Source organism: Anabaena catenula FACHB-362, assembly GCF_014698735.1.
In the GTDB taxonomy this organism is placed as follows: Bacteria; Cyanobacteriota; Cyanobacteriia; order Cyanobacteriales; family Nostocaceae; genus Anabaena; species Anabaena variabilis_A.
Window position 1 is genome coordinate 1 of record NZ_JACJTQ010000029.1, and the last position, 57671, is coordinate 57671.

Sequence of the window (57671 nt, forward strand, 5' to 3'; positions counted from 1 at the left end):
TACAACATCGTTGCAGCACACGGTTACTTCGGACGCTTGATTTTCCAATACGCTTCTTTCAACAACAGCCGTTCACTTCACTTCTTCTTGGCTGCATGGCCAGTAGTGGGAATCTGGTTCACCGCTCTGGGCGTAAGCACAATGGCGTTCAACTTGAACGGTTTCAACTTCAACCAATCAATCATTGATTCTCAAGGTCGTGTAATTGGTACATGGGCTGACGTAATCAACCGCGCTAACCTGGGTATGGAAGTAATGCACGAGCGCAACGCTCACAACTTCCCCTTAGACTTGGCTGCTGGTGATGTTGCTCCTGTTGCAATGAGCGCTCCTGCAATCAACGGTTAATATTTCAACTGGGTTTAATAAGCTTAGTTAAATAAAAGATACCCTCCAGAAATGGGGGGTATTTTTTTGGTCAGAATCAGGATGCTCTGGATTTTAGGATTTACAGGATGTGGTTTTTTGTGGGAATTGGAGTATTTTTCGGATTTTATTATTTGTCAGAATCAGGATTTGCAGGATTTAAGGATTTACAGGATGTGGTTTTTTGTGGGAATTTTGATTTTGGGAATTGGAGTATTTTTAGGTTTTTTGATTTTGTCAATTTTGTAAATTAAGTAAGATGTAATTTTTAAGATGTAATTTTACTAATTACTAAATTTTCATATTATATAAAAATGTTAAACACAAACCAATAAATCATCAATCAAAATCCTGAACATCCTTAAATCCTGGATATCCTGATTCTGACGTTTATTCGTAAATATTTATTAATGTACATATTTTTAAATTAGTAGATACCAGTATAGTATCTTAACAACCTATCAGGTGTCTGCCGTCATGATTAACGCTACTTGGCAACCTATCCTTAAATCTGCACTTGCTAAACTGCGTAAATTTGCCCGTCATGCTGATTTTGACACTTCCCTCAAACAAGTATTTGGCGCTGATATTCAAACTGGTGAACTCCAACAGGCTTGGTTAGCAGGAAAATTTGGCACATTACCAAAATTAGAAATTATCGCTTCTAGTCAAATAAACGGAGCTTTGGGTGCTTTTGCTGCTACAACTAATACAATATATTTATCGTCAGAATTAATTAAAACTGATAATTTAACTGTTATTACAGAAGTTTTTCTAGAAGAATACGGACATTATCTTGATAATAAACTGAATCAGCAAGACAGAGCCGGAGATGAAGGTGAATATTTTGCTGCGGTGGTGACAGGAAAAACCTTAAGTCTGTCGGATATTACTCGTTTGCAAACTGAAAATGACAAGGTTGTAGTTACTTTAGCGGGACAAGCGGTAGAAATAGAACAAAGTACCCTGCCTTTTATTTCTGTAGGAACTACACCCAGCAATGCCAACGAAAATAATACACCTGGGGGTTTCATTCTTACCCGTTCTGGTGATTTTAGTAGTTCTCTAACTATTAACTATGGTATTAGCGGTACAGCTATTAATGGTACAGATTATAGTAACTTGTCGGGAAGCGTGACTTTTGCTGCGGGAAGTGCAACTGCAACTGTGGTAGTTAACCCCCTTGATGATGGTCTTTATGAGGGAACGGAAACCGTTACTCTCACATTAGTTTCTGGAACTACTTACATTGCTGACCCTGATGATGATATTACTGCTACTCTCAACATTGCAGATAATGAGCTTGTGGTGGTTAATCAATTAACCTTTCTCGCCTATAATTCTGCTGCCCAAATTTCTGGTAACAATGTAGTTTGGAGTGGCTTCGATGGTACAGACGATGAAATTTTCTTTTACAACGGTACAAGTACCATTCAATTAACCAATAACAGCTCTTACGAGTATGGTGTCCACATCTCAGGTAACAATGTTGTTTGGTATAGCCATGATGGCACAGACTATGAGATTTACCTTTACAACGGTACAAGTACCATTCAACTCACCAATAACAGCTCTTACGATGATTATCCCCAAATTTCTGGTAACAATGTTGTTTGGTCTGGATATGATGTCACAGACCATGAAATTTACCTTTACAACGGTACAAGTACCATTTCACTAACTAATAATTCGGGAGATGATCGTTATCCCCAAATCTCTGGTAACAATGTAGTTTGGCAGCAAGACGATGGTACAGGCAATAATGAGATTTACCTTTACAACGGTACAAGTACCATTCAATTAACTAATAATAGCTATGACGATAATTATCCCCAAATCTCAGGTAATAATGTAGTTTGGTCTGGATATGATGGCACGACACGTCAGCTTTACCTTTACAACGGTACAAGTACCATTCAATTAACTAATTATAGTGACAATTCTTCTGTCGAAATTTCTAGTCCCCAAATCTCTGGTAACAATGTAGTTTGGACTGGCTACGATGGCACAGACTCTGAAATTTACCTTTATAACGGTACAAGTACCATTCAATTAACTAATAATAGCTCTTACGATCATTATCCGCAAATTTCTGGTAATAATGTAGTTTGGACTAGCTACGATGGCAATGATAATGAGATTTACCTTTATAACGGTACAAGTACCATTCAATTAAGTAATGACAGCTATGACGATAATTATCCGGAAATCTCTGGTAACAATGTAGTTTGGAAGTCATTGTCTATCATTAGTCTAGCTAATATTGATCCTAAACCTTTACCCATCATCACCGTTGCGGCCACAGATGCTAACGCTGGAGAAACGCTGATAACAGGTACTCCCAACCCAGGCGTTTTTACCCTCACCCGCACAGCCAGCGATGTCAATCCTACCGTTAACTATACAATTACTGGCACAGCAGCCAACGGTATAGACTATCTCCAATTAACCGGCACAGCTACCTTTGCCCGTGGAAGTACCACCACAACCATCACCGTCACACCTACCGACGACTTCATATTTGAAGGTAACGAAACTGTAATTCTCACCCTGGCTACTGGTACAGGTTATAATCTGGGAACTGCTAAAACTGCCACAGTCACCATTGCAGATAACGACGCTATTCCTCAACTCTCCATTAACGATGTCATCATCACTGAAGGCAATAGCGGTACAAAAAATGCTAACTTTATTATCAGCCTTTCTAACCCCAGAAATCAAACTATTAGCGTTAATTACCAAACCGTTGATGATGATGCCACAACCGCTAATAATGACTATGTAGCTAAAACGGGAACTATTACTTTCACCCCCGGACAAACAACCCAAACCCTACCCATTACAATTAATGGTGATACTGTCGGGGAAATTAACGAAGCCTTTACTGTTCTTTTGAGTAATGCTGTTAATGCCACCTTAGTTAAAAATGAAGGTGTCGGCATTATTAAAAACGATGACTTATCCTTACCAAGTGTAACGGTTACTCCCATCTATACCCAAGCTAACGAGTCAGGAGTTCCGGGTATTTTCCAACTCAACCGCACTGGTAGCACAACCAAATCTCTCAACATTAACTACAGCCTATCAGGCACCGCAACCAACGGTACAGATTATAGCTCACTCACTGGTACAGCTACCTTTGCCGCAGGGAATAATACAGCCATTATTTTTGTTACTCCCACCGAAGACATATTTTATGAAGGTAACGAAACCGCTATCCTAAATCTGTTGACAGGTACAGGTTACACTGTGGGAGCAAGCAATAGTAGCACTATTACCATTGCCGATAATGAATCCCAACCCCAATTAACTATCAACGATGTTACTTTAACCGAAGGCAACAGTGGTACAAAAACCGCTAACTTTGCTGTCACATTCTCCAACCCCAGCACAAAAACAATTACAGTCGCTTATCAAACTAGTAATATATCTGCTACTGCTGGTTCTGATTATGTTGCGAAAACTGGAACAATCACATTTAATCCCGGTGAAACCAGCAAAACCGTCAGCGTTGTCATTAATGGAGATACTGTAGTTGAAGCGGATGAAACTTTTAAAGTTACCTTGAATACTCCTGTTAATGCCACCATAGCCGATGGAGAAGGAATTGGTACAATTACAAATGATGAAGTTCCAACTTTAGCGGTTAATAATGTGACTGTGGTGGAAGGACTTGATAGCAACGCAATTGTTACTTTTACTCTCAGCAGTCTCCTCAGTCAAGCTGTTAGCGTCAACTACACCACCACAGCCGGCACTGCCGCAGCTAACAGTGATTATACTGCTGTAAGTGGCACTTTAACTATTCCTGCCAATACCGCCAGCGCCACTGTTTCCATCCCCATCATCAATAACACTACCAACGAAGTCAACGAAACTTTTAATTTGGTATTATCTAATCCTGTTGGTGTTGCATTAAGTAATACAAAATCAATAATTACTATTACTGACACACTCCAAAGCAGTACAACCGTTACATTACCTGCTGGCGTGGAAAATCTCCAACTCATTGGTACTGCGGCTATTAATGGGACAGGTAATACAGCTAACAATATTCTCACTGGTAACATTGCTAATAATATCCTAGCAGGTGGTGATGGTAATGATATTTATCGATTTACCGCTACCACAGTTTTGGGTAGTGATACCATCCAAGAAACCGCAACTGGTGGAATTGATACGATAGACTTTACTGGTACAACTGCGGCTACAACTTTGAATTTAGGACTGACTACAATTCAAACCGTGGTTACTACTAATCTGAGTTTGAAGCTTTCCGCTAATAACGTGATGGAAAATGTCATTGGTGGTAATGGTGCTGATAACTTCACTGGCAATGTGCTTGATAATAGCCTGATGGGAGGATTAGGTAATGATAATCTGCGTGGTGGTGACGGTGCTGATAGTTTAACTGGTAGTGCAGGTAATGATATTCTGGCTGGTAATGCAGGTAATGACAAGTTGATTTACAGTAGTGGGAAAGTGTTTACCGCTACTGATATAGGTTTAGATACTATTCTTGATTTTACGGTGGGAAGTGACAAAATCGTTTTAAGTAAAGCTACTTTTAAAAGTCTGCTAAGTGTAGCGGGTAATGGTTTTAGTCAAGCTGCGGAGTTTGCGGTGGTTGCTGATGATAGTTCTGTAGATACTCAAGCTGCGTTTATTGTTTATAGTAGCGGTAGTGGTAATTTGTTCTACAATCAAAATGGTATCACGGCGGGATTAGGTACTGGTGCAGCTTTTGCGAATTTATTTAATATACCTGCAACTTTAACTGCTGGGGATTTTGCGGTGGTTGTCTGAATCAGGATGAAATGTCAGAATCAGGATGCTCAGGATTAAAGGATGAACAGGATTGTTGATGAATATTCATAATTAATCAACCACATCTTGTTCGCGTAGCTTGGCGTATGACTCCTACGTCGTCACGCAAGCTAAAGCCATAAATCCCTAAATCCGACAAATCCTGATTCAGACAAGAATTAATCTGTCAGAATCAGGATGCTCAGGATTAAAGGATGAACAGGATTGTTGATGAATATTCATAATCAATCAACAACATCCTGTTCGCGTAGCTTGGCGTATGACTCCTACGTCGTCACGCAAGCTAAAGCCATAAATCCCTAAATCCTGGAAATCCTGATTCTGACAATATTCAACCGTGAAACCCTGAAATGATAGTAGTGTATTTAAATACAATTAAAAATCAATTTTTTATGGTAAACGCCTAAGTATTCACATTAAATGTCAGATTTTATTGTGGAAATAGAATTTTAACTTGCAATTCACTATAAAATCTAAAATTTAAAATCGCAAATCACAATGACAAATCTAACTCCTAATTCTAGTTTCAGTGTCACCCTGCGGTTGCAGATTCCCAATCGGGTGGGGATGTTAGCATCGGTAACACAGGCCATTGCTACTACTGGTGGTAATCTGGGACAAATTGATTTAATAGAACAAACCCGCCAAGAATCAATCCGTGATATTACAGTTGATGCTGCTAGTACAGAACACGCTGAAACCATTGTTCAAGCAGTAAAAGAATTACCGGATATTCAGGTAATTGATGTTTATGACCGCACCTTTAATTTACATCGCGGTGGCAAAATCAGTATTGTCAGCAGAATTCCTTTAAAAAGTGTTTCTGATTTAGCAATGGCTTACACTCCAGGAGTTGGTCGGATTTGTAAAGCGATCGCACAAAATCCAGAGGAAGTGTACAATCTGACTATCAAACAAAACACTGTTGCTATTGTCACTGATGGTAGTGCAGTCTTGGGTTTGGGTAATTTGGGGCCTGCTGCGGCTTTACCAGTAATGGAAGGAAAAGCCATGCTGTTTAAGGAATTTGCAGGGCTTGATGCTTTTCCTATCTGTCTCGATACCCAAGATACCGATGAGATTGTCAAAGCTGTAAAAAATATCGCCCCTGTATTTGGTGGTGTGAATTTAGAAGATATCGCTGCACCGCGCTGTTTTGAAATTGAAAAAAGACTACGAGCAGAATTAAATATCCCGATTTTTCATGATGACCAACATGGGACAGCAATTGTCACCTTGGCCGCATTATTTAATTCTTTGAAACTTGTACAGAAGTCTATTGCAGACATCCGCATTGTCATTAATGGTGCTGGTGCGGCTGGGGTAGCGATCGCTCGTTTACTCCGCAAAGCTGGAGCAGAACATATCTGGATGTGCGATTCTAAGGGGATTATCTCTACTACTCGTACCGATTTGACAGCAGAAAAACAGGAATTTGCAGTTAAAGCCCAAGGAACTTTAGCCGGTGCAGTCCAAGGTGCAGATGTATTCATTGGTGTTAGCGCACCCGGAGTTTTAACACCAGAAATGGTACAAGGAATGACGAAAGATGCAATTGTGTTTGCAATGGCTAATCCCATTCCCGAAATTCAACCAGAATTAGCCCCTAAAAATGTCGCTGTCATGGCTACGGGTCGGAGTGACTACCCCAACCAAATCAATAATGTCCTGGCGTTTCCTGGGGTGTTTCGTGGGGCTTTAGATTGTCGGGCTAGTACGATTACTACTACTATGTGTTTAGAAGCTGCCAGTGCGATCGCTTCTTTAGTTAAACCCTCGGATTTGAATCGGGAACATATTATTCCTTCTGTTTTTGATAAACGTGTTGCTACCGCTGTGGCTGCTGCTGTTCAACAAGCCGCACGGGAAGAAGGTATTGCTCAGAGTTAGAGTTAGTTAGTTTGTGGGATGGGCATCCTTGGACTGAGCCTGTCGATAGCGAAGCGTGGCGTAAGCCATAGTCTTGCCTGTCCCTGTGGAAACAGATTTAATTTTGTCTCACGCAGAGACGCAGAGTCACAGAGAGGATATAAGTTATTTGTATGGGATTTTGGGAAAAAAGATTTTCTCAATTATTGGGGATCTATTCTCATTATTATTGAAAATTTTATCAATAACTTCACGAGTTTTGGTGATTTCAGCTAGGGGGCTTGACAGTTTTCTGAGTTTTGGATATGCTTGTGTTACATCTAGAAATCTGTACGCACATCATATATAGGGTTTTTAGTTTTCAACACTATCTGAATCAGGATTATAAGGATAAACGGGATTTTAACTTTTTGATAATTTGAGGTTAAAACAGATGACTCAGGAATTAATAGACCTCAGAAATAGTATTTTACAAGGACGTTACGCAGAAGCTTTAGCAATTGTGGACGAATTGGAAGGGATGAGTAAACAAGCTATTCTGCGAAATATCCAATCTTATTTAAAAATTTTATTGATTCATTTGATTAAAAACCAAGTAGAAAAAAGACTAACTGCTTCTTGGGTTGCTTCTATTCGTAATTCAATTAGAGAAATTAAGAAGGTAAATCAGAAAGATAATAAAAAATCCTATTATGTGAATCAAGAGGAATGGGAAAATTTAATAGAGGAGGAAGTAATTGAAGATGCTATAGCTGATGCTAGTTTGGAAGTGATGAATGGTAAATACACTCGTTCGCAACTTTCAGGAATTATAGATAAAAATGAGATTTTAACTACTGCAAATAAATTGCTATCTTTAACTTATGTTTATTCTGCTAAGGAATTACCAGCTATTATGGATAATTATCTTAGTCAATTGGTTGGGGGAGAAGATTGGGGATAGAAGTCAGAATCAGGATTTAGAGGATTTGAGGATTTACAGGATTTAAGATATAAATTATATCAATTTGGATGTATTTAAAACATCATCTTAACTCCCCTCTGCGTCTCTGCGTGAAAAAAACCCTATTCCCCCTTCACAAACTCTAAATACCCTTTACTCAATTCCTCCACAGCCAAATCATAAAACTGTTTACCATGTTCTGGAGTTGCTAAATCCGGATTTGAACCCATACGGCCATCTGGATAACGTAAACGAAAATCAACAGCACTATAAATTTTATGTCCACTTGCAACTTCTGAAGAAAGAGGAGCTTTTTTAATTGCTTCTGGATAAACGTATTGAGTAACAGCTATTTCACTAGGGGTAGCATGAGAACCTTCTTGATTACCGTATAATTCTTTAGCAAGTTTGTACACAGAACCACCCATAAACCAATTAGCAACTTGACATTTCACTTTTGCAGAATTGGGAATTTGTAAATCTTCTAAATGAGCATAGGTTTCTGAAAAAGCAGCTTTGAGAGTAGCGATATTTCCCCCATGTCCATTAATAAAATAGAACTTGGTAAAACCAGCTTTAACTAAACAAGTTAGATAATCTTTTACCACTAAAATTAAAGTGCTAGGACGCAAACTAATTGTTCCCGGAAAAGCAGTATGATGTAATGCCATACCCACATTAATTGTTGGTGCAACCATAGCTTGAGTTTCTTCACCAACTCCACGAGATATTACTTCTGCACAAATTGCATCAGTACCAATTAATCCCGTTGGACCATGTTGTTCAGTTGAACCAATTGGTAAAATAATTCCTTGCGATTGTTGTAAATAAGTTTCAACTTCCGTCCAAGTGCTTAAATGTAATAGCATTTTGTATTTAAATCTATTCTTAAATCTATTATAAAGGATTGTCTATAATTTCAGTACTATTACTGAAGTAGCTTAAATAAATATTAGTGAATTTATTTACAGCAGATTGCAGATCAATGAGGTACAGAATCTAAATTGAAACCTAGACACCAAGCCAGTTTGACTCCTGACTCCTGACTCCTGACTCCTGAATTCTGCTGTAAATTGCCAAAACCATCAAAAATCAAATAATATATTGCCTAACAGTGACAATCTTGATATTATTAGATAACCTATACCAATTCTCCATAATAGCTTGCGTGGCGTAGCCATAGATGCGCCTAATTATTTTGGAACATAGCGAATTATCTTGAAAAATCTTTGCGTACCTTGGCGCTTACCTCCGCGTACCTTTGCGTTTAAAAAAGCTAGGATTTGGCGCAACTTCACAAAAAAATGGTATTAAAGTTTACTGATTCTAGGGGGAGCTTTTGGGTTACGCTACTGGCGTAAGCATCGCTATAATGAACAGCATAATAATTAATCTATCTGGCGTTGTAAATTTTTAATTTTTAATTTTTAATTTTTAATTTTTAATTGATTGGGATGGAGTCGCAACAAGTTTTGAACGACACGGATATAAACAATTTACCCATACTGCAACTTTAGTTTATGAAACTCGTTGCGAATCTCCAGACAAAACTGACTCTAACTAAATGATGAGATGTTTGTTTTCTGGATTGTCAACAATCCCAAGAGATGAAGAAAATATTGGCGCTTGACTAATCAAAGCGATAATGTTTTTTTACGTCTTTGGTAATTTCCCACACACAAGACATACCTGCGGGAAAAGTTACAAAATCACCTTTACCCATTTGCACTGGTTGTCCTCCATCTGGAGTTACAATTACATCACCTTCTAAGAAGTAACAAGTTTCTTGAGAATCATAAGTCCACGGGAATTTGGAAACTTCTTTTTGCCAAATTGCCCATTTGTATACACCTAAATCGTGGAGATGTTCTTGAGTAGGTTGATGCTCGACTTTAATTTCCATGCGATGTTGGATCTAGTTGTATTTAGCAGTAAGATTGGATATCTTCTCCGCACTGATCTACTAAATAGCACAATGCACGAAAACGCAAGCCTACAAATTGATCATACAGTGGATTGAGCTTGCACATTGGGGGAATGTGACCGATTTTGCGACCAAAGACAATAATATCACGTTCAAATGGACACTGAGCAGGAATCAGTTTGGCAATAAATTTAGCTAATTTGCGGTTCTGAATCTCCATTCCATCCAACTTTTGACGTATTGGTTGTAAAAAATCGGATTTATTACCAGCTTGGTGGCTTTCTCCCATAGGGTTAATCAAGGTAGGGAGAATGATAGGTTGACTATTGGTTGTGATCATAATTGTAAATCCAGTTGTACTTAGATTAATGAAAGATGTACCTTCTTTGACTTACTTCCATGCAATTTATTTCACAAATCTGCACTGTGTTGATAAAAAGATGGAAGACAAATTTAAGTAGGATCTTCTCTATGGAATAAGCAGAGAACAGGTTTAACTAATTGCTATTTAAACTCAGAGTATGTTCAAGAACTGTCCCGTTAAATACAAAATAACAAAGAAATAATAAAAATGGTATTACCTTAACTTATTAATTACTGATGTTGAATATTGCCATCCCATATATAGCAGTAAAAAGGCTTAAAATTCCTTCTGTGTCTGAGTTTTATTATCAGTAGATGTCTTAACCTACCTGCTTTCACGAATATTTAGCAATGATAATCACTAATTTTAGTGCCAATAATATATATAAAAATGTTATATGAGTTGCATAAGTAAACTGTAAGCATTTAGCTGATGTTTAACTGTTTAGTGTTAACCAAATCCTATTGGGGCGGGTGTGGGGTTGAAAAGCTTTGTAAAATATAACTAGATAACTCGCAAAATCCTTCTCCTTCAGCCGCAGTAGTTAAATAAGCAGGTTGATACTGCAACTGATTTGCATATTGCAGCACATTAGCCACACCTACAGAAAGAGGAAAATAACGCCGATTAAATAAACTCTCATCGTTGGGGCTATCACCAACAGTAACAATTTGTTCAAGTGAATATTCGGGGAAGTATTGGTGCAGTACTTGCAACAATCCCACAGCCTTATCTTGTCCTTGGGGTTTAATGTGACACTGGACATTGCTGTACGTAAATCCCCAACCCATTTCTTGACAAATATTACCAATATTTTGCAGTTCATTGAGAGTCAAAGAAGCGACATCAAATGTCCAGTCAGTCACACGAAAGCGATTATCAGCAGATTCTCTGATTTGGGGAAATTGAATTTGTAATTTTTCAAAGACTGTGGCTAAATGTTGACGATGTATAGCTAAATCAGGAATTGCTGTTAAAGCTACTGGTTCTAAATGTTGAGATGGGTAGAACAAACCCCCGTTTTCTGCCATAGCACCTGCAACTGGCATTAAGCTACTTAGTCCACTTACCCATCCTGCTGAACGTCCAGTCACAATCAGTACTTTAACTCCAGCAGTAGCTAAATTTTCTAAGGCTTGTAACAGTAGCGATGTAAATTTTCCCTGGTTCGTCAAAGTACCATCCATATCTGTGGCTACGAGACGAATATTCCTTAAATCAGTAGATATATTCGACAATTGTTGTAGATTCATCGGGGTTGCCAATGTGTCGGTACATATGAAAACTACCACAAGATGTAAAAAAATATTAAAATTACAGTAATTTCACATCAAAGATTGGGGCATCCTAAACATTAGGAGTCAAATCTTTTAGTTTGTTAACCATGCTCAGTACAATTTTTCTGGCCCAGTCTTCAGGTTCCAACCCTAAAAAGATAACCCAGGTAGTGCAAGCCAGCGAGTCTCATATACCACCGTTATTGATGGTTGCCAGTGGAGGACTGCTTTTAGTGCTAATTGCTGTGTTTGTGTATGGCAAAATTTTAGTGCGTCAGTATGAGAAAAAAGTCAAGTTTGAAAAATTTCGCACGCGAGAACTAGAAAAAAAGTTGAAGTTAGCCCTGGAAACCATTCGCAAAATGGAAACTAACCCAGATTTAGTTCACTCACGAGACTTTAACCTTGATTATTTGCGAATGCGGATGTCAGAGGAGGTGTTTCATTTTGGGATTGTTAATCAAGTTAAACTCAAGATTAAAGATAGAATTTCTCTGGCACTGCGCCCAAATCAATCTCAACAGGGACAAGTTGGCATTGCCAGCAACACTGGTAGGCAAGTAGATGAAATTTTTGATGTTGAGCATGAAACTGGTATTTCGCCCAATATTGTCAAGCGAGTGCTGTTTCGGATTCAAATTCGGTTGATGAAGTTACCTACACAAGCTACTTCTGCTACTATTAGCCAAATAATGGACTGTATAGAAACTTACCTTAGTCCTAGGGAAGATGACGATACATGGCAACCAACTATTCAAGGTCGGATTGTCTATATGCATTGGGATCAAAAGGCTAAACCCACGCCTCTACTGGTTTTAGAACAATCTAATGAAGGGGTAAATGTGACTTTTCGTACTACTCGCCAACCAAATATCTCTGTACCCCAACAGAAGCAAACTTGAAACTATCAGGTTTGAGTAAGTAAACAATAATTATGTATTCAAGGTGCAACTAGTGGGCTTTCCAGAAACAAATTAAACTACATCTTGGCATTTACCTATATTTCAAGGTGTAGTTAATGAGGATGTTCAACTTCCTGTCCAGCTTTGTGAGTGATAGCTAGGTTTTGGGCATCACGAGTTAAAAGACCATCTTCCATTTCCACGATGCGATCAGCGATATCTAAGATGCGGTTATCATGGGTGACTAACAAAATAGCTGTTCCCTGTTCTTTGGCTAGACGCTGCATAATTTCTACAACGTCACGTCCTGATTGTTTGTCTAATGCGGCTGTAGGTTCATCTGCTAGGACTAATGGGGGATGATTGACTAAGGCGCGAGCGATCGCTATTCTTTGTTTCTGTCCACCTGATAAATTGTCTGGGTAGTAATTCATCCGTTCTGCTAAACCAACTGACCCCAGCATCGCTTCTGACTTACGAATAGCCGACGATTGAGAAACTCTCGGATTTAATTCCACTGCCATTTGGACATTTTGTCTAGCAGTTAAAAACCCCAACAAATTATGAGCCTGAAAAATATAACCAATATTGCGTCGCATCCGTACCAGCTTGCTTTGACTAGCACCTAGTAGTTCTTCACCTAACAATTTCAGACTTCCTTCTTGTGCAGACCGCAACCCACCAATTAAGCTCAATAATGTAGTTTTACCTGAACCTGATGGTCCAGTCATAATTACAATTTCTCCAGCATATATATCTAGGTTGATATCAAATAATATTTGTTTTCTGAGGACTCCTTTTCCATAATAATGGTTAATATGTTTGATGGCGATTACAGGTTCTTTGCTAATCATAAAGTTAGAAGATATAGAATTGCATGAGATAATCTAGCGTTGAGAATAATTCTTGGCTAAAGTTTTTCAAATCTAAGATCATAGACTATGAGTAATAACATATTTATCTATTTCATATTTTTTCAATTTTATCATATGTAATTTTTCCCTAAAACTTGATTTAAAAAATATCTGCTGGATCGGCAGAACGCAATTTACGCATAGCAATTATTCCGGAGATAAAACACATGATTATAGTTAATAAAAGCACCATAATAGCACGGTAGTTACTCATTGCAACTGGTAAAAGTGTAGCATCTCTAGCAACTTTGTACATAAAAAGAGCGCAAGCAAATCCTGGCATATATCCTAAAACTGCTAACATAAAAGCTTCTTGCAGAATGACCGTTAGCAAATAGTTTTGTGTGTAGCCTATGGCTTTAAGGGTAGCATATTCAGACAAGTGATCTGTTACTTCTGTATATAGAATTTGATAAACAATTACAGTTCCGACAATAAAACCCATAATTGTTCCTAACGTAAAAATAAAGCCAATAGCTGTGCTACTTGCCCAATAATTTCTTTCAAAATCAATAAATTCTTGCTTGGTTAAAACATTAACATCTGTAGGCAAATAAGTTCGTAAATATTGAGTAACTACGGCTAAATCTGCTCCTGGTTTTAATTTAATTAACCCAATATCAATTAATCCCCGCTGTCGATTATTAAATAAGCGTAAAAAATTGACATCACTTGTAATTAAATTACCATCTGCTCCAAAGGATGCCCCTAAAGTGAATAATCCTACTACTTTAATCCGTCTCCTTCGTACTTCTGCTGACACAAGTTTTCCCTGATCAACATCCTCAGCAATTGGTCCATACTCTAATCTAGAAGAACGGTCAAATAAAACAACATCAGGCAGTTTAAGTTTATTTAAATTTTCATCTACACCAGCCAAATCAAACACATTAACTTCTGGATTAATGCCAAAAGTGAGAATACTCCTAGGGCGGCCGGTAATGGGATTTTTCCAGCTTGTATAGTCTAAGTATATAGGATATACTGACTGCACTTCTGGTAAATCCAAGGTTTTATATAACCGCCTTTGAGAAAAGGGTTTCATTGCTAAAACAGCATTAGATTGACTGTTAATAAGAACAATGTCACCTTTTAAACTTTCATGCATTCTCACGTTACTGTAATACAATGCATCTCGGAAACCAAGTTGCATAAACATTAAAATGTCAGCAAAGGCAATACCTGATAAAGCCACAGCTAGGCGAGTTTTTTCTCTTGTTAGTTGTAGCCATGACAGAGGGATTTTTTGACCCATTTTCTAAATTCCCCAGCAGTTATACCAAGTTTGGATTTGAGATATAGCAGATTGCAGATCAATGAGGTACAGAATCAAAATTGAAACCTAGACAGCAAGACAGTTTTACTCCTGACTCCTGACTCCTGACTCCTGAATTCTGCTGTATTGAATTGAGAATTAGTTTGATAGGTTTCCCAGGAAGATTACTGTTTTCTTGTGCCTTCATCAGTTTTGATTTCGACAACAACCTTAGCATTCGTTAAACCAGACACTCTTTGGCTATTTTCTGGGGAAATCGCAATTTTCACTTCTACAACTCTGGCATCAACATCAGCTGCTGGATCTGTATTCAGTACATCCTTTTTGCCAATTTGTCTGCCAATCTCGGTGATTGTTCCCGTTAATTGCCCGTTAAATGCTCCATTATCACTGGTAATAGTAGCGAGTTGACCAACACGGACTTTACCAATACTGTCTTCGGGAACTTCTGCAACGACAAACATCTGATCAGTTTGTCCAATTTCTGCAATGCCATTGCTACTCATGACTTCGCCTGATTTGGTATGAATTTTTAAAATTTCACCAGGGCTTGGGGCTTTGACATAGCTCAATTGGAGTTCGGCTTGCGCTTTTTTAATGAGAGCGATCGCATTGGTAATTTGGGCTTGTGCTATTTGCACATCAGTAGGACGCACATCTACCAACCGGTTAAATCTAGCCCTTTCTTCATCTATTTGCTTTTGCAAAGTGGCTATAGTTTTGTTGCGGTTAGCTGTGGCTTCGATTAGTTGCTGCTGCAAAGTGGCTATAGTTTTCACTTGAGTAGCTCTGGCTTCGGCAATTTGCTGTGACAGCGTTCCTAAAGCTTGTCTCAAACTAGCTTGGCTTTCACGCAGCTGCTGAGTAGCAGTAACCGCACTCAAACGCCTTCTATCTCTTTCTTGCTGAGAAATAGCACCTTGTTTGTATAAGAACTCATAGCGTCCAGCATCAACTTGAGCATTGCGCTGTTCAGCGCGAATTCGGTCAATCGTAGCTCTGAGACCATCTTTTTGCCCACTAAGTTCAGCTTCTAGACGTTGAATTGTTGCTTGTTGAGCAATTTTTTCACCACTTAACTCAGCAGCAAGACGAGCAATTGTCGCTTGTTGAGCATTTCTTTCTCCGACTAACTGAGCTTGTAAACGAGCAATTATTGCTCTTTGGGCTTGAATATCTCTTGGTGAAACTGCTGTGATTTGAGCTAAATTAGCACGAGACTCTTGCAGCTTGGCTTTTGCTTCTTCCACCGCTGCCATGTTAGTATCTCGGCTGTCTAAAATGGCTATGACTTGACCTTGCTGAACTCGCTGTCCTTCTCTAATCAAGAGTTGCTGCACTCGTGATCCTGCTGATAGTCCAGAGTTGGGAGCAGCGACTTTAATCACTTCTCCTCGCGGTTCCAAACGTCCCACAGCACTAATACTACTGACAGATGGTGCTATGTTTACAGAGGAAGTGAGTTTTTTTAATTGCTCCAGTCTAGCTGTAGCTATGAACCCAGCAGCGATCACTACGGGAAGTGCTACAGCAACTTTCAACCAAACTTTAGATTTTTCTAGTCCCTGTTCCGTTGACTTTGGCTTTTCAGTCACCCTTGACATGGTATGTTGCTCGGTTATCTGAATTGTGCTGATGGAAGTAAAAAAAACAAATTAGCCGCAACTGATAACTGTTAATAGCTTCTGAGTATGAGAGGTAATTGCACTAGAAGTTAAGGGAATTCAAACTCTTGAATTCACAAACTCCAGCACTCAGATACTCTTTATTTCTAAAAGCAACCTGGTATAAATTGGGTAGGTAAAAGTAGGTCGGCGTAAATAATTATCGTTGGCATCAGGCAGGAGTAAAGAGGGTTTCAGCCTTGTTTACCTTTGTTTACATACTTTGGTTTGATTGTGCCGACTAATATCATGTCCGGTTGAATACTTATCATTAGAGCCGACGCGGAGAGTTTTTTGATAAGCAATTAGCCCGACATGATCTTACATACTACATTCTTGAACAATCTTGATAGCTGTTAGCTGAATGCTGACGCTATAATAATGCAGACATCTTTTAGGTAGTAGAATATAACCAAGAGTTTCTACAACCGGGTAATGTGCCAAAAAATCTAAAATTGTCTTTTCTGAAATCTAAAATTGGCACGGTTCACGACCAACTGAAAAAAATCTGTCAAATAGAGCATTCCAAACATCAAACTTCCCTTAATTTGATTCTTAAGCTGTGAGCTTTCTTTGGTTATTTACACCTAAAAAAAGAACAAATTATCTCTGGGTATATATTCCAAAAAAGTAGCTGTGTTACTGTTCCCCCTAATGTTTTCTGACTCCATTGAACTCTGGCTTAAATGAATTCTACATTTATCAGTTATGGGAAAACGTAACGCAGCTTACAGATAAAGATATGAGAAGGTTGAGAGATGGGAAATGATTATTGTGGTAAGTCAAATAATACAGTGGTCATGTAATTTTCTGCCCAATCTTGACCAAAGGCTTTTTCTAGTACACGACGGGTTTTATCGTTTTGTTGTTGTTTGCTACAATAGTTATGTTGTCCAGCGAGAATTGAGGCTACTTTTTCTGGCGCAACAGGACTAGATAGGCTTGCTTGACGACAATGAATCTCTAAGAAATCCTGTACCCGCGCGAGAAACATGATTTCTTCTTCTGGGGAACTAGGACGAACAAAGAGACAAAAATCAGAGAAGATATTTCCCCACTCTGGTAACTCTCGCGGTTGGGAAAAATTGAGTGTGGTTAACTCGCTCAAGGCAGAATTATACTCTGCGGGTAAGATTCTCTCTAAGCTTACAGGAGAAAGGTCTGCGATCGCAGCACTAATTTGACCTCTACCCCCAACTAAGTCACAACCAAACATAGGAATGTCATATTCTGGACGGGGAAACATCACGCAATGCAAGATATCCAGCATATTTCCCACCTTTGCCAGTTCTAAGTGCATTTTGCGGAACTGCGGTGTTTGATAGCAGCGATTTTCTATAATCAGTTTTTCGCCTTCTAGTCTACCTTCTACATATCCCAACTCAGCAGGCAAATTGTAAGGTGATAAATCTAGATGTTTATGCCAGACTGTCTCAATACAATCAGCTAGTTGACGAATCAGGGGATGTTGTTGCTCACGCAATGAGGGAGTAGAGGTAGAAGACATATTATTGTTGGGCAATATCAATCTATTTCTGAGTTTACAGTCATTTTGACGTAAATGAACCGCATCTTGAGGAAACTTTCGCACAAGAGCGCAGTTAAAGCGCCGGTAGAAATGCGACACTTAGAGCTTTTCTGATTAGACAGTGTATAGCGTAGGGTGGGTTAGCGACAGCGTAACCCACCATTAATTTTCAACTATCTGAACTCGCTTTATTATTCAACCAAGTAACCAAATCAGCCGCACTTGTAAAATCTAACAACGCTAAACCTAAATTCTCCAAATCTTCCACAGACAACTTATTAATTTTTACCTGTAAATCCTGACTAATTCCACCTATACGCCGTTCAATTAGACGCATATTGTAATTTAACGCCTCTTCATAGCGGACTTCTTGATAATATCTGGTATTGCGTAAATCACTAATACTAAACATTCTTGCTAACTCCTACAGATGCAAAATCATAAATATCTGCTTCACTAGCAGGTAAATTGATCAATTCAAAAAAAGACGCAGGTAAAGTTTGAAAAATGCGATAAAAAATAGAGTCAGTTTTCATGATAGATGCTAATAGTGAAATTTGGTGATGATAAATTTAAAAATCGTCAACTAAAGATTTCTATTAAATATTTTGGAAATGTTGATTGGGTAAGAACTATGAAACATGATATAATAGTAGTTATGCAAAATATTATATTAATTTCAATACACTAAAATTTAAACTATGAATCCGCGATTGGTTGATTCCCTTGTGCAAGTAATTGAGGCGCTTTCCCCAGAAGAAAGAAAACTTTTAGAAAGTCGTCTTAAACTAAACGCAGTGCAGAAAACACCCGGAGTTTGTGGTGGCCATGCTTGTATTCATAATACCCGCATTCCTGTATGGGTCTTGGTTTCGTTGCGTCAGCAGGGAGCGAATAATAGAGAATTACTACAAAATTATCCCAATCTCACACCTGAAGATTTGATAGCAGCTTGGGAATATTACGAACAGCATACTTCAGAAATTGATTTGGCTATTGTCGCTCAAAATGAGGATGATTGATGGTGAGACTGTATGCTGATGAGAATTTTTTCATTTACCAAGAATATAATAGATAGCCAATTTTTTATAGAAAAGCGATGTTTTAATTGAGAATCGTGATATAATTAAGACTAACTTCTGGGTTTAAATAAATGATAACAACAGTTGCAAAAATCATTACCATAGAAGAATTTTTAAAGCTGGGTTTTATTGATGAGTCCCCAGCTTGGGAATATATTAACTCAGAAGCAATTCAAAAACCGATGGGTGGTGGTAAACACAGTTTATTACAAAAACGATTAGTTGCAGTTATTGACACAGCAACAAGTGATTATGAAGCATTTCCAGAACTGCGTTGTAGCTGTGGAAACCGTTCCGTAGTTCCTGATATTGCAGTTATTAATAATGATCAAATACCATTAGATGAAAGCGGTGATATTATTAGCAGTGGGATTAATTTTGCACCAGCTTGGGTAATTGAAATCCTGTCACCATCTCAAAGTCAAACCAAGGTAACTGGCAATATTTTACATTGTATTAAACATGGTACTAAACTTGGATGGTTGCTTGATCCAAATGAGCGTTCTATTTTAGTTTATCAGCCTCATAGTTTACCAGATTTGTTAACTGGAAAAGATATATTACCAATTTTAGAAGGAGTAAATTTAACAATCACAGTTGAGGAAATATTTGCTTGGTTACAAAGGAAGAAGTGAGGGATTTACGTGACCCAATTATTAAAATTGTTGTATATTTCTCAATGGAATATTGACTTAGCTATCTTAAAGTTGATAGAAATTGTAAAATCACCAGAACCTATTGATATTAATTCAGGAAATATTATAGGTTTAAATCCTTTTTACAATTTTGAAGTATGGGCTAATATTTCTAAGATAAGAGAGGTTGCTAAAAATAGTAAAAATGGCTTTGATTATAAGGCTCAAATAGAGGCTATTGAAGAACAGTTGAAAAATGAATATAGGACTAATATTTAAAATATTAAAAAAGACTGAGGTAAACTTTGAACAATGCGATAAAAAATAAAATCAGTTTTCATGGAAAATGTTGATAGTTATGAAGTCCACCTGTGTGGACTTCATTTTTATAGCCCCAGAATTATATTCTGAGGGATAGATTAAGCCGTGAAATACTTCGCTACAGGGTGATAAGTAATAATCGCCGTTGTAGACTGTTCAGGATATAATTGCTCACTTTCATCCATGTGCATCTTCATCCTATCAACCCCCAACAACTCCAACTGCTTAAACTGATCCTGAATATTCGGGCAAGCAGGATAGCCGAAACTATACCGAGAACCTTGATAACGCTGCGCCAAAATATCCCGAATATTATCCGGTTCAGCATCACCAAAACCCAAGTCCCTGCGGATTCTAGCGTGTGTCCATTCCGCCAAAGCTTCCGCAACCTGTACAGCCATTCCATGAAAATACAGATAATCAGTGTATTGATTATTTGCAAATAGCTTTTGTGCAAACTCCGTTGCCACTTCCCCCACAGTCACCGCTTGCATAGGGAAAACATCAATTATTCCTGACTCCTTTGGTGCAAAGAAATCAGCAATACATAACCTATTAGAAGACTTCTGACGAGGAAACTCAAAACTTGCCACCTGTTTTGATTGATTCTCCACATCATATATATGTAGAGAATTGCCCTCAGACTGACAAGGAAAATATCCATAAATTACTTGAGGATGCAATAAATTCTCCTCAATAATTCGCTGTTTCCAATCTTCTAAAACTGGATAAACCTTTTCAGCTAAAAACGCCTGATATTCCTCCTTAGATTGTTCCTTCGGTTTGCGGAATTGCCATTGTCCAGCCACCAAAGCTTGCAAATCTAAATACCAGAATAACTCCTCCAAAGAAATATCATCAGATTGTAAAAACTGTGTTCCCCAAAAAGGTGGTTTTGGACGTTCAATATCTACAGCTACTGCTTCCGAACGACGGGTATCTATTACTTTTGCTTCAGCAGGTACTTGAGCTTTAACAGTATTATCTACTGTTTCTTTATGTCCATTTTTTGACTCTTCAGATTCTCCTAATTCATCCAAAAATCCCTGCAAATCATCCCAGTTACCCGCAGATTTTGCAGGCATTAACTTATCCATGAAATGCAAATCAGAAAACGCATCTTTGCCATAAACAACTTTACCTTTGTAAGCATTTTGGCAATCTTGATTTACAAACTTAGGAGTTAAAGCTGCACCACCTAAAATTACAGGAACAGTAATTCCCTTTTCATTAAAAGCCTGTAAATTCTCCTTCATAAAAGCGGTAGATTTTACTAACAATCCACTCATGGCAATACAATCAGGTTTATACTGTTCGTAAGCTTGAATGATGTTTTCCACAGATTGCTTAATGCCCAGGTTAATCACCTTGTAGCCATTGTTAGATAAAATGATATCCACGAGGTTTTTACCAATATCGTGAACATCGCCTTTTACCGTTGCAATCACAAAAGTTCCCTTCCCATTATTACCAGATTCCGACTTTTCCATAAACGGTTCAAGATACGCAACCGCAGCTTTCATGGTTTCCGCTGATTGTAAAACAAAAGGTAATTGCATTTGTCCAGAACCGAACAATTCACCCACAACTTTCATCCCGTCTAACAAGAAAGTATTGATGATTTCCAAGGGAGGATATTGTTCTAAAGCCTTGGTTAGTTGTGTTTCTAAACCAATTCGTTCACCGTCAATAATATGGCGTTTCAAACGTTCTTCAATTGGTAAACTTTCATCAACACCTGTGTTACGTTTGGTTTTGACTCCTGCAAAAATTGTTGTTAATTCTCCCAAAGGATCATAAACGCAGACATTACCATCAAATTTGCGTTCATCATAAATTAACTGACGACAAACTTCTTGATGCTGGGGGTCAATTTTAGCCATCGGTAAAATTTTACTCGCGCTGACAATTGCTGCATCCATGCCCGCGTTCATTGCTTCATGCAAAAACATCGAGTTTAGCACCATCCGCGATGCTGGGTTTAACCCGAAAGATATATTAGAAACACCAAGGATTACATGACTTCCAGGCAATTCTTGACGAATGCGGCGAATTGATTCAATGGTAGCTTTCCCGTTTTCTCTATCTTCCTCAATCCCAGTAGAAATAGGTAGAGCCAACGTATCAAAGAATATTTCTGTAGGAGCAATACCATACTCTACAGCTTGACGGTAAGCACGTTGAGCAATTTGAAACTTCTTCTCAGCCGTTCGCGCCATGCCATCTTCGTCAATTGTCCCAATAATTACACCAGCACCATATTTTTTCGCCAATTCTAGCACTTTCAAAAATCGCGGTTCGCCATCTTCATAGTTGGTAGAATTGAGTAAACACTTACCACCAGCCACCTTTAAACCCGCTTCCATTTTTTCCCATTCGGTGGAATCAAGCATTAAAGGTAAAGTCACATTATTAACAATGCGGGAAACTAACTCGTGCATATCACGCACGCCGTCACGTCCCACATAATCAACGTTAACATCAAGAATGTGTGCGCCTTCTTTTACCTGACTCCGCGCCATTGATACTAAACCATCCCAGTCTTCTGCGTTCAGTAAATCACGGCATTTTTTAGAACCACTGGCGTTGAGACGTTCACCGACAATCAAGAAAGAGTTATCTTGGTCATAGGGCTGAGTAGAATAAATTGAAGCCGCTGCTGGTTCTAAACTCGGCTGTCTAACTTTCGGTTTTAACTCTTTGGCAATTTCTGCTAATTGTTGAATGTGTTCTGGACGTGTCCCACAGCAACCCCCAATCACTTGGACACCCAAATCTTCGATAAAGTGCATTAAAGACATCCGCAATTCAACGGGTGTCAACTTGTAATGCGCTTGACCACCGACGTTTTCTGGTAAACCCGCATTGGGAATACAGGAAACTACGAAAGGTGAATGTTCTGATAAATACTTGATGTGTGGTTTCATCAAGTCGGGACCAGTGGCGCAGTTCAAACCGAGAATATCAATGGGGTAAGGTGCGAGGATAGTAAGTACGGCGCTGATTTCTGTACCTACCAGCATTGTCCCCATGCTTTCCATGGTAACAGACACCATTAAGGGTCTTCTTTCCCCTTTTTTGGCAAAAACTTCCTCAATACCATTCAATGCGGCTTTGATTTGCAGCACATCTTGGCAAGTTTCCATGAGGAATAAATCGACACCACCATCAAACAGCGCTTCTGCTTGTTCAGCAAAAGAGGCTTTCATGGTGTCAAAGTCGATATGTCCCAAGGTGGGGAGTTTGGTTGTCGGACCAATAGAACCCGCTACAAAGCGGGGTTTTTCTGGTGTAGAAAATTCCGCAGCCACGCTTTTGGCGAGTTCGGCGGCTTTCTTGGTGAGATAATAAGCCTGGTCTGCTAAGTCGTATTCTGCTAAAACTATGGACATAGATCCAAAGGTGTCGGTTTCAATGACATCAGCACCAGCAGTCAGAAAGTCACGGTGAACTTTAATTATGGCTTCGGGTTTACTGTGGACTAGATATTCGTTACAACCTTCATACTGTGCGCCTCCAAAGTCCTCGGCGGTGAGGTTTTGGGTTTGTAGGTTTGTTCCCATTGCGCCGTCAAAGACGATTACGGGACGTTCTGGACTGTGTAGGTGTTTTAGAAAAGGATGGGTCATATTGTGTTAAAAAATAGAGTTGGTTTTGTGATACTAGTGCAGCACGACAGAAGGAAGGTTTTTGCATACTCCCTTCCTACTAAAAGAATACGGATTAAATGAACCGCAAAGACGCGTTCACGGAGTGTGCCGTAGGCATAGGACGCGAAGAAAGAAGATAGATAATTTTACTTTGGTCGGGGAGTCGGCTTTTTTAACTGGTATAGTTATTTCCGCTGTGCAGCACTAGATTTAGTTTATTATTTTCCAAAATTTTGATGGTTTTAGACAGGTTTTAAAGAAAATAAGTATTTTAATTCTGTAGTATGCTTATAACCAGCCGTTTTTGAGTGGCTGTGTTTTGTATCTACAATATTGTGAATGCTAAAATGATCCTCAAGACAGGTTGAAAAAGTTATTGGAACTACATTTAGTATACCAGTATCCTTTTTTCCTGAGCAGTAAAATCATAATATCAATGTTAGCCATATTACTAGTATTACATATATGAGATTTAGGGATTGGGCGACTAGAGTAATGTTAATCTTTTTCATGTTTGCAGCGCTGATTTTGGCAGTGTTTATCGGTGGTGCAAGACAGATGAAAAATCATAACGCTGCTTCAAATCCAGCAGTTACAACTTGGAGTCAATATCCACAGGCACAACTACAATCGACAATAACTACCGAAGAGAAAAAAGTAAATTTACCTAAATCCCCAGTCAAAACCAATAAAACCAATAAAACCAATAAAACCAATAAAACCAATAAAATTAATCTTAAATATGCAACTACGGCGGCTTTTGCCAAATATAGACCTAATCTTGCTAAGGCTGAAGTGCATTCTAGCAATTATGGCGATCGCTTTGCTAGAGATGTCAACGGTGTAGTTTTCAACAACCAACCGATTATCGTTATTCACGAAACTAGCAATTCTGCTTCTAGCGCGATTAATTTTTTTCAAACACCCCATGATGATGAAAATGTGCAAGCGAGTTATCACGCTTTAATTACCCTAGATGGAACGGTGGTTTATCTTGTTCCACCAGAAAAACGCGCTTTTGGTGCGGGTAATTCTGTGTTTGAGGGTGTTAATGGTTTGGAAACTGTGCAGACTAACTCCACTTTACCCCCATCTGTGAATAATTTTGCTTATCATGTGTCTTTAGAAACCCCTGCCGATGCTTGGGGTCAAAATGATATACAGGGTCATAGTGGTTATACAAAAGCTCAATATAACTCTTTGGCTTGGTTGATTGCTCAAAGTCAAGTTCCAGATGATAGAATTACCACTCATCGGGCTGTTGACCGTTCTGGACAAAGAGCAGATCCAAAGAGTTTTGATTTTGATAAGTTTTTTAATTTACTTCATAGCTATCGTCAGCTAAGAACAGTCGATACTGCAAGAACTAATTAGCATCCAAAAATTAAATATTACCAAGTAGACTAACTCCAACCCTTCTCTATTGGAAATCTTCTTTAATGTCAGCCGATTTCGCTCCAGAAACGCCTATGCTAACGATTGGGTTAGGACTAAACTGTAAAGTCTTAAACCTGAAACACCATAGAAACGAAGGACAAAACACGAATGACTAAATTTCTAGATACTGCGATTGAAGCAATTGTCGCCCGTGAAATTCTCGACTCACGGGGAAAACCCACAGTGGAAGCGGAAGTACATTTGGCCAATGGTGTTGTTGGACTAGCACAGGTTCCCAGTGGTGCGTCTACTGGCACATTTGAGGCTCATGAACTGCGAGATGATGATAAAAGCCGTTATGGAGGTAAAGGGGTACTCAAAGCGGTGCAGAACGTCAATGAGGTACTAGCACCAAAATTGTTAGGTTTGGATGCTCTCAACCAAGAAGCCTTAGACAGAACCATGATTGCTTTGGATGGTTCACCTAACAAAGCCAATGTGGGTGCAAATGCAATTTTGGCGGTTTCCCTGGCTGCGGCAAAAGCCAGTGGTGAGTCTTTGGATATTCCCCTATATCGCTATTTAGGCAGCCCCCTGTCGAATTTGCTTCCAGTTCCCTTGATGAATGTGATCAATGGTGGGGCGCACGCTTCCAATAACGTTGATTTTCAAGAGTTTATGATTGTACCTATTGGCGCTCCTTCCTTCAAGGAAGCTTTGCGCTGGGGTGCAGAAGTGTTTGCGACTCTGAGCAAAGTTTTGGATGAAAAAGGCTTGCTGACTGGTGTAGGTGATGAAGGTGGTTTTGCACCTAATCTCGAATCTAACCAAGTGGCTTTAGAATTGCTGGTAGCGGCAATTAAAAAAGCTGGTTATAAGCCAGGGGAAGAAGTGGCTTTGGCTTTAGATGTGGCTGCGAGTGAGTTTTACAAAAATGGGCAGTATGTCTATGATGGCAAACCCCATGCACCAAGCGAGTTTATTGATTATTTAGGACAATTGGTTGACGAATATCCCATTGTGTCAATTGAAGACGGCTTGCATGAGGAAGATTGGCAAAATTGGCAATTGCTGACTCAGAAATTAGGTGCAAAAGTGCAGTTAGTGGGTGATGATTTATTTGTTACAAATGCTACTCGCTTACAAAAAGGCATTGAGCAAAAAGCCGGTAACTCGATTTTGATTAAATTGAATCAAATCGGTTCATTGACTGAGACTTTGGAAACTATAGATTTGGCAAATCGCAACGGTTTCCGTTCAGTAATTAGCCATCGTTCCGGTGAAACTGAGGATACCACTATTGCTGATTTGGCTGTGGCTACTCGTGCCGGTCAAATTAAAACCGGTTCTCTCTGTCGTAGTGAACGGGTAGCAAAATACAACCGTTTACTCCGTATTGAGCATGAATTAGGCGATCGCGCTGTTTATGCTGGTACAGTCGGTTTGGGACCTAAATAGGTGATAGGTGACAGGTGACAGGTGACAGGTGACAGTAGAAGAAATGGAGCAGGGAGCAGGGAGCAAGGGGGAAAATACCTCTCCTCTGCACTCTGCCCCCCGCCCCTCTGCCTCTTTTGCCTGTTCCCTGTTCCCTGTTACGGATAAAATCCAACTTTGGGCAACCCCAAGGTTTCATCCCAGCCCAGCATCAGGTTCATACACTGGATTGCTTGCCCAGCTTGACCTTTAATTAAGTTATCAATGGCTGACATGACAATCACCCGGCCTGTGCGGGGGTCAACTTCTATGCCAATGTAACAATTGTTGCTACCGCAAGCCCATTTTGTTTGGGGGTATGTGCCGCTATTACAGATTTTCACCCAAGGGGAATTACGATAAAAAGCTGTAAAAATTGTGATTAAGTCGTCACGGACTAAACCAGGATCGCGCAGTGTGGCGTATACGGTCGCCAAAATCCCCCGCACCATAGGGATGAGATGAGGTGTAAATTGGATTGTGACTTCGTGTCCTGCCAATTCGCTGCAAATTTGCTCAATTTCTGGGGTGTGACGGTGACGGGCAACGTTATAGGCTCCCAGGGAGTTATCTGCTTCAGCTAATAAGAGATTAACTTTGGCTTGTCTGCCACCGCCAGATGTTCCAGATTTAGCATCAATAATGGCTGTTTCTGGAACTATTAAACCCTGTTTTAAAAGTGGGGAAAGTGCCAGGAGACTGGCTGTGGGATAGCAACCGGGACAACCGATGAGTTGAGCTTCGGAAATGCGATCGCGGTACAATTCCGGTAAACCATAAATTGCTGTAGCGGCAACTGTGCGATCGCTTCTTTGTGTACCATACCAATTTGTATAAGTTGTCAAGTCACTGAATCTATAATCTGCACTCAGATCCAGTACTTTACATCCTTTTTCTAGTAGTTGAGGTGTGATTTGGCAGGCTAGTCCGTTGGGTAAAGAAAGAAACACTACTTCACAACGACTGGCAATAATTTCTGGATCTACAGCCTCAATTGGTAAGTTAACTATATTACCTAGATGTGGATAAATATCAGCAAAGGATTTACCCGCGCTGCTTTCACCACCTAAATACACCAGTTCAACTTCTGGATGATCCATCAATAGTCTCACTAGTTGGACTCCGCCATAGCCTGACGCGCCAACAATCCCAACTGGTACGCGTCTGAAATTACCCATGTTATGAAATCCTTATCTACTTTTGTTAATTTGTTCTCAGCTATCCACAATATCAGCGACTAGATGGGAAACACACAAAACAGGTGATTGAGAAAATTATTTGCCCAACTCCCCATAGCCTCAGTCTCCATTCCGTTGCTGCATTTTCAGTAGCAGAAATTTTTGTCATTTTATCGAATGATTGCTAGTCTACTTCTGTATCCGATAAAGAAGCTACAATTTAAAATAAGAAATTGTTAAAAAAATTTACGTTGGTAGCTGGAAATTTTCTGTGTTACAGCCTAAGACTAGCCAAGCCTTTGAATTCGATTCCATAGATGCCGCTTTGGCAGATCTCAAAGCAGGTCGCTCCATTGTGGTAGTGGATGATGAAAATAGAGAAAATGAAGGCGATTTAATTTGTGCCGCCCAATTTGCCACCCCGGATATGATCAATTTTATGGCCGTGGAAGCCAGAGGACTGATTTGTCTGGCAATGACAGGCGATCGCTTGGATGAACTAGATTTACCATTGATGGTTAGTACTCTGACAGATACTAACCAAACTGCCTTCACTGTCAGCATTGACGCAGGACCTCATTTAGGTGTCTCTACGGGCATTTCCGCAGAAGACCGCGCCCGCACTATCCAAGTTACTCTCAACCCAGCCACAAAACCTGAAGAGTTACGCCGTCCTGGTCATATTTTCCCACTTCGGGCTAGGGCTGGAGGTGTACTTAAACGGGCTGGACATACGGAAGCAGCAGTGGATTTAGCTCGATTAGCTGGATTGTACCCAGCTGGGGTAATTTGTGAAATTCAAAACCCTGATGGTTCCATGGCGCGGTTAACCCAGTTAGTACAATATGCTCAAAATCATCAGCTAAAAATTATTAGCATCGCCGATTTAATCAGTTATCGTCTCCAAAATGATCGCTTGGTATATCGAGAAATCGTTACTAGGCTACCCAGCCAATTTGGTCAATTTGATATTTACGGCTATCGCCACACCCTAGATAATACAGAACACGTAGCAATTGTCAAGGGCGACCCTGCAAATTTTAAAGATGAGCCTGTAATGGTGCGAATGCACTCAGAATGTTTAACAGGTGATGCTTTGGGTTCTTTGCGGTGCGACTGTCGAATGCAGTTGGAAGCCGCATTGAAAATGATTGAGTCTGTCGGTCAAGGTGTCGTTGTTTACCTACGGCAAGAAGGACGGGGTATTGGCTTGATTAATAAACTCAAAGCCTACTCATTGCAGGATATGGGACTAGATACGGTGGAAGCAAATGAGCGTTTGGGATTCCCCGCTGACTTGCGAGACTACGGTATGGGGGCGCAAATGTTAATGGATTTGGGCATTAAAAAGATTCGCCTTGTTACCAATAATCCCCGTAAAATTGCTGGTGTTAAAGGCTATGGATTGGAAGTCGTTGATCGCGTGCCTTTGTTAATTGAGGCTAATGATTACAATTCCTATTACCTGGAAACAAAGGCGAAAAAGCTAGGGCATATGCTGTTACAAAGTTATCTTGTCACTGTGGCGATTCACTGGCAAGATGACCCGCAATTGGTGACACAACGCTATGAACGCTTAGAAAAATTACGGTATTTAGTCAAAAACCATGATTTGTTGTTACAGGAAGAAGCACGTCCGGTAGGAATTGCTCTGTTTGATAAGCCATCTTTAACTGTACATTTGGGTTTTGACCAAGCGAATGTGGCTGAATCTGATTGGTATCAACAAAGTGGTCATCCTTATCTGCAAGCAATTTGTAAAATTCTGGATGAATTAGTAAATTTACCTTATATCCAGAAATTGGAATTTCTAATTTCTTCAGGTAGTGATCCGCTGAGTAATTTGCAAGTGCAGTTAGATCGACAAGTATTTACTGCCGATGTCCTACCTTCGTCATTGAAGGGCAATTTAGAGACACAGCAAATATACAGTTTTAGTAAGTAACGTTTTGTTGACTAATTTTTAATCTATTTCGTGGGGACACAGAAATACTGTGTCTCTTTTACCAGACGCGGGGACGGGGAGATGGGGAGACACGGGGACGGGGAGATGGGGAGATTGAGGGATTGATTTGTAGCTTTAATGAAGTGAATTAATATTAGGAGGAAGAAAGTAGGAGAAGGAGGAGTTAGGGGTCAGAATAAATGCAATTTGCTTAATTTTTAATTCTCCTAAATTATCGTTAATTAATATAGTTTGATTATAAGTATTCAGGATAGAGGAGAATACTCCAAGTCAAGATAATAAAGACTTTCCGAGTCAGATTTAATGATTTTGATAAAATCTTACTTCTCTCTATTCTTCATTTCCTAAGCATTCTGAACCGAAGGTCTGCGTAGCGTCTCCTGACTCCTGACTCCTGAATTCTTACGTTTGATTTATTTCCGCCTACCTACTTAAAAATATCTAATACTAGGAAAAAAATCATGCAAACTAATTGGAAAATAGGCTCTTTGTTTGGTATTCCTCTGTTTTTAGACCCGTTGTGGTTTGTAATTTTGGGGTTAGCAACTCTGAATTTTGGAGTAGCTTATCAACAATGGGGTACTGTCACAGGTTGGAGTGCTGGACTAGTCATGGCACTGCTATTATTTACTTCTGTATTATTGCATGAGTTAGGACACAGCTTAGTAGCACAGTCTCAAGGGATTAAAGTTAATTCCATTACTTTGTTTTTTTTCGGTGGGATTGCAGCGATAGAGGAAGAATCGAAAACTCCAGGGAAAGCTTTTCAAGTAGCGATCGCAGGGCCTGCGGTAAGTATAGTCCTGTTTTTGCTGCTACGTCTAGCTTCTAACATAATTCCTGATACCACACCGCTGAATGTAATGGTGAGAGATTTAGCGAGAATTAACTTAGTTGTTGCTTTATTTAACTTGATTCCCGGTTTACCGTTGGATGGTGGACAGGTGTTAAAAGCAGCACTATGGAAAATAACAGGCGATCGCTTTCAAGCCGTACATTGGGCAGCAAGGTGTGGACAGCTTTTAGGTTATAGTGCGATCGCTTTAGGATTTGCTGTAGATTTCTTCAGCAGAGAATTACTCACAGGTTTATGGATTGTACTCTTGGGTTGGTTTGGAATTCGTAACGCCAACAGTTATGACCGTGTAACCACATTACAAGAAACCTTACTCAAACTAGTAGCTGCTGATGCCATGACCCGTGATTTTCGGGTAGTAGACGCTGACCAAACCTTAAGAGAGTTTGCTGATTTGTACCTTTTAGAAACAGCCTCCTCGCAAGTTTATTTTGCAGCTGCTGATGGACGTTACCGGGGAATGGTAACTGTTAATGATTTGCGGACAACAGAAAGAAGTCAGTGGGAAACCCAAACGCTGCAAAGCATTGTTCATCCCCTCACAACAATACCCACCGTTACAGAATCAACTTCCTTAGCCCAAGTAATTAACAAGCTAGAAAATGAACAGCTACCCCGAATTACTGTTCTCTCTCCCGCAGGTGCTGTAGCTGGCATAATTGACCGAGGAGATGTAGTCAAGTGTGCAGGGCAAAAGTTAAATTTGCCAATCACCGAAGCTGAAATCAAGCGAATTAAAGAAGAAGGTAGTTTTCCACCAGGATTACAACTGGGAATAATAGCGAAGTCAACCACAAATTAAAGGAGAAAGGAGAATTTACAAATGGACGAATTTATGCAAGCTGCCATTACAGAAGCAAAACAAGGTAGACAAGAAGGAGGAATTCCCATTGGTTCCATTCTAGTTAAGGATGGTAAAATTCTCGGCAGAGGACACAACAAACGTGTGCAAGATGGTGATCCTGTCACCCATGCCGAAATTGATTGTCTTCGCAATGCTGGGAGAATTGGCAGCTACAGAGGGACAACATTATATTCAACATTAATGCCGTGCTATTTGTGTGCTGGTGCTGTAGTGCAGTTTGGCATTAAAAAAGTAATTGCTGGAGAATCAAAGACTTTTCCAGGTGCGAAAGAATTTATGGTTTCTCATGGTGTGGAAGTAATAGATTTAAACTTGCATGAATGCGAACAAATGATGAGTGAATTTATTCAAGAGAAACCAGAATTATGGAATGAGGATATTGGTAAATAAACATATTTCATAAAATGCCTTTGTCTTGCAAGAAAGAATCAAAAGTCACCCGTTCAGGAAGTGATGCTTGTGCGCCTCTTTTTGTTGTTGCTAAAGCACCTGCTGCTGCACCCCAAACTACTGCTTTTCGTAAAGGGAGTTTTTGAAAAAGTGCTGCTGCTAAACCACCATTAAAAGCATCACCAGCGGCAACGGTATCAACTGCATGAACTGGGAAAGCAGGTGTAAAGAAAGCTTCTTCAGCATTGGCACAATAAACACCTTTTGCACCCAATTTTATCACTGCACATTTTACTCCTCGTTGCAATAAAATACCTGCGGCTTTTGCGGCTGTTTCCGCTCCATTTACAGGAAACCCCACCAACTGTTCTGCTTCTATTTCATTAGGTGTGATAATATCAATTAAGGGGTAAAGTTCATCTGGTAAATGGGTTTGTGCTGGTGCAGGATCAAGAATGACACTAATATTTGCATTTCTCGCCGCTTTGGCAGCAGCCACTACTGTATTAATGGGAATTTCCAATTGTAAAAGTATTGCGTTTGCTTCTGGTAATAAATGGGATAATCTTTCTACATCTTCATCATTTACGCGCCCATTTGCACCGGGAATAATAATAATTTGATTTTCTCCACTATCATCAACGGTGATGAGAGCAACTCCCGAATTAACGTTATTATCTATGAATAGATTTGCAGTTTTTACGCCTGATGATTGCAAATTTTCAATTAATTCTACACCGAAAGTATCCCCACCTACACGCCCAACTATATGGGTAGGAATTCCCAATTTTGCTAGTGCTACGGCTTGATTTGCACCTTTACCTCCAGGTGTTGTCAAAAAATCTTTCCCCGTTAGTGTTTCTCCAGGAACTGGTAAGCGAGTTGCTGTTACTACTAAGTCTAAATTAATACTGCCGAATACGATAATGTTCATAATAGTGGTTTAATTGGCAAAATTATTAGTACATAGTTACTAAGGTATGGTACTCTAGTATTAATGATAGATTGCTGTCAGTACGCGTTCTGTGAAATTTCCCTCAGTTGGTCGCTGGGGGATTTTTATTTTTCTAACTAAATTGTTATGTCAATAGTCGTGCAAAATAAATTATCTATACTAAAAACGGTTGTCAACTTTACTTTTAAACGCAGAGGTTCGCTGAGGTAAACGCAAAGTGACGCAGAGTTTTTATTGAAGTTTTCGCTTTGAATTTTGTTATCCTCATAAAGTCGAGATATTAACGGTAATTAGGACTATCTGAAATTCTGGAATCTTTGTCAAACAAGAATTTTAAAAAGCTGACCGAATAATGTGGCAAGGATTACCCGCAGCGATGACATTTGCTGGTATATCTTTAATGACTACACTACCTGCGCCAATGGTAGTATTATCACCAATGGTTACACCTGGACAAATAATTACACCACCACCTATCCAGACATTATTACCAATTTTAATTGGTGCGGCTAGTTCTCTACCTGTTAGCCGAGTTTCTGGGTCTGTGGGATGATAAGCTGTGTAAATCTGCACATAAGGAGCAATTAACACATTTTCACCAATATGAACGGTATTGCAATCTAAAATTACACAACCATAATTTATGTATAAGTTATTGCCAGCGTAAATATTACCACCATAGTCGCAGTGGAAAGGTGGGACAATTTTGATTTTTTCTCCTATTTCCGCAAACAAGTCTTGTAAAATTTGCTGTCGCTGCTGTTGCTGTTCTGCGGTTGTTGAGTTGTACATTTGCAGTAGACGACTAGCACGCTGACTTTCAGCAACTAATTCCGCATCTTCTGATAAATATAACTCCCCTGCCAGCATTTTTTGTTTTTCTGTTTTTTCCATGACAGGGTATTTAATTAGACTTGCTTCGTGTTAACTCAATGCTAATTTTGCCATTAAAGTCAGGAATAGGTGCAGCGGGTTTACTGAGAATGACTTGTACTTGATTAATACCATCGCTATCTTCTAAGATACCATCTGCGATCGCACCTGCTAATCTCTCTACCAATGCAAATTTTGAGGTTTTGACTAAATTTTGAATTAAACTAATTGTGCGACGATAATCTATTGTATCTTCAATATTATCTGTTTTAGCGGGTTGAGAAAGATCCAACCATAATTTGACATCTACCTCAAACCATTGTCCTAATACCTGTTCTTCTGGTAAAAACCCGGTATAGCCGTAGCAGCGAATTCCAGTTAAATGGATACAGTCCATAAGAAATGAGAGGTGACAGGTGAGAAGTGATAGGTGATAATTTTACCTAGTTACCCATTATCTAATAAATGCAACTTAGTTTTTATAATCTTAATCAACTTTGGTCTTATGTATTAACGGAAACCCTCAAACGCTTGGGTTTAAATTGTGCTGTTATTTGTCCTGGTTCTCGTTCTACACCCTTAACTTTAGCATTTGTCCAGCAAACGCCGGAAATTGAAGCTATTTCCATTTTAGATGAACGTTCTGCGGCTTTTTTTGCATTGGGACAAGCCAAAGCAACGGGAAAACCTGTAGTATTAGTTTGTACTTCGGGAACAGCAGGAGCAAATTTTTACCCTGCGGTAATTGAAGCTAGAGAAAGTCGTGTACCTTTATTAATTTTAACCACCGATAGACCAGCAGAATTACGAGATTGTCATTCTGGCCAAACTATCGACCAAGTAAAATTATACGGTAATTATCCCAATTGGCAAACCGAGTTAGCGACACCCGTTGCTGACATGGAAATGTTAAGTTATCTCAGACAAACGGCAATTTATGCTTGGGAACGTTGTCAATTTCCCAACGGGGGAGCAGTGCATTTAAATATACCATTTCGTGACCCGCTGGCACCAATTGCCGATGGTATAAATTTTACCTTAGATGTTGAATATTTTTTTTCAGGAATAGTCTCAACTCCATTACCAATTACCCATTACCAATTACCCATTACCCATGACCAAAAAGGTATTATTATTGCTGGTGTAGCCCAACCAAAAGCACCTGAAGAATATTGTAGAGCGATCGCACAACTTTCTCAAACTCTCCAATGGCCTGTTTTAGCTGAAGGACTTTCCCCAGTTAGAAATTACGCAGATTTAAATCCCTATCTAATTTCTACCTATGACATCATTTTACGTAATCGGCAACTTGCTGAAGAATTAACACCAGAAATGGTAATTCAAATCGGAGAAATGCCCACAAGTAAAGAACTGCGTAATTGGTTAATTGCTAATAAACCTCAACGTTGGATAATTGATAGTTGCGATCAAAATTTAGATCCTTTACATGGGAAAACAATACATTTAAGGACATCTATAGAGTATTTAAAGACTGAAATTTGGAAACTAGGAAATGGGAACTTAGAATATTTGCAAAAATGGTGTGATATAGAAGCAAAAGTTAGAAAAAATATTGATGTTAATTTTGAAAAGATGGAGGAATTAATTGAAAGTAAAGCAGCTTGGTTAATTTCCCAAATTCTCCCACCCGAAACACCGCTATTTATTGCTAATAGTATGCCAGTGCGAGATGTAGAATTCTTCTGGAAACCAAATAATTTAAGAATTAAACCTTATTTTAATCGAGGTGCAAATGGAATTGATGGGACACTTTCCACCGCTTTAGGAATAGCACATCATCAACAAAGTAGTGTAATGTTAACAGGAGATTTATCTCTATTACATGATACAAATGGGTTTTTAATTAGAAATAAATTTATTGGACACCTGACAATTATTTTAATTAATAATAATGGTGGCGGGATATTTGAGATGCTACCCGTTGCCAATTTTAATCCACCTTTTGAAGAATTTTTTGCCACTCCCCAAAATATTGATTTTGCTCAGTTATGCGCTACATATGGTGTGCAGCATGAGTTAATTACTTCTTGGGATGATTTGCAGGAAAGGTTGAATGTTTTACCAAAGACAGGAATTAGGGTTTTAGAAATCAGGACAAATCGGAAAAGGGATGCTATGTGGAGGAAGGAGAATTTAGGGAAGTTTAGTTTTGATATTGGGTTTAAATATTAGAGGATGTTTAAAAATTCATAAAGTTTACCCAATAACCTCTCTCCTTGTCGGAAATGGGGTCAGGGGGTTAGGTTTCTGGGCTTTTGATATTAATAACAATACTTCTCAAACCTGAGGGGAGGACTGACGCTAATCATCAATATTCCTCAGTTGTAACTTCAACAAATTTTTATCTTAAATTTTTTCAGTATTTTCTCTTAATGTATGTAGTACATTGAAGTAGTATGCATTCACAGGATTGTTGAAAATATGACAAATGAACTTCATCTTTATTTTGATGACTCTGGCAGCCGTAATCCAGATTCAGCGGCAATACCGCGCCGTGATGGTATTGATTGCTTTGCCCTAGGAGGAATCTTAGTGCAACAAGAGAATATAGAAACTATTATAATAAAGCATCAAGAATTTTGTAGTAAATGGAATGTTACCGAACCATTACATTCTACTAAAATTCGTTCTCAACAGAAAGCTTTTGCTTGGTTAGGTAAGGAAGATAATAAACAGAAATCTCAAGAGTTTTTAAGCGAATTAGAAATTCTTATGCTAGATTTACCGTTTACTATTATAGCCTGTGCTATTCATAGACAAGGTTACAAGGATCGTTATAAGAACAAGTACAATAACGATATTTGGATGATGTGTAAAACTGCTTTCACTATTTTAGCTGAACGGTCAGTAAAATATGCTATTTACAAAGAACGCAAGTTACGGATATTTTTTGAAGAAAGTGGAAAAGATGCAGATAGAGCCATTCTAAAGTATGCGAAAGAACTTAAAACACAAGGAATGTATTTTGATCCACATAACTCGGCTGCTTATATGGGACTGACAGCAGAGAAATTTAAAATAAATTGGTTAGGAGAACCACAGCGTCTAACTAAGAAATCACCCATGATACAGCTTGCAGATCTAGTCTTGTATCCAATAATTAAGGGAGGTTATGATCCCAACTACCGAACTTATGACTCCCTTAAAACTAAGTTGAAACTTATTGATTGTATTTTAGAACCGGACAAAATACCTCAGATGGGTATCAAGTATAGCTGTTTCGACGATTTATAAAACTAAAGACTCGGAATTTATCCGAGTCTTTAAAATTTCGGCTTTCATACGAAAACCCCGGGGCGTTGCCCAATAGATCCAGAATAAGACCATTCAAGATTAAGTGCAAGCTAAAATAGCCTTGTTTATTAAAACTTTAAATTTTACTTCACTTTGTATTTGAATATACTCTAGCCCTCTTCTTTGCGCCTTTGTATCTTTATACAAAACTTACTCCCTTACTTCACTTTTTAACCACTCTTCCAAATCTGCAAGAGTAGAAAAATCTAGCAAAGCCTCACCTAATGCTTCCACCTGTTCCACTGACAAAGCCTGGATTTGAGACAGAAGTCCATCGGGAATAGTACCTAATCGTCGGTTTAATTGTCGCAGGACAAGAGATCTCTCTCCTTTTACTATTCCTTCTTCCTTCGCGTCCCGAATAGCTCGTGGTTCTTCCAGATTCAGTCCTAACATTGCTGCAATCTCCTCTCGACTCAGGTTAGAAAACTTGTAGACGATAATCGTCGTTACTAAATCTATTATCGCTTGTTCCGATTGTTGCTGTGCAAGTTCAAGCAAAAACCGCGCTGATTCCACAGCCTCTTCTTCAGGAATCGTAGTCAGCAACATCAAACCTAAACCCAAAGGTTGTTGTCGCAAATCTCCCAACTCATCCAGATATACCCGTCGGACTTGACCATTTTCTAACAAACCCCTGTGAATCATTGAGTTTGAAGGTTCCATACTGCGAGAACCAAAAATTATCACCCCAAACCAGTCTTCATAACGAATAGAGTGACGATAGAGAAACAAAAACAACTCAGAAAAAAAGCGGTGATATAAGTCTTCATCCTTCTGAAACTGCACCTCAGCAAAAAATACTATTTTAGAGACTGCATTATCAGGTGGTAGAAACACACCATCAATGCGGAATGCTGTTTCTTTCACCTCCACGGATTCAAATTGGTAGTCCTTTGCTTCTGGTGGTGGCTCGTCTATCAATTCAAACAATAAACCCGGAAATTGCTTGAATAACTTATAAAATATAGTGTCGCGTCGCATTTTTATTACACCACTGCGAGATAATTACCAGATTGTAAAGGCTGGAGATACTATAGCGATCGCATCACCCCAAGTCCGCGATAAAATTTTCAAGCACCACAAACCCACTGTATAACCATGCAAATCGACTGGAAAACCGTTAAAACCTACGAAGACATCCTTTATCAAAAAGCCGACGGTATCGCCAAAATCACCATCAACCGTCCCCACAAACGTAATGCTTTCCGTCCTAAAACCGTATTTGAACTATACGAAGCCTTTTGGGATGCCCGTGAAGATACAAGTATTGGTGTAGTCCTATTTACGGGTGCTGGCCCCCACACAGACGGTAAATACGCCTTCTGTTCAGGTGGTGATCAAAGTGTACGCGGACAAGCAGGTTATGTAGATGACTCAGGAATTCCCCGCTTAAACGTTTTAGACTTACAGCGTCTTATTCGTTCCATGCCTAAAGTAGTCATTGCCCTAGTAGCTGGTTATGCTATTGGAGGGGGTCATGTTTTACATTTAATCTGTGACTTGACTATTGCTGCGGATAACGCCATTTTTGGACAAACAGGCCCCAAAGTTGGCAGTTTTGACGGTGGTTTTGGTGCAAGTTATCTAGCCAGAATCGTCGGACAAAAAAAAGCCAGAGAAATATGGTTCCTCTGTCGTCAATATAATGCCGAACAAGCCTTAGAAATGGGTTTAGTTAATACCGTCGTCCCTGTAGAACAACTAGAAACAGAAGGTATACAATGGGCGCAAGAAATTTTAGAAAAAAGCCCCATTGCTATTCGTTGTCTCAAATCAGCATTTAACGCTGACTGTGACGGACAAGCTGGTTTACAAGAACTTGCCGGTAACGCTACCCTTCTCTATTACATGACAGAAGAAGGAGCAGAGGGAAAACAAGCATTTTTAGAAAAACGTCCTCCGAATTTTCGGGATTTTCCTTGGTTGCCTTAAATATTGTTTAAAATCGCACCTTACTACAAGGTGCGACATTTGTTGATATTAACTTTGACAGAATGAAAATTTTAAAATCAAATATTATGTTAAGTGAACAAAAAATTTATTACAGTAATGATGGGTAATTAAATGAAGATTACATTGGCTGTCACCTCTTGTGTTGAACAAGTAGGTGCTACTTCTACGGGAGGAAGTGCAAGATTGTCTAAATCTGAATTTATAGTGTGAGAAGCCGATACAAGCGGTTGTGCTACCGGTAAACTCCAAGCATCTTCTAAAGTTTCCCAGGAAGGAGCAAAAGCAGGTAGAGCCAAAGGACACGCTTTCCAACTTGCTTGCACCGGTGCGCCTAACTGCTGACACATTCCACCGCGACGACCCTCTGGCTGGTAATGACGGCAATATCGACAGGCAGATGTTAAATGTTTAGTAGGTTTCATTTGGGTTCATCTTTAGTGTCATTTAGGGCTAACTTTCACACTTAATATTTTCCTTCTATTACAAAACGGGGATCAAAGCCGACAAGTGATTATTTTATCTGGGTTCCAGCCATTTTTGTAGGTAAATAAACTTTAGGATGTCTTTAGAATCTTGTTATATTTGTAAATGATTGTGGGAGTGTTCACATACAAAGGTTTAACTAAAACTGATTGGGGATCAAGCCTAAAACTCTAATTTTACATTTCGCTAGGATTTTCAACTCATCCTTGAGACAGACTAAAATCACTTTATATGACCTTAATTAGTCTGTATCCTTGAACAGGGATGGATATAGTAGCAGATAATTTTAGTCTGTTGAAAAAAAAACTGGATGAATTTGTTCTAAAACGTATTTGACGACTGCTTGGCAGCACAGGGAGAACAAACACCCCAGCGCTGGAGTTCACCTGGTGGCGTGGGACATTGACAATGAGGACAAAGGGGTAAACCAAGCGATCGCTCTTGCCTGACCCTAGCCCAATCATCAAAAGCAGCACTAGCATTGTTAACAGCGGGTTTAACCTCAAAATTACTGATTCTCGTCCCTAAATAACTGGGATGTTCTTGTGGTGTAACAATCTGTGGTTTTGGCGTGATCGGCGAGATCTTCCACTCAGCAGTAGAGAAGCGGATATCAATCAAAGGCGTAGATAGCTTTTGATTTAATTTCAAAAGTATGGTTTTGCGTCCAAAAGTCAAATTCTGCGCCCAAGCAGCACTAGCAGTTGCTACCCACAAAACATCACGTTGAATTGACAAAGGGCGAGTTTGGGCAGCAACCACAGTACCAACAACTTCTCCCCAACATTTGAGCAAAAGTTGAAACGGTTGCTGTTGCCATTTGGCTTCTTGTTCCAGAATGCCTAAAATACTATTAACTGATTTCAACGACATTGTTCAACAGAGCAAAAATTTAGCTTAATTCTCAAATCAACTAAAATTCATCCAGCAGTCTTCGTTTCAGGCACAGTGGCAATGAGTCAAAATCCCATCATCGATTCCGGCACTCAATCGTCTAAAACACCAGGCTTAAAGCCTGCACTAGCTTTATCACTGGCTAGTTTAGAAGTGCAGCTAGATCAAGAATTAACCAGATACCGACGCGCACGTAATGTATTGAGGCAGTCGAAACAGTTCAGTACAGAAACTTATAGTACTAACCAATCCTCACCGTTAAAGGGCATGACTGCCACAGTGGGAAACACTCAGCCATCTGTAGCCGAAGTCAACACTAGCGCAATTTCTTGGGAAAAACCAGCAGAGGAAGACACCCCAGAGCAAAATCATCTCCAGATGTCCTCCACTCCAGAGTCTATCAAACCACCAACTCCACCAGCGCCAAAATCCCTCAGCAGTAGTAGTCTAGTTCCCACCAAAATTCAGGCTGCTGAAAGCGAAAATATCCTACTCACAGAAGATCCTCCCCAACACCCAGATGACTATTTAGAATCCAGTGAAGCGCTGCTGCGGAGTCTGAAAGAAAAACCACCACAACCCAAAAAATCTAGTCCTGCCAGTGACAGTCTGCTGTCACCCTTGGGTATTGGTTCTATGTTGCTGCTATTATTAGCCAGCCTGATGTTAGGCTATGTAGTCCTGAATCCCAAAACTTGGCCATTGAATAAAGGTAAATTTACTAATAACAGTTCTTTACCATCTGCTCAAAACCCTCAAGAAATTAATAATGCCCAACCCGTAGCAGTTCCAGAAATCACCCCCATACCTAAATATCCCGATTTAGCTGCCCGTGAGTTTCCCAAGGTGAGAGATCCCAATGATGTTGTGGCTTTAAAACCTAAAGTTCAATTAACTCCGACAATAATACCTAAACCTATCACTATCCAACCATCCCTAAAACCAGTTCCGCCCCTCACTTCAGTTCCTCTTGTCACACCCATACCTGAGATTCAGAAACCAGAAACCTTACCAACGCCAAATGGAGAAATTAAACCGTCAGCCGATGGATTCTATTATGTAGTAATTGATAATAAAGGAGATGGTGCTTTAGCTAAGGCGCGGCAAGTTGTTTCTGATGCTTATTTATCTCCTAACCAAAAGTACATTTATCTAGCTGCATTGAAGACCAAAGATGAAGTAAAACTCAGGTTGCAGCAGCTACAGGCAAAAGGAATTCAAGCCCGCATACAGCAATGAGACAGGGGGCAGCAGCTGGCACAAAGTGAATGGAGCAAAGCCAAGATGGAAGTGATGAAGCGTATCCTGCGGGTGATTAGTGCTAATTTCAATAGTTTGGTAAGCAGTACAGAAGATCCGGAAAAAATTCTGGAACAAACCTTTCTGAAGATGCAGGAAAATTTGGTGCAATTACGGCAAGGTGTAGCAGGGGCGATCGCTACCCAAAAACGCACCGAACGCCAAGCCGCAGCCGCCCAATCCCAAGCCGAAGAATGGTATCGCCGCGCCCAACTAGCGCTACAACAGGGTAGTGAACATCTAGCACGGCAAGCTCTCACGAAACGCCAAGCTTACCAAGAAACTGCTACAGCCCTGTTTAAGCAAATAGAGCAGCAAAAAGATGTGGTAGGCAAGCTCAAACAAGATATGCGGACGATGGAGTTGAAAATTGTGGAGGTAAAAACCAAAAAAGATATGTACATTGCTCGCGCTCGTTCTGCTGAGGCATCGTATAAACTTCAGGAAATGCTCAAGGGAGTTTCTGCTACAACAAGTTTGAATGCATGGGAACGAATGGAAGAAAAAGTTATACAGATGGAAGCGCAATCTGAAGCAATTTCTCAACTCAGTAGTGACGATCTGGAAACAAGATTTGCTAAGTTGAAATCTATGAATAACATTGATGCTGAACTGGTAGTGATGAAAACTCAGATTTTAGGTGAGGTAAACCACACAGAAGCAGAAACCAGTCAGGTGCTGAAACACGAACAGGAGTTACCCAAAAGTCCAGAATTATAAATTTGAAAGTTAATGTGGCTGATTCATCGCATCATGATTCAGAATGGAGAGAGAATACCAAGCCAAACAGAAAAGATTAAATTGAAATAGGTAGCTATTAAACAGTAAAAAAGCTAATTGTCCAACAAAGCGCGTAAACCTCAAAAGGAAAAAAAGTTATGGGATTATTTGATCGCCTTAAACGAGTAGTTGGTGCTAATGTTAACGATTTGATCAGTAAAGCCGAAGATCCAGAAAAAATGCTGGAACAAGCCCTCCTGGAAATGCAGGAAGACTTGGTGCAGTTGCGTCAGGGCGTTGCTCAAACGATCGCAGCCCAAAAACGCACGGAGAAACAGTACAATGATGCCCTAAATGAAATCAATAAATGGCAACGCAACGCCCAACTAGCTCTCCAAAAAGGTGATGAAAATCTAGCACGCCAAGCTTTGGAGCGCAAAAAGACTTACACAGAAACTAGTACCGCGCTCAAAACCAGCCTTGATCAGCAAGTTACTCAAGTAGATACCCTCAAACGCAATTTAATCCAGTTAGAGAGCAAAATTTCGGAAGCTAAGACCAAGAAAGAAATGCTCAAGGCCCGGATTACAACCGCTAAAGCCCAAGAGCAACTCCAAGGCATGGTCAGTGGTATGAATACCAGCAGTGCTATGTCTGCCTTTGAGCGGATGGAAGAAAAGGTGTTGATCCAGGAAGCCCGCGCTCAGTCTATGGGAGAGTTGGCAAGTGCAGATTTAGAAACCCAATTTGCTCGTTTAGAATCTGGTAGTGATGTAGATGATGAATTGGCAGCGTTAAAAGCATCCTTAGCACCTGCCCCTGAGCCAAAATTACTAACCCCAGAACAACCAAGTACCGCATCCCCAGCACAACCCACAACTACAGCTAAACCTGCTGAACCTGTTGATCGTGATTTGGAAGCCCTTCGCAAGCAATTAGATCAACTGTAACCTTTGCAGAAACATCATTGGAGAGAATCCCACACCTCTTGGTTGTGGGATTTTACATTAGTATTTAGAGAACTCCAAAAAATAAATTATCCCATTTCACAGAATCAAAACAACTTTTCCTCTCCCTACAAGATCAGCCCCCTGCCTTAGCCCAACGACAAATATTTACGCCGACCTGACTTGAAAATAAGACCCCACCCCTAACCCCCGCTGTTTCGTGGAGAGGAATAAGAAGTTTTTTTTCATGTGTTCTGGTGTACGCAGTTCATGATGGCTACTTATTAGTTAGTAGGAAAAAACAATATAGACGCTGATTTCTAACAACTCAGGACTCGGAACTCAGCACTTTTTGGGATAGAGTATTCTGTGTGTCAACTTTGATCAATGCCGCCTAATGGAGACTGTCATGAGTAAGGGTGTAATCACTATCACTGATGCCGAATTTGAAACCGAAGTGTTGAAAGCCGAGCAGCCTGTATTAGTTTACTTTTGGGCTTCTTGGTGTGGTCCTTGTCAATTGATGTCACCAGTAATTAACGTAGCTGCTACTCAATACAGCGATCGCTTGAAAATCGTAAAAATGGAAATTGACCCTAATCCCTTAACTGTCAAACAGTTCCAGGTGGAAGGTGTCCCGGCTCTCAGACTAGTGAAAGGAGATCAACTATTAGAATCTATTGAGGGAGTGGTTAGTAAAGTAAAATTACTCAGTATTCTAGATCAGCATTTAAATAAAAACTAGTCGATGGTCAGGGGTCACTCGATTTAGGATTTACGTTAGCGAAGCGTACGCAGCGCAGCGAGTATTTTGGATTTTGGATTGACTCCACCAAACAAGTGTAGAGCTTGAAAATTTTGGATTTAGGATTTACGTTAGCGAAGCGTACGCAGCGCAGCGAGTATTTTGCCGTCCTGAAGGACGGGGAACCTATACCAAATTTTTTTTAATCTAAAATCTAAAATCTAAAATCTAAAATTCCTGGTCAGTAATCTTTAGGGAAGACAAAAAATTGACCGTCCCTTAGCAACTGACTAATGACCAATGACTAATGACCAATGACTAATGACCAATGACTAATAACTAAAATGCAATTTGCAAAGCGTTTACAACCTCTACAATCTAATGTATTTGCCGATATGGACAGGGCCAAGGCTGTGGCTGTGGCTGCTGGAAAAGAATTAATTGATTTGTCTTTGGGATCTTCGGATTTGCCAGCCCAGAATCATGTAATTGAAGCGATCGCTAAATCTCTCTATGATCCCAGTACTCACGGCTATTTGCTGTTTCGCGGTACGCAAGGATTTCGCCAAGCCGCAGCCCAATGGTATGAACAAAAATTTGGTGTCAAAGTAGATCCCGAAACTGAGGTTTTACCCCTAATTGGTTCTCAGGAAGGAACTGCTCATTTACCTTTAGCAATCCTCAATCCCGGCGATTTTGCTCTATTATTAGATCCTGGCTATCCTTCCCATATGGGCGGAGTTTATTTAGCTAGTGGGCAAATTTACCCAATGCCATTAAAGGCAGAAAATAATTTTTTACCCGTGTTGGCTGATATCCCCGCTTCAGTTTTGGCTCAGTCGCGGTTGATGGTGTTGAGTTATCCCCACAATCCTACCAGTGCGATCGCTCCTTTATCGTTCTTTCAAGAAGCTGTGGCTTTTTGTCAACAACATAATATTGTTCTTGTTCACGATTTCCCCTACGTCGATTTAGTTTTTGCTGAGAATGGGCAAAGTTCTTACCAATCACCAATTACCAATTACCAATTACCAATTACCAATTCCCCAGTTCCTTCAATTTTGCAAGCTGACCCAGAGAAAAGCGTCTCAATTGAATTTTTCACCCTGTCCAAGTCTTACAATATGGGTGGTTTCCGTATTGGTTATGCAATTGGTAATGCAGAACTAATTCAAGCTTTAAGGCAAGTAAAAGCTGCTGTTGACTTTAATCAGTATTTAGGAATATTAAACGGTGCGATCGCAGCACTGACAGGAAATCAAGATAGTGTCAAAGCTGCCGTTGATACATTCCGTCAACGTCGAGATGCTTTCATTAATGCCTTACACCGCATTGGTTGGAAAGTCCCCACACCCACAGCCACAATGTACATTTGGGCAAAATTACCTACACAATGGAGTAATAATTCAATTGAATTTTGTACAGAATTAGTTAAACAGACTGGTGTTGCTGCTTCCCCTGGTGCCGGCTTTGGTAAAGCTGGAGAAGGCTATGTTCGCTTTGCGTTGGTGCAGGAACCCAAAGTCTTAGAAACTGCTGTCGAGAGAATAGCTGAATTTCTTAATTCATAAGTACTTCAGCCTTAGTAGGGGCTAGGTTTCCCCACCCTCAATCAATTGTATTGCATCTGATATCATGTCCGCCTAACGGGACTTAGGCAAAAAAATATCATGATAAGTATTCAACCAGACATGATATGACCTAACCCAATTCCCAGTTCCAACGGCTGTCACGCAAGAGTAATTCCACGTGGTTGAGTCATTTAAGTAATTAGACGTAGAAGTTTTCAGCAATATTCTTCATCTTTTTATTGAAAAAATACAGTATCTTTATCGAATAAGCTGCCAAATATTCGTAAGATAGACTTGTGTGTTCAACTACTAAATCGAGAACAGCAGTGCTACTTTCTCGCAGCCCTATTAATAAAACACCAATATATCAATATATTAGGTTAACTCGGCTCAAACATAGACACAGTAATAAACACGACTCTAAAAAAATGAAGAACACTTTTGGGAAATTGTTAGTTGGTGCCTCAATGGCTATTGGTATGGGTGCTTTAGCAGCTAACCCAGCACAAGCAGGAACTCTTACTGGTGCTACTATCGGTGGAACAGCCGCAAGTGATTATTACGTCTACGGTGTTTCGGGTAACAATACAGTTAAGATCAACAACCCCACAACAACAGATTTAAAAAATGCCCTAACCGGCGATGCTACAAGCCCTACTGGTAACGTAGAGTTAAGAGCTACCAGCGAGCAAGTCGGTTTTGATTTCAGTAAGAATACGACATTATCAGGAAAAATCGGTGGTAAAGACATTATCCTCAGTAGCTTAACTGCATCTGATTGGAATAGTATCTACAAACCTGGAAAGACTTTTGGTCAATATTGGTTTGATTCAGCTTTAACAGCTAATGGCTTTGGCAGTTTAGTAGGAAGCACAATAGGAACAGGGTTTTTTAATGTTTTCGCCAATAATGGTGGTTTTCAACGCTTTAGTGATCCTAATATTTCCTATGTCAACCAAAATGATACCACTGGCCTAATTAGTATTGGTTTGGCAGGACATTTGAATGCAACACCTCTATTACTACCCTACTTTACTCAATACGTTAATAGTTTACCAAACTCTCCTTTGAAGGCGACTGCGAATAATTTAAAAAATCTGCTGGCAGTAACACCCACACAAGCCAGTGAAATCATTAAGTACACATATAACGGAGTAACTGACTACAAGTTCAGTTTTACAGCTACCAATTCTGGGCTAGTTTCCAACGATGGTACTAACTCCCACAATGGTAATTATGAAGTTACCATCGATGGTGTACCTCCAACAACAGTACCCGAACCTTCTGTAATGCTGGGTTTATTTGGTGTCGCTGGTATTGTAGCTGCACAACGTAAGCTAAAAAAAGTTTCTGTTTAACTCAATACCTTGTCCATTTTCTGCTTTGTTGGGTTAAGCGACAGCGCAACCCAACGGATTTGTTGGGTTTCATGCTTCAACCCAACCTACAAATCAAGGCTTTTTCCAATTTGGACAAGGTATTGTTAACTAAGACTGATTATTATAAGTCCAGCAAGTAGGGGTAAAGCGCATTGTGCTTTACCCCTACAAATTTTATGTATTCTAAACAACTCCTTGACGTTCTACATTGGGTTAGCCAATTTCCCAGAAAAATTTCTTAAAATAGAGTTGGGGTATATTTGTAAAATTACCTAATTCTAACCGTGACTTTATCTGCTCAAACACTACCACTAGTTAAAAATCCCGAAAGACTGGAAAACCGTCTTGGAGAAATTCCCCCAGAACCGGGGGTGTATATGATGCGAGATGGGAGCGATCGCATAATCTATATAGGTAAATCTCGTAAATTGCGATCGCGTGTCCGTTCCTATTTCCGTGACTCCACCAACAAGACGGAACGCATCAACACAATGGTGAAGTTGGTGACAGAGATTGAATTTATCGTCACGGACACCGAAGTAGAAGCTTTAGCACTAGAAGCAAACTTAATTAAACAGCATCAGCCATATTTTAACGTCCTACTCAAGGATGATAAAAAATATCCCTATCTCTGCATTACTTGGTCAGAAGAATATCCACGTATTTTCATTACCCGTAAACGTCAATTAGGTAAAGCCAAAGATAAATATTACGGGCCTTATACAGATTCTGGTTTATTACGGGAAGTTGTTCATTTGTGTAAACGCATTTTTCCCCTCAGACAAAGACCCCAACCTCTATTTAAAGACCGTCCTTGTTTAAATTATGATATTGGTCGCTGTCCTGGTGTTTGTCAAAAATTAGTTTCTCCCGAAGAATATGGAAAAATTGTCCAAAAAGTGGCGATGGTTTTTCAAGGAAGAACTCAGGAACTAATTGATATTTTGACAGCACAAATGGAAACTGCTGCGGAAGAATTGAATTTTGAAAATGCAGCGCGAATTCGTGATCAAATTACGGGTTTAAAATCCTTGAATGCACAGCAAAAAGTGTCTTTACCAGATGATACTGTATCGCGGGATGCGATTGCTTTAGCTACAGATGACCAACACGCCCATATTCAATTATTCCAAATTCGTGCAGGTCAGTTAGTAGGAAGATTAGCATTTATGGCTGATGCTCATCCTGAACCTGGAGCTATTTTACAACGAGTTTTAGAAGAACATTACCAAACTGCGGAAAGTGTAGAAATTCCTAGCGAAATTTTGGTACAACATGATTTACCAGATGGGGAAATTTTAGCGGATGTTTTGACTGAACGCAAAGGTAGAAAAGTGACGATTTTAGCTCCTTTGCGACAAACGAAGGCAGAATTAATAGAGATGGTGGAAAGAAACGCCCAATATGAATTACAGAGAAGCCAAAAATTGGGTGCAATTAATCAACAATCTCTAGAAGATTTAGCTGCTATTCTTGATTTACCAGATTTACCCCATCGCATCGAAGGTTATGATATTTCTCATATTCAAGGTTCTAATGCGGTAGCGTCTCAAGTTGTGTTTATTGATGGTTTACCTGCTAAACAATATTACCGTCATTACAAAATCAAAAATCCCGATATTACTATCGGACATTCAGATGATTTTGCCAGTTTAGCGGAAGTTATTAATAGGCGTTTTCGTAAATATACTGAAAATCCCCAATTATCACGGGTGGGGAATGCTGACTGGCCTGATTTAATTATGATTGATGGTGGTAAAGGTCAGTTGTCTGCGGTGGTTGGTATTTTGCAAGAAATGAATTTATTAGAAGATTTGCGGGTTGTGAGTTTAGCGAAAAAACGTGAAGAAATCTTTTTACCAGACTCATCGCTACCTTTAAAAACAGACGTAGAACAACCGGGAGTACAGTTATTGCGAAGGTTGCGAGATGAAGCACATAGGTTTGCTGTGAGTTTCCATCGTCAGCAAAGAAGTGATAAATTAAAGCGATCGCGTTTAGATGAAATTCCCGGTTTAGGAAATCATCGTCAAAAGTTGCTTTTAGCTCATTTTCGCTCTGTTGATTATATCCGTCAAGCGACACCGGCACAACTCGCTGAAGTTTCGGGAATTGGTTCACGGTTAGCACAAGATATTTATGATTATTTTCATCCCAGTTGAAAAAATTTAGGTAAGAATTCAGGAGTCAGGAGTCAGGAGACGCTACGCAGACCTATGGCTTACGCCACGCTGCGCTATCGGTTCAGAATGCTTATGAAATCATGAATAGAGACAAGTGATATTTTCTAAAAATCATCAGAACTTACTTGAAAAGCCTTTATTCTCCTGAATTAGAGTATTTTCTATCCTGAATCCTTACAAATTTAGTTTATCATCATATTTTTTACATATTTAGACCACACTCTTAATTTTTTAGGACTTACGCAAGATATGCTTGAAACCCCCATTTTCCGTAGGGGTAATTCATGAATTACCCCTACTTTCGTTGTGTTTTGCGTAAGTCCTGTTTTTTTAGAAAGTGAGACAACAAAATGTCGTTCATTTATCCGAAAATTGCTGTAACTCAACTAATTACTTCAACGCTTTCTCTACACAGTTACTATAGTCCCAAAAAAAGTAGCAAGCTTGAGGATCTGTCGTCTACCAAATATTAATTAAATATAAAAATACACATTTTGTAACTTGGGCTACAGTTTTTCCTATCTGGTAGCGCTTGAATACAAAAACAACTAATTTTTCCAAGAGCAAAAACAAGACTATCTCAAGGATAAAGTGATAGGGATCACTATAAAACTAAGAGAAAGTTACAATCAAGTAAATTTATATATCTGAAGTGTGATGACAAAAACTATAAAATTTATGATAGTAAATGTAAATATCAATTTTTTTCACTGTTAAAGTTTCTTAAAAAGAATTAGCCGATATTACGGCTGAAATATTGACCGACGAAAGATTCTTTTTTTTTCAAATTTTCTAAAGTTTTATTAAATCCAGGGGTTTTAAAATGCAAGTATCACAAAAAATTCACTGCCCAAATTGCGGCAGTGCAGCTGAACGTCACTACATTGCTGAGAGTCAAGTTACAAGAACACAATGCCCAAGCTGTGATTATTTGATGATCACCTGCACTCGCACTGGTAAAGTAATTGAGGCTTATGCCCCAGGCATTTACGCCAAAAGATAAGAAACTGGAAAGAATTAAGATATTACCTCCTACCTTTTTACTTCTTACTTCTGTCACCTGTCACCTGTCACCTGTCACCTCTTTCTTGTTCTCAATTGTCCACAAGCTGCATCAGCTTCTAAACCGCGAGAATAACGGACACTAACCGCAGTATTTTGTTGTTGGAGAACGTTCACAAAAGCTTGAATGCGATCGCGGTTTGGTCTTTTGTAATCTACTTCTTCAATGGGATTGTAGGGAATCAAGTTGACATGACTTTGAAAACCTCGCAGGCGTTTTGATAGTTCTAAAGCGTGTTCTGGTAAATCGTTCACCCCAGCTAAAAGGATGTATTCAAAGGTAACTCTGCGTCCAGTGATTTCTACATATTCTCGACATTCGTCCAGTAAATCTTCTATGGGGTAGGGTTTAGCGCTGGGGATGAGTTGTTCTCGTAATCCTTGGTTTGGTGCGTGGAGACTGACAGCGAGAGTAACTTGTAATTGGTGTTCAGCTAGTTGACGAATGCGATCGCGGATGCCTACAGTAGAAACAGTCAGCGATCGCGCACCTATGCCCACATCTTTATTAATAGATTTTAGTGCAGAGATGACATTTTCCGTATTCAGCAACGGTTCACCCATCCCCATAAACACCACATTACTTACCCGTTCCTGAAAATCTTCTTGTACAGTCAAAACTTGATCGACAATTTCTGCACAGCTAAGATTGCGCTTATAACCACCTTTACCAGTAGCGCAAAAATCACAAGCCATCGGACAACCGACTTGAGTAGAAACACAGACTGTTAAACGCTTTTCGCTGGGTATACCAACAGTTTCCACAATTTCCCCATCTGCAAGCTTGAGCAAATATTTTACCGTATCATCAGGGGCAACAGAACGGTAATGTAGAGTTGAGCGGCCAATGGGGATATCTGCAACTTGTGTGCGCCAATTTTTCGGGAAGACAGAAATATCAGCAAGCGATCGCACCCCCTGATTATAAATCCAATCATGCAATTGCTTTCCCCGATAAGCGGGCTGTCCCTGCTGCTGTACCCAAGCAGTTAACTCCGCTACCGAAGCACCGAGAAGGGGGGGAATAAGTTCAGATTTTTCGGAATTGGGTGAATCTACGGGAGATACAAACGGTGTAGCAGACATAAAAAATCACGGATTGATGCTGGATCTCTATCCTACACCTGCCATCTCAACTTGTCTTGGCTTTTTGACTCAAATTAATAGGAATTTCAATTAAGAATTCTGTTCCCTTTTCAGGTTCAGAGATGCACTCTATCTTACCACCATGCTTGTCTACCACAATTTGATAACTAATCGACAATCCTAAACCTGTACCTTCACCAACAGGTTTTGTCGTGAAAAAAGGATCAAATATACGTTGCTTAACGTCCAAACTCATTCCTATTGCATTATCTTTAATCGCAATTCTTACCCAATCCTTGTTAATGACTTGGGTATGAATAATAATTTGACTAGAATTACTTTTTTGTTTTTCTGATGATAAATTCTGCTCACGTTTATATAATGCATCAATAGCATTGCTAATAATATTCATAAACACCTGATTTAGTTGAGAAGGATAACAATTAACTAAAGGTAGTTCAGCATAATCCTTAATCACTATATTTTGTGAATATCCTAACTTATCCTTAAAACGAGGCTGTAAAAGCATTAATGTACTTTCAATACCCTCATGAATATCTACAGGCTTCATCTCAGATTCATCAAGTCGTGAAAAATTCCGTAAGCCAAGAACAATCTTGCGAATCCGTTCTGATCCTAACCTCATTGAATCTAGAATTTTTGGCAAGTCTTGAATCAGAAAATCAAAATCAATAGATACTTTATTTTCCTGAACAATATGAGGAGGATTGGGATATTCTTGTTGGTAGAGATTGAGTAAATTTATTAAAGCCTGAATATCATTACTCGCGTGTTCAATATTTGCATAAATAAAATTTACAGGATTATTAATTTCATGGGCAATACCTGCAACCATTTGCCCCAAACTTGACATTTTTTCTGTTTGAATAAGTTGGGATTGTGTCAATTTTAATTCACGTAACGTTTTTTCTAGAAAAAGATTTTTTTCATTTAATTCTTGGGTTCGGTAAGCCACATTTTCTTCTAATTTACTATATAATTGAGCATTTTCTAAGGAAATAGCTGCTTGAGAAGATAGAAGTTGTAAGATTTTTAATCTTTCCGGATTAAATGCACCTGTAATTAAATTATTTTCTAAATAAATAATTCCAGCAATTTTTCCATGACTAAGAATAGGACTACATAATATAGACTTGGGTTGATATTTTATAATATACGGGTCAGCAATAAAATCTTCTTCAGCATTAGCATTATTAATCAATAAAGATTCCCGCCTATTATAAACATAATTAATTATACTTAAAGGTATATTTTGACTATTGTTAATAGGGATAGATTGTAATCCAATTTCCTCATCATCGATAGATTGTGCTACCAGGATTAAATTTCCCGCTTGTTGCAAAATCAAAGCCGCTTTTTTTGCTCCTACATTTTCAATAATTACTTGCAAGAGCGTATACAATAGTTTATCTATCTGAATTTCTGAAGAAATAGCCAGAGATGCTTTAGTAACAGTTTCTAAGTCCAAAATAGCTGAAGCGCCTGTATTATTAGGCTCAGATATAATCTTGCTGACAAAAGCAGGTGCTTCACTTTGGTGAAGCATAATTTCTTTCTGCTTAAGGATGGGATCTAGTAATTGAGGATAGGATTTTTCTAAATCTTCAATTTTAGCTTTAGCACCCCAATTAACGTAACAGTAATAAGCATCTATTAAATATGCTTGAGCAATTTTTTCTTTATCCAAATTAATAAAAAATTGAGCAGCTAATTCATTCGCTAGTGCTTCTTCTTGAATGTATCCAGTTTCCTTAGCCCCTCTAACTGCTTGTTCATAGAGTTCTACAGCTTCCCAATTATTACCTAAAACTCTAGCTTTTTCAGCTTCCACTAAATCATATTTATGTTTGAAATTACAGGGAGAATAATTAGTCCAAAGTTGCATTTGGTTTTGATTCGCTAAAACTTGCTGTAAATATTGTTCTTGCTCATCAATAGTTTGGTAAGGATATTCAGCTAAAAGAGCCAAAGAATAGTAGAAATTATGTTCACAGACAAGAATTTGTCCATTTACAGCCGCTGTATATTGTTTGCCTAAAATGGCGCTATTAACAGCCTGGTTATTTTCTCTAAACAAATAAAATAGGATAGTTTTAGCTAGATAAAATGCAAATAGACAATTATAATTTTTAGTCTCAACAAATGATAAATATAATTCTTCATTGACAAAATCACCATTTAATTGGTATTGATCATTAGTGATTTCCATGATATTAAATATCATCTGCTTCCAAATCTTTTGATTACTAATACTCCATTGTTGTTTGAGATTAATCATTAAAGCAATATGCTGATCTATGGATTGGGATATATCTATTAAATTTTGACCTGCAAATACTAACTTAAAGACATGATTAGCAGAACAGTAACCGACATATTCAATTTCGCCCATTTCCAAACCGTAACGGACATTTTCTTGTAAAGGAAGCACCGATTCTCGAAAATTATGTTTCCAATATCTGATATTTGCATACCAAAAAAGTATGACTCTAAATTTGATATTGCTGGCATTAAATTTGTCTGATAAATTCAATGCCAGTTCACCGTAGCGATAGCCAGTCTCTATCTCTGAAAAAGCCCCGCACAGGAGGAAACCATAGACAACATATCCGTAAGCAGAAGTTGAAGAGTTGCCATATTTAACAGATAGATGTATCATAGTAAATATGATCGGTAGCAACAATTCTGGATTCACAAAATAAACCGCCGCACTAATACTCATTAATATCCGCATGGCTGCAAGTTTATCGGCAGCCGTCATGATTGGTAAATTGATTAAATCCTCAATGTTTACTATTTGCGGAGGGGCTTGTTCTAAACTAACTCCAAGTATATCCAGTAAATTTAGCCCTGTATCAATTGCTAATTGCATTTGTACTTGAGCCATATACATTTGTATTTGAACTTCATATACTTTTACTTGATCAAGTATATTAGTAGCATTTTGCTTGACTATTTCTACATAAGTGCCGGATTGTTCAAAGTTGACATTTAAATATTCTGCTTCTACAGCTTCTACGTAAAGATTTAATGTCAATTGATACTCAGTTTGCCAGCTATCTTTTGCTAACAGTCCTAAACCCACATTCAAATATCTAACAGCAGCATCATAAGCTGTAGCAGATTTTGCTTTACGAGCAGCAATTAAATTAAGTTTAGCTAATTCATATTTTTCTGAATCAGTGGTAATTAAATCAATCCCCAGATTTAGCTGATTAACTATCGTAAATATATTTTCTTCTAGTTCAACAGCATTTGTATTTTGTAAAATGAGTTGACCAATTTTTAGATGAGTTGCTTGTTTATCCATTTCGGGAATGAGATAATAAGCAGCTTGTTGAACTGTGTCATGGAGAAATTTGTATTTAACTATAATTTCTTCAGAGTTATTAATTTCTACATCTGCGGTAGATACATAAACATTATCTGTAAAAAACTTATAAACTTGATTTTGTGGTAAGATTAGTCCTTCTTGTAACGCTTGCCACAAGTCAGCAGCCGTTTCTGTATCGGATTTTTTACAAACTATAGATAAAGTATGTAAATCAAATTGGTTGCCAATACAAGCCGCTATTTTTAATATATCCTGAGCATTATTTGATAATTTTTGTAACTGTAGGGCTAAAAATTGCAGTACATCATCATTTTGATGTAAAGCCTTAGCTTCATTAATATCACATTGCCAATAACCAAGATGACAATTAAAACTAATTAACCCATCTTCATAAAGAGATTTTAGTAATTGATAGCTAAAAAATGGATTACCTTGGGTTTTTGTTAAAAGTAATTCAGTTAAAGGTGTGGCTTCTGCCTTTGAGCAACCTAGAGTATCTGTAATCAGCAGATTAAGGTGAGATTCATCTAAAGGTTTGAGAGTGATTTGATTGACTATGGCTTGAGTTTGACGAATCTCATCTAATGTCAGAATGAAAGGATGTCCAGGATTAACTTCATTATCTCGATATGCGCCAATTAACAACAAATATTGTACATCTGGTTCATTTATTAATGATTGTATTAACTTCAAAGAAGCAGCATCTGCCCATTGTAAATCATCCAAGAAAATTACCAATGGATGTTCTTTCCTAGCAAATACTTGAATAAATTTACCAAATAGCAAATTGAAACGATTTTGAGAAGCAGTACCGATAAGTTCGGGAACATTAGGTTGTTTGCCAATGATGTTTTCTAATTCAGGAATAACATCAATTATTACTTTTCCTTGTTCTCCCAAGGCTAATAAAATCTTATCTTTCCATTCTTGCAAATTACCTGTACTTTCAGTTAACAGTTGATTTAATAAACTATCTAATGATTGTAATAAGGCAGAAAAAGGAATATTACGCTGAAATTGGTCATATTTGCCAGAAATGAAATAACCTTGTTTACGGATAATAGGTTTATGAACTTCATTAATAACAGCCGTTTTACCAATTCCAGAAAAGCCTGCAACTAACATTAATTCTTTAGTGCCATGACTGACTCTTTCAAAGGCATTTAACAAGTTTGTAATTTCCTTGTCTCTACCATAAATTTTCTCAGAAATCAGAAAGCGTTCTGATGTATCACCTGCGCCTAATTTAAAATTAAAAATTTCTCCATGATTTAATAACATTTGTTGACAAATTTCTAAATCATGTCTAATTCCTTTCGCTGTTTGATATCTATCTTCGGGCATTTTTGCCATTAACTTAGTAATGATATCTGCAACAATTTCAGGAATGTGATCATTAATTTCTCTCGGACTATTAGGTTCTTTAGCAAGATGACAATGCAACAATTCTAAAGGATTAGTAGTATCAAAAGGTAATTTTGCTGTGAGTAGTTGATAAAAAGTAACGCCGAGAGAGTAAAAGTCGGTACGGTAGTCTATCGCTCGATTCATTCTTCCTGTTTGTTCAGGTGACATATAAGCAAATGTCCCTTCCAATACATTCGGGCTTTTTATTTCGGTGTTTTCTTTAGGCAATAGACAAGAAATACTAAAATCTATCAGCTTAATTTGCTTATTCTCTGGATTGATAATAATATTTTTAGGCTTGATATCTTTATGAATAATATTTTGTTGATAAAGAAACTCTAATGCTTTAATGATGGGAATAGCAATAGTAAAAAAAATATCGAGGCTCAATGGTTGAGAATTAGCATACTGATTCAGGGATATTCCACCAATATCTTCTAGAATTAGCGCATAACTATTACCATATGGTTCTAGACCATAACATTTAATAATATGGGGATTGTCTATTTTTTGGGCAATGGCAAATTGATTTTTTAACGAAATCAACTCGCGCAATTGCGGATATTGTGCATTCAATGTTTTGATAACTACAGGAGTCTGTGTCTTCTCTTGCTCACCACGATAAACAGTAGTTCTAGAACTAACATGAATGACTTCCGTAATTCGATAACCAGGAATGGTGATAGCAGAAATATGGCTTTTGCTCATAAAGCTGGGGACAAATCAATACGCAATACAAAATCCTGGAAAGAAATCAATTCAAAATTTTAGAAAAATACTGGTAATTTAATTAGTGGGTAAGAGTTTTGAGCAATTACCCATTACCAGTCTCAACCAGATAGCAGCTTGGATGATCATGAAAATATTACCCAAAGGTTGTACTGTTCCAACCCCACATTGCACCTTTGGCATCTGCAAACTCTATGTAAATTCGATTTTTTGGTATACCCAAAATTTGGTTAATTTGCTGGCAAAAATCCTGGCTCATAGCTGCGGTTTGCTCAGGCTTCATTGTGCCAACACTTTTAATTTCAATATAGCAAACTGGGTCAGTAGTTCCGCCAAAAGTCATAGGGATGGCTGGCTCAAAAGCCGTCATCACATAAGATTCTGGTTTGCCTGTGTGTTGAGCTAATTTGGCTGATAGACTTTTGAGCATTGATTGAATTACAGTTGCTTCTGGAGCAGCTACAGAAGTTTGGACTTTAATTAATGGCATAATAGGCAATTGAAAATTCAAAATTAAACATTAAAAATCTAAAATTGCTAACCCAAATGGTAGCAATCATGCTATTAATTTTACCTTCCTATTTCTTATTTAGTGATGAGATGATCGAAATAAATGATTATGTTCAGGGTGGTATAAACGAGAGCGACCAGTTGCTGCTAAGAGCGCAGGACTAATTATATAAAGTGTAGTCCGTAGTAATTGTTCTTCATGAGTACAACTAGCCATTTCCTGAAGTGGGACAACTCGGATTTTTTCATCAGGCCACCCGACACGAAAGCAAATCGCTACTTGAGTTTGTGCTGGGTAATGTTCTAGTAGTTTAGCTTGAGCATCGACAACATGACGCGCACTCAGATACAAACAGAGACTAGCTTGATGTGCTGCTAGGCTGGCTAATTCTTCTGTAGCGGGAACCTCTGTGCGTCCACTAATGCGAGTCAGGATGATAGTTTGTACTAACCCAGGGATAGTTAACTCGATTTTCAATTTAGCAGCTGCGGCTTGAAAGGCACTGATGCCAGGGATGACTTCAAAAGGAATATTAGCTGCTGCTAAAAGCT

46 protein-coding genes and 1 pseudogene (1 of these 47 running past the window's edge) are annotated in these 57671 nt (G+C 38.9%); 25 read left to right on the forward strand and 22 right to left on the reverse strand.

The genetic code is table 11. The features are described from left to right. The 4 genes and pseudogenes from H6G68_RS17670 to H6G68_RS17685 all read left to right on the forward strand — a co-directional run. Positions 1 to 348, forward strand: a pseudogene (locus H6G68_RS17670) (photosystem II q(b) protein); the annotation flags it as partial. 495 nt (positions 349 to 843) lie between these two features. Then, positions 844 to 5172, forward strand: coding sequence for a beta strand repeat-containing protein (locus H6G68_RS17675; protein WP_190907820.1), 4329 nt, complete (start codon positions 844 to 846; stop codon positions 5170 to 5172). A 519-nt stretch (positions 5173 to 5691) separates the two neighbouring features. Continuing rightward, on the forward strand, positions 5692 to 7083 hold the full coding sequence (locus tag H6G68_RS17680) for a malic enzyme-like NAD(P)-binding protein (protein WP_190907821.1): 1392 nt from the start codon (positions 5692 to 5694) through the stop codon (positions 7081 to 7083). Positions 7084 to 7495: 412 nt separating this feature from the next. Continuing rightward, positions 7496 to 8005 carry a DUF29 family protein gene (locus H6G68_RS17685; RefSeq protein ID WP_190907822.1) on the forward strand — a complete coding sequence of 170 codons (510 nt, stop codon included), beginning with the start codon at positions 7496 to 7498 and terminating at the stop codon, positions 8003 to 8005. Between the two features lie 122 nt (positions 8006 to 8127). On the opposite strand, the gene H6G68_RS17690 is transcribed toward H6G68_RS17685, so the two are convergent. The 4 genes from H6G68_RS17690 to H6G68_RS17705 all read right to left on the reverse strand — a co-directional run bounded on the left by H6G68_RS17690 (position 8128) and on the right by H6G68_RS17705 (position 11546). Then, positions 8128 to 8874, reverse strand: coding sequence for a creatininase family protein (locus H6G68_RS17690; protein WP_190907823.1), 747 nt, complete (start codon positions 8872 to 8874; stop codon positions 8128 to 8130). A gap of 761 nt (positions 8875 to 9635) precedes the next feature. After that, a complete protein-coding gene (locus tag H6G68_RS17695; protein ID WP_190907824.1) occupies positions 9636 to 9908 on the reverse strand; it encodes a cupin domain-containing protein in 273 nt (90 codons plus the stop codon). 22 nt (positions 9909 to 9930) lie between these two features. Beyond that, positions 9931 to 10269 carry a Mo-dependent nitrogenase C-terminal domain-containing protein gene (locus H6G68_RS17700; protein ID WP_127056184.1) on the reverse strand — a complete coding sequence of 113 codons (339 nt, stop codon included), beginning with the start codon at positions 10267 to 10269 and terminating at the stop codon, positions 9931 to 9933. A 485-nt stretch (positions 10270 to 10754) separates the two neighbouring features. Beyond that, the gene (locus H6G68_RS17705; RefSeq protein WP_190907825.1) at positions 10755 to 11546 is read right to left on the reverse strand and encodes an HAD family hydrolase; all 792 of its coding nucleotides are present in this window, start codon (positions 11544 to 11546) and stop codon (positions 10755 to 10757) included. A gap of 131 nt (positions 11547 to 11677) precedes the next feature. Between H6G68_RS17705 and H6G68_RS17710 the strand changes: the two genes are divergently transcribed. After that, positions 11678 to 12472, forward strand: coding sequence for a hypothetical protein (locus H6G68_RS17710; RefSeq protein WP_190907826.1), 795 nt, complete (start codon positions 11678 to 11680; stop codon positions 12470 to 12472). Positions 12473 to 12585: 113 nt separating this feature from the next. On the opposite strand, the gene H6G68_RS17715 is transcribed toward H6G68_RS17710, so the two are convergent. The 6 genes from H6G68_RS17715 to H6G68_RS17740 form a co-directional block, all read right to left on the reverse strand. Next, positions 12586 to 13326, reverse strand: a complete 741-nt coding sequence (locus tag H6G68_RS17715; RefSeq protein ID WP_190907827.1) for a DevA family ABC transporter ATP-binding protein — start codon at positions 13324 to 13326, stop codon at positions 12586 to 12588. Positions 13327 to 13486: 160 nt separating this feature from the next. Next, the gene (devC, locus tag H6G68_RS17720; protein WP_127056104.1) at positions 13487 to 14641 is read right to left on the reverse strand and encodes an ABC transporter permease DevC; all 1155 of its coding nucleotides are present in this window, start codon (positions 14639 to 14641) and stop codon (positions 13487 to 13489) included. Between the two features lie 185 nt (positions 14642 to 14826). Beyond that, positions 14827 to 16266, reverse strand: coding sequence for an HlyD family efflux transporter periplasmic adaptor subunit (locus H6G68_RS17725; protein WP_190907828.1), 1440 nt, complete (start codon positions 16264 to 16266; stop codon positions 14827 to 14829). A gap of 829 nt (positions 16267 to 17095) precedes the next feature. After that, positions 17096 to 17833, reverse strand: coding sequence for a phycocyanobilin:ferredoxin oxidoreductase (locus H6G68_RS17730; protein WP_190907829.1), 738 nt, complete (start codon positions 17831 to 17833; stop codon positions 17096 to 17098). Between the two features lie 190 nt (positions 17834 to 18023). Further along, positions 18024 to 18266, reverse strand: a complete 243-nt coding sequence (locus tag H6G68_RS17735) for a DUF4351 domain-containing protein (protein ID WP_190907830.1) — start codon at positions 18264 to 18266, stop codon at positions 18024 to 18026. Continuing rightward, positions 18259 to 18390 carry a DUF2887 domain-containing protein gene (locus H6G68_RS17740; protein WP_190907831.1) on the reverse strand — a complete coding sequence of 44 codons (132 nt, stop codon included), beginning with the start codon at positions 18388 to 18390 and terminating at the stop codon, positions 18259 to 18261. Before H6G68_RS17740 ends, H6G68_RS17735 begins: the two co-directional genes overlap by 8 nt. Positions 18391 to 18555: 165 nt before the next feature. Here H6G68_RS17740 and H6G68_RS17745 point away from each other — a divergent pair, with 165 nt between their 5' ends. The 3 genes from H6G68_RS17745 (at position 18556) to H6G68_RS17755 (ending at position 19850) form a co-directional block, all read left to right on the forward strand. Next, positions 18556 to 18876: a DUF433 domain-containing protein gene (locus tag H6G68_RS17745; RefSeq protein ID WP_190907832.1), complete on the forward strand. Its 321-nt coding sequence runs from the start codon at positions 18556 to 18558 to the stop codon at positions 18874 to 18876. A 131-nt stretch (positions 18877 to 19007) separates the two neighbouring features. After that, positions 19008 to 19571 carry a Uma2 family endonuclease gene (locus H6G68_RS17750; protein ID WP_190907833.1) on the forward strand — a complete coding sequence of 188 codons (564 nt, stop codon included), beginning with the start codon at positions 19008 to 19010 and terminating at the stop codon, positions 19569 to 19571. A 9-nt stretch (positions 19572 to 19580) separates the two neighbouring features. Continuing rightward, entirely contained in the window at positions 19581 to 19850 is a 270-nt protein-coding gene (locus H6G68_RS17755; RefSeq protein ID WP_190907834.1) for a hypothetical protein, read from the forward strand. Positions 19851 to 19990: 140 nt separating this feature from the next. Here H6G68_RS17755 and metH read toward each other — a convergent pair whose 3' ends face one another. Further along, positions 19991 to 23521, reverse strand: a complete 3531-nt coding sequence (metH, locus tag H6G68_RS17760) for a methionine synthase (protein WP_190907835.1) — start codon at positions 23519 to 23521, stop codon at positions 19991 to 19993. A gap of 486 nt (positions 23522 to 24007) precedes the next feature. On the opposite strand from metH, the gene H6G68_RS17765 reads away from it, so the two are divergent. After that, on the forward strand, positions 24008 to 24916 hold the full coding sequence (locus tag H6G68_RS17765; RefSeq protein ID WP_190907836.1) for a peptidoglycan recognition protein family protein: 909 nt from the start codon (positions 24008 to 24010) through the stop codon (positions 24914 to 24916). A 171-nt stretch (positions 24917 to 25087) separates the two neighbouring features. Continuing rightward, positions 25088 to 26377, forward strand: coding sequence for a phosphopyruvate hydratase (eno, locus tag H6G68_RS17770; protein ID WP_190907837.1), 1290 nt, complete (start codon positions 25088 to 25090; stop codon positions 26375 to 26377). Positions 26378 to 26514: 137 nt separating this feature from the next. Here eno and argC read toward each other — a convergent pair whose 3' ends face one another. Continuing rightward, complete coding sequence (gene argC, locus H6G68_RS17775; RefSeq protein ID WP_190907838.1) at positions 26515 to 27573, reverse strand: N-acetyl-gamma-glutamyl-phosphate reductase; 1059 nt, start codon at positions 27571 to 27573, stop codon at positions 26515 to 26517. Positions 27574 to 27844: 271 nt separating this feature from the next. Here argC and ribBA point away from each other — a divergent pair, with 271 nt between their 5' ends. The 3 genes from ribBA (at position 27845) to H6G68_RS17790 (ending at position 31650) form a co-directional block, all read left to right on the forward strand. Beyond that, positions 27845 to 29518 (forward strand): bifunctional 3,4-dihydroxy-2-butanone-4-phosphate synthase/GTP cyclohydrolase II, encoded by a 1674-nt coding sequence (ribBA, locus tag H6G68_RS17780; protein WP_190907839.1) that lies wholly within the window; start codon positions 27845 to 27847, stop codon positions 29516 to 29518. A 482-nt stretch (positions 29519 to 30000) separates the two neighbouring features. Continuing rightward, complete coding sequence (locus tag H6G68_RS17785; protein WP_190907840.1) at positions 30001 to 31197, forward strand: site-2 protease family protein; 1197 nt, start codon at positions 30001 to 30003, stop codon at positions 31195 to 31197. A 21-nt stretch (positions 31198 to 31218) separates the two neighbouring features. Then, positions 31219 to 31650, forward strand: a complete 432-nt coding sequence (locus tag H6G68_RS17790; protein ID WP_127053618.1) for a nucleoside deaminase — start codon at positions 31219 to 31221, stop codon at positions 31648 to 31650. A gap of 7 nt (positions 31651 to 31657) precedes the next feature. On the opposite strand, the gene rbsK is transcribed toward H6G68_RS17790, so the two are convergent. The 3 genes from rbsK to folB form a co-directional block, all read right to left on the reverse strand. Continuing rightward, the gene (gene rbsK, locus H6G68_RS17795; protein WP_190907841.1) at positions 31658 to 32584 is read right to left on the reverse strand and encodes a ribokinase; all 927 of its coding nucleotides are present in this window, start codon (positions 32582 to 32584) and stop codon (positions 31658 to 31660) included. Between the two features lie 354 nt (positions 32585 to 32938). Further along, complete coding sequence (locus tag H6G68_RS17800; RefSeq protein WP_190907842.1) at positions 32939 to 33499, reverse strand: sugar O-acetyltransferase; 561 nt, start codon at positions 33497 to 33499, stop codon at positions 32939 to 32941. A gap of 10 nt (positions 33500 to 33509) precedes the next feature. Next, on the reverse strand, positions 33510 to 33875 hold the full coding sequence (folB, locus tag H6G68_RS17805; protein ID WP_190907843.1) for a dihydroneopterin aldolase: 366 nt from the start codon (positions 33873 to 33875) through the stop codon (positions 33510 to 33512). Between the two features lie 68 nt (positions 33876 to 33943). Here folB and menD point away from each other — a divergent pair, with 68 nt between their 5' ends. Together menD and H6G68_RS17815 are read left to right on the forward strand one after the other, a co-directional pair. Further along, complete coding sequence (menD, locus tag H6G68_RS17810) at positions 33944 to 35671, forward strand: 2-succinyl-5-enolpyruvyl-6-hydroxy-3-cyclohexene-1-carboxylic-acid synthase (protein WP_190907844.1); 1728 nt, start codon at positions 33944 to 33946, stop codon at positions 35669 to 35671. A 249-nt stretch (positions 35672 to 35920) separates the two neighbouring features. Beyond that, positions 35921 to 36733 carry a DUF3800 domain-containing protein gene (locus tag H6G68_RS17815; RefSeq protein ID WP_190907845.1) on the forward strand — a complete coding sequence of 271 codons (813 nt, stop codon included), beginning with the start codon at positions 35921 to 35923 and terminating at the stop codon, positions 36731 to 36733. 210 nt (positions 36734 to 36943) lie between these two features. On the opposite strand, the gene H6G68_RS17820 is transcribed toward H6G68_RS17815, so the two are convergent. Continuing rightward, positions 36944 to 37777, reverse strand: coding sequence for a DUF2887 domain-containing protein (locus H6G68_RS17820; RefSeq protein ID WP_190907846.1), 834 nt, complete (start codon positions 37775 to 37777; stop codon positions 36944 to 36946). Between H6G68_RS17820 and H6G68_RS27665 the strand changes: the two genes are divergently transcribed. Together H6G68_RS27665 and menB are read left to right on the forward strand one after the other, a co-directional pair. Then, a complete protein-coding gene (locus H6G68_RS27665) occupies positions 37764 to 37892 on the forward strand; it encodes a hypothetical protein (protein ID WP_277925540.1) in 129 nt (42 codons plus the stop codon). The genes H6G68_RS17820 and H6G68_RS27665 overlap by 14 nt on opposite strands. Before the next feature lie 2 nt (positions 37893 to 37894). Continuing rightward, complete coding sequence (menB, locus tag H6G68_RS17825) at positions 37895 to 38728, forward strand: 1,4-dihydroxy-2-naphthoyl-CoA synthase (RefSeq protein ID WP_190907847.1); 834 nt, start codon at positions 37895 to 37897, stop codon at positions 38726 to 38728. A gap of 128 nt (positions 38729 to 38856) precedes the next feature. Here menB and H6G68_RS17830 read toward each other — a convergent pair whose 3' ends face one another. Continuing rightward, complete coding sequence (locus H6G68_RS17830) at positions 38857 to 39171, reverse strand: hypothetical protein (protein ID WP_190907848.1); 315 nt, start codon at positions 39169 to 39171, stop codon at positions 38857 to 38859. Between the two features lie 382 nt (positions 39172 to 39553). Then, complete coding sequence (locus H6G68_RS17835) at positions 39554 to 40105, reverse strand: DciA family protein (RefSeq protein WP_190907849.1); 552 nt, start codon at positions 40103 to 40105, stop codon at positions 39554 to 39556. An 81-nt stretch (positions 40106 to 40186) separates the two neighbouring features. Between H6G68_RS17835 and H6G68_RS17840 the strand changes: the two genes are divergently transcribed. From H6G68_RS17840 to H6G68_RS17875, 8 genes are all read left to right on the forward strand, one after another. Beyond that, positions 40187 to 41365: a hypothetical protein gene (locus tag H6G68_RS17840; protein WP_190907850.1), complete on the forward strand. Its 1179-nt coding sequence runs from the start codon at positions 40187 to 40189 to the stop codon at positions 41363 to 41365. A 45-nt stretch (positions 41366 to 41410) separates the two neighbouring features. Continuing rightward, on the forward strand, positions 41411 to 42145 hold the full coding sequence (locus H6G68_RS17845) for a PspA/IM30 family protein (protein WP_190907851.1): 735 nt from the start codon (positions 41411 to 41413) through the stop codon (positions 42143 to 42145). Between the two features lie 158 nt (positions 42146 to 42303). Next, positions 42304 to 43095 (forward strand): PspA/IM30 family protein, encoded by a 792-nt coding sequence (locus H6G68_RS17850; RefSeq protein WP_190907852.1) that lies wholly within the window; start codon positions 42304 to 42306, stop codon positions 43093 to 43095. A gap of 406 nt (positions 43096 to 43501) precedes the next feature. Further along, positions 43502 to 43837, forward strand: a complete 336-nt coding sequence (locus tag H6G68_RS17855; protein WP_190907853.1) for a thioredoxin family protein — start codon at positions 43502 to 43504, stop codon at positions 43835 to 43837. A gap of 335 nt (positions 43838 to 44172) precedes the next feature. Next, positions 44173 to 45408: an LL-diaminopimelate aminotransferase gene (locus tag H6G68_RS17860; RefSeq protein WP_190907879.1), complete on the forward strand. Its 1236-nt coding sequence runs from the start codon at positions 44173 to 44175 to the stop codon at positions 45406 to 45408. A gap of 428 nt (positions 45409 to 45836) precedes the next feature. Continuing rightward, positions 45837 to 46766 carry an NF038130 family PEP-CTERM protein gene (locus H6G68_RS17865; protein ID WP_190907854.1) on the forward strand — a complete coding sequence of 310 codons (930 nt, stop codon included), beginning with the start codon at positions 45837 to 45839 and terminating at the stop codon, positions 46764 to 46766. Positions 46767 to 47071: 305 nt separating this feature from the next. Beyond that, complete coding sequence (uvrC, locus tag H6G68_RS17870) at positions 47072 to 48949, forward strand: excinuclease ABC subunit UvrC (protein WP_190907855.1); 1878 nt, start codon at positions 47072 to 47074, stop codon at positions 48947 to 48949. Between the two features lie 844 nt (positions 48950 to 49793). Then, the gene (locus tag H6G68_RS17875) at positions 49794 to 49973 is read left to right on the forward strand and encodes a replication restart DNA helicase PriA (RefSeq protein ID WP_127053603.1); all 180 of its coding nucleotides are present in this window, start codon (positions 49794 to 49796) and stop codon (positions 49971 to 49973) included. A gap of 74 nt (positions 49974 to 50047) precedes the next feature. Here H6G68_RS17875 and rlmN read toward each other — a convergent pair whose 3' ends face one another. From rlmN to cobM, 4 genes are all read right to left on the reverse strand, one after another. Beyond that, positions 50048 to 51118 (reverse strand): dual-specificity RNA methyltransferase RlmN, encoded by a 1071-nt coding sequence (gene rlmN, locus H6G68_RS17880; RefSeq protein WP_190907856.1) that lies wholly within the window; start codon positions 51116 to 51118, stop codon positions 50048 to 50050. Between the two features lie 46 nt (positions 51119 to 51164). After that, positions 51165 to 56588, reverse strand: coding sequence for a trifunctional serine/threonine-protein kinase/ATP-binding protein/sensor histidine kinase (locus tag H6G68_RS17885; RefSeq protein ID WP_190907857.1), 5424 nt, complete (start codon positions 56586 to 56588; stop codon positions 51165 to 51167). Between the two features lie 157 nt (positions 56589 to 56745). After that, the gene (locus H6G68_RS17890) at positions 56746 to 57099 is read right to left on the reverse strand and encodes a phenylpyruvate tautomerase MIF-related protein (protein WP_190907858.1); all 354 of its coding nucleotides are present in this window, start codon (positions 57097 to 57099) and stop codon (positions 56746 to 56748) included. A gap of 99 nt (positions 57100 to 57198) precedes the next feature. Continuing rightward, a protein-coding gene (cobM, locus tag H6G68_RS17895) for a precorrin-4 C(11)-methyltransferase (RefSeq protein ID WP_190907859.1) crosses the window boundary here: on the reverse strand, positions 57199 to 57671 show its 3' portion. The gene runs 325 nt beyond the window's last position; 473 of the gene's 798 nt are visible here — the last part of the coding sequence; its start codon lies off the right edge, out of view — the gene reads right to left on this strand; its stop codon occupies positions 57199 to 57201.

What these genes read in the sequence shown, in the direction of transcription:
- H6G68_RS17705 (WP_190907825.1), bottom strand. Translation starts at nt 11,546, where the DNA reads ATGAATCTACAACAATTGTCGAATATATCTACTGATTTAAGGAATATT.
- H6G68_RS17790 (WP_127053618.1), top strand. Translation starts at nt 31,219, where the DNA reads ATGGACGAATTTATGCAAGCTGCCATTACAGAAGCAAAACAAGGTAGA.
- H6G68_RS17835 (WP_190907849.1), bottom strand. Translation starts at nt 40,105, where the DNA reads ATGTCGTTGAAATCAGTTAATAGTATTTTAGGCATTCTGGAACAAGAA.
- rlmN (WP_190907856.1), bottom strand. Translation starts at nt 51,118, where the DNA reads ATGTCTGCTACACCGTTTGTATCTCCCGTAGATTCACCCAATTCCGAA.
- H6G68_RS17740 (WP_190907831.1), bottom strand. Translation starts at nt 18,390, where the DNA reads ATGAAAACTGACTCTATTTTTTATCGCATTTTTCAAACTTTACCTGCG.
- argC (WP_190907838.1), bottom strand. Translation starts at nt 27,573, where the DNA reads ATGGGTAATTTCAGACGCGTACCAGTTGGGATTGTTGGCGCGTCAGGC.
- rbsK (WP_190907841.1), bottom strand. Translation starts at nt 32,584, where the DNA reads ATGAACATTATCGTATTCGGCAGTATTAATTTAGACTTAGTAGTAACA.
- H6G68_RS17830 (WP_190907848.1), bottom strand. Translation starts at nt 39,171, where the DNA reads ATGAAACCTACTAAACATTTAACATCTGCCTGTCGATATTGCCGTCAT.
- H6G68_RS17815 (WP_190907845.1), top strand. Translation starts at nt 35,921, where the DNA reads ATGACAAATGAACTTCATCTTTATTTTGATGACTCTGGCAGCCGTAAT.
- H6G68_RS17735 (WP_190907830.1), bottom strand. Translation starts at nt 18,266, where the DNA reads ATGTTTAGTATTAGTGATTTACGCAATACCAGATATTATCAAGAAGTC.
- H6G68_RS17690 (WP_190907823.1), bottom strand. Translation starts at nt 8,874, where the DNA reads ATGCTATTACATTTAAGCACTTGGACGGAAGTTGAAACTTATTTACAA.
- menB (WP_190907847.1), top strand. Translation starts at nt 37,895, where the DNA reads ATGCAAATCGACTGGAAAACCGTTAAAACCTACGAAGACATCCTTTAT.
- H6G68_RS17865 (WP_190907854.1), top strand. Translation starts at nt 45,837, where the DNA reads ATGAAGAACACTTTTGGGAAATTGTTAGTTGGTGCCTCAATGGCTATT.
- H6G68_RS17730 (WP_190907829.1), bottom strand. Translation starts at nt 17,833, where the DNA reads ATGTCTTCTACCTCTACTCCCTCATTGCGTGAGCAACAACATCCCCTG.
- H6G68_RS17675 (WP_190907820.1), top strand. Translation starts at nt 844, where the DNA reads ATGATTAACGCTACTTGGCAACCTATCCTTAAATCTGCACTTGCTAAA.
- H6G68_RS17710 (WP_190907826.1), top strand. Translation starts at nt 11,678, where the DNA reads ATGCTCAGTACAATTTTTCTGGCCCAGTCTTCAGGTTCCAACCCTAAA.
- H6G68_RS17765 (WP_190907836.1), top strand. Translation starts at nt 24,008, where the DNA reads ATGAGATTTAGGGATTGGGCGACTAGAGTAATGTTAATCTTTTTCATG.
- devC (WP_127056104.1), bottom strand. Translation starts at nt 14,641, where the DNA reads ATGGGTCAAAAAATCCCTCTGTCATGGCTACAACTAACAAGAGAAAAA.
- H6G68_RS17800 (WP_190907842.1), bottom strand. Translation starts at nt 33,499, where the DNA reads ATGGAAAAAACAGAAAAACAAAAAATGCTGGCAGGGGAGTTATATTTA.
- H6G68_RS17885 (WP_190907857.1), bottom strand. Translation starts at nt 56,588, where the DNA reads ATGAGCAAAAGCCATATTTCTGCTATCACCATTCCTGGTTATCGAATT.
- H6G68_RS17725 (WP_190907828.1), bottom strand. Translation starts at nt 16,266, where the DNA reads ATGTCAAGGGTGACTGAAAAGCCAAAGTCAACGGAACAGGGACTAGAA.
- H6G68_RS17820 (WP_190907846.1), bottom strand. Translation starts at nt 37,777, where the DNA reads ATGCGACGCGACACTATATTTTATAAGTTATTCAAGCAATTTCCGGGT.
- menD (WP_190907844.1), top strand. Translation starts at nt 33,944, where the DNA reads ATGCAACTTAGTTTTTATAATCTTAATCAACTTTGGTCTTATGTATTA.
- H6G68_RS17890 (WP_190907858.1), bottom strand. Translation starts at nt 57,099, where the DNA reads ATGCCATTAATTAAAGTCCAAACTTCTGTAGCTGCTCCAGAAGCAACT.
- H6G68_RS17695 (WP_190907824.1), bottom strand. Translation starts at nt 9,908, where the DNA reads ATGGAAATTAAAGTCGAGCATCAACCTACTCAAGAACATCTCCACGAT.
- H6G68_RS17750 (WP_190907833.1), top strand. Translation starts at nt 19,008, where the DNA reads ATGATAACAACAGTTGCAAAAATCATTACCATAGAAGAATTTTTAAAG.
- H6G68_RS17855 (WP_190907853.1), top strand. Translation starts at nt 43,502, where the DNA reads ATGAGTAAGGGTGTAATCACTATCACTGATGCCGAATTTGAAACCGAA.
- H6G68_RS17685 (WP_190907822.1), top strand. Translation starts at nt 7,496, where the DNA reads ATGACTCAGGAATTAATAGACCTCAGAAATAGTATTTTACAAGGACGT.
- H6G68_RS17875 (WP_127053603.1), top strand. Translation starts at nt 49,794, where the DNA reads ATGCAAGTATCACAAAAAATTCACTGCCCAAATTGCGGCAGTGCAGCT.
- eno (WP_190907837.1), top strand. Translation starts at nt 25,088, where the DNA reads ATGACTAAATTTCTAGATACTGCGATTGAAGCAATTGTCGCCCGTGAA.
- H6G68_RS17845 (WP_190907851.1), top strand. Translation starts at nt 41,411, where the DNA reads ATGGAAGTGATGAAGCGTATCCTGCGGGTGATTAGTGCTAATTTCAAT.
- H6G68_RS17715 (WP_190907827.1), bottom strand. Translation starts at nt 13,326, where the DNA reads ATGATTAGCAAAGAACCTGTAATCGCCATCAAACATATTAACCATTAT.
- H6G68_RS17745 (WP_190907832.1), top strand. Translation starts at nt 18,556, where the DNA reads ATGAATCCGCGATTGGTTGATTCCCTTGTGCAAGTAATTGAGGCGCTT.
- H6G68_RS17850 (WP_190907852.1), top strand. Translation starts at nt 42,304, where the DNA reads ATGGGATTATTTGATCGCCTTAAACGAGTAGTTGGTGCTAATGTTAAC.
- H6G68_RS17840 (WP_190907850.1), top strand. Translation starts at nt 40,187, where the DNA reads ATGAGTCAAAATCCCATCATCGATTCCGGCACTCAATCGTCTAAAACA.
- metH (WP_190907835.1), bottom strand. Translation starts at nt 23,521, where the DNA reads ATGACCCATCCTTTTCTAAAACACCTACACAGTCCAGAACGTCCCGTA.
- H6G68_RS17680 (WP_190907821.1), top strand. Translation starts at nt 5,692, where the DNA reads ATGACAAATCTAACTCCTAATTCTAGTTTCAGTGTCACCCTGCGGTTG.
- folB (WP_190907843.1), bottom strand. Translation starts at nt 33,875, where the DNA reads ATGGACTGTATCCATTTAACTGGAATTCGCTGCTACGGCTATACCGGG.
- H6G68_RS17700 (WP_127056184.1), bottom strand. Translation starts at nt 10,269, where the DNA reads ATGATCACAACCAATAGTCAACCTATCATTCTCCCTACCTTGATTAAC.
- H6G68_RS17785 (WP_190907840.1), top strand. Translation starts at nt 30,001, where the DNA reads ATGCAAACTAATTGGAAAATAGGCTCTTTGTTTGGTATTCCTCTGTTT.